This window comes from Actinomycetota bacterium (assembly GCA_005888325.1).
Lineage (GTDB): Bacteria > Actinomycetota > Acidimicrobiia > Acidimicrobiales > AC-14 > AC-14.
On the sequence record VAWU01000013.1, the window covers coordinates 107,870 to 158,627 of the forward strand.

Consider the following 50,758-nt stretch of genomic DNA (forward strand, 5'->3'; position numbering starts at 1 on the left):
TCGCGGCCGCCGCCAAAGGTCTGCGCCAGGCACGCGACCTCCACGGGCCGGGCTCGATCGCCGTCCTCGGCGGGGCGCGCCTCGGCAACGAGGACGCGTACGCGTGGGCCAAGCTGGCGAAGGGCGTCCTCGGTACCGACTCCGTCGACTGCCAGCTGGGCGACGGGCTCCCCGCCGAGGTCGTGCTCGGGCTTCCACGCGCCACTATCGACGACGCGTGCCGAGCCTCGGTCGTCATCCTGCTCGCGCCCGACCTCAAGGAGGAGCTGCCCGTCCTCTACCTGCGCCTGCGCGCGGCCGCGGTCGACGACGGTGCCGTCGTGATCGAGCTGGCCCCGCAGGTGACCGGCCTCACCCGCCACGCGCGCGCCAGCCTGCTGTACCGGCCCGGCGAGGCAGCCGCCCTCGCCGAGGCGCTCGTGGGCGGAGACGGCGACATTGCCTGGGCCGCCGGCGTCGCGACCGCCGACATCGCCGCCGCCCGGCAACTGCTCGCCGGCCACGACGACGTCGTCGTCGTGCTCGGCCGCCCGTCCCTGGCGGAGTCCGGAGCCTCCATCGCCGAGGCCGCGGCGGTGCTCGCCGCGGGGTTGCCGAACGCACGCTTCCTGCCCGCGCTGCGACGCGGCAACGTGCACGGCGCGCTCGACATGGGCCTGGCCCCGGGGATCCTGCCCGGACGGGTCGCGCTCGCCGACGCGCACGCCTGGTTCGTCGACGCGTGGGGCGCGGCGCCCGAGGAGACCGGGCTTGACGCGAACGGGATCCTCCGCGCCGCACTCGACGGGCGCATTCACGCGCTGGTGCTCCTTGGTGCCGACCCGCTTGCCGACTTCCCCGATCGCGCCCTCGCCCGGCGGGCCGTGGGCGCCGCCGGTTTCGTGATCGCGGTCGATCTGTTCGCGACCGACTCGGTGAAGCAGGCCGACGTGGTCCTCCCCGCGGCCGGCTTCGCCGAGCGGCCGGCCACGACGACCAACCTCGAGGGGCGCATCACCCGTCTCGGCCAGAAGGTCACGCCGCCGGGAACCGCCCGTCCCGACTGGATGATCGCAGTCGACCTCGCGGCCCGGCTGGGCGACGACCTCGGCTTCGAGTCGACCGACGACATCTGGGCCGAGATCGAGCGTGTCGCACCGGCCCACGCCGGCATCACCCTCGACGTGCTGCGCGGCATCGACCACCGCGACGGCGTCGTCGTCCCGCTCGCGGGCCGCGACGATCACAGCGCGCGGACCACAGCCGAGGTCGATGTCGCCGATCGCGTCATCGAGGCCATCGAGACGCGTGCCGCCGCGAGCCAGGGCGAGGGCGTGGTCACGCAGGCGGCTTCTGGCACCGCACCCGAAGCACCCGGTCACGACGCCGTACCGACGCCCGAGACGGAGCGGCCGCCGCTGCTGGCGTTCACCACCCGGGATCGGGCCAGGTCGTTGCCGGCGCTCGACGCCTACGCCCTCCGCCTGGTGTCGGCCCGGAGCCTCTACGACTGCGGTGCCATGGTGCAGCACTGTCCGTCGATGGCGCATCTCGCGCCGGGCGCGCGCGTGCGGGTGAACCCGCACGATCTCGAGCGGCTCGGCCTGGCGTCGGGCGACCGGGTGCGCATGGTGTCGGAGCGCGCGACCAGAGAGCTGCCGGTGACGGCGTGGACCGGCCTGCCGCGCGGGTCGATCTCGATCACCTTCAACCAACCCGGCGACATCTCCGCCGCCGACCTCATCGACGCGTCCGAGCCCGTCACCGACATCCGGATGGAGTCGCTGTGAGGGGCGTCGCTTTGAAGGCGGTGAGGAGCTGATGGACCCGCTGTTCTCGAACGGCGTCGGCCTCGCGGTGGTCCTCATCGTGGTGCTGAAGGTCCTCGTCACGTTCGTGTTCCTGCTGGTGAGCGTGCTGCTGATGATCTGGTTCGAGCGCAAGATCATCTCCGACATGCAGAACCGCATCGGCCCGAACCGGGCGGGCCCGTGGGGCCTGCTCCAGTCGCTCGCCGACGGCATCAAGATCTTCTTCAAGGAGGACCTCCTGCCGGAGCAGGCGGACGCGGCGGTGTTCCGGCTGGCTCCCTACGTGTCGACCGTGACCGCGTTCGCCGCCTTCGCCGTCATCCCCGTTGGTGGCAGCCTCTCCATCGCCGGTCACGACACCTTCCTGCAGCTCGCGGACCCACCCGTCGGCGTCCTCTTCCTGCTGGCCATGTCGTCCATCGCGGTCTACGGCGTGATGCTCGCCGGTTGGTCGTCGGGCTCGAAGTACCCGCTGCTGGGGTCGGTGCGCGCGTCGGCGCAGATGGTGTCCTACGAAGCGGCCATGGGCCTGTCGGTGGTGGCGGTCGTCCTGGCCGCGGGCACCCTGTCGACGCACGCCATCGTGCTCGACCAGGCCGGCCGCGGACCCGGAGGCATCCTCCCCAACTGGAACGTCATCACCCTCGGCGGCGTCCCCTTCCTCATCTACCTGATCGCTGCCACCGCCGAGATCAACCGGCCACCGTTCGACCTGGTGGAGGCGGAGCAGGAGCTGGTCGGAGGGTTCTTCACCGAGTACTCGTCCGTGCGCTTCGCCCTCTTCTACCTTGCCGAGTTCATGAACACCATCACCGTCTCGGCGGTGGCGGTGACGCTGTTCTTCGGCGGCCCCAGCGGCCCCGTCTACTCGGTCCTTCCGCGCACCTTCTGGCCGATCTTGTGGTTCTTCCTCAAGCTGCTCGTCTTCCTGTTCTGCTACGTGTGGCTGCGCGCGAGCGTCCCCCGCTTCCGCTACGACCAGCTCATGGACCTGGGCTGGAAGCGCCTCATTCCCGCCGCCCTCTTCTGGCTGCTGCTCATCGCTGCCATCCAGATCGGGCGCGACCAGGGCTGGAACCCGTCGCTCGTGCTGGGCGTCGGCGTGCTCGCGGGCCTCGCCGTGATGGGTGCGCTCGCGCTCGCGGTGCGCACGAGTCGCCTGCGCGCCGACGACGAGGCGCAGTCATTGGAGGCGAGTCGCTGATGGGCTACCTGGAGGGGTTCGCCGTAACCCTGAGGCAGATGTTCCGGCCGCGGGTCACGATCCCGTATCCGGACGTGAAGCGGCCCAAGCCCGAACGCTTCCACGGCCGCCATGTGCTCGGCCGCTACGAGGACGGTATGGAGAAGTGCATCGGCTGCGAGTTGTGCGCGGGCGTGTGCCCGGCGCGCTGCATCTACGTGCGCGGCGCCGACAACCCGCCCGACGATCCCGTCTCACCGGGCGAGCGCTACGGCTTCGTCTACGAGATCAACTACCTCCGTTGCATCCACTGCGACCTGTGCGTCGAGGCGTGTCCCACCGAGGCCATCACCGAGTCGAAGCTGTTCGAGTTCTCCTTCACCGACCGGCGCGACGCCATCTACACCAAGACCGAGCTGCTGGTCGACGACGAGGGGCACCCCCGGCACCTCCCGTGGGAGGACTGGCGTGCCGGCGACGACGAGCACACCTCGGCCTGGATGCGCGCCACCTCACCGTCGGGCGTCGCCGCCTACGAAGGCCGCATCGCCTGGTCGGGCGAGCTCGGGTACGGCGTGCGCGCCCCGGAGGAGGGCCAGACCGCCGAGGGCCGCGACCCCCAAGCGACGGAGACCCCCGAAGCGACGGACGCCGGCTGATGGACGTCGTCGTCTTCGCGGTGGCGAGCGTCGTAGCCGTGGGCGGTGCGCTCGGGGTGGTGCTTTCGCGCAACCCCGTGCACTCGGCGCTCATGCTCGTGATGACGCTGTTCGGCGTGGCCGTCCTGTTCGTGGAGCAGGAGGCGCACTTCCTGGCCGCCGTCCAGGTGATCGTCTACGCGGGCGCCATCGTGGTGCTGTTCCTCTTCGTCATCATGTTGCTCGGGGTGGACCGGTCCGAGGACCTGGGCGTCGAGACGTTGAAGGCGCAACGTCCGCTCGCCGGCGCGCTCGCGCTCGTGGCCGCGCTCGAGATGGTGCTGCTCGTGCGCTACGGCGGGTGGGTCACTGGCGGCGCCTCGGTCGCCGGCCCCGCCCGCGACCCGGTCGTCCCCAACGTGGAGCTGCTGGCCCGGTCGATCTTCAGCCGCTACCTGCTGGCGTTCGAGGCGACCTCGGGGCTGTTGGTCATCGCGGTCGTCGGCGCCGTCGTCCTCGCCCGGCGCCCACCCAGCATCGCGGCACCCCCGCCGGAGGAAGACCAGTGAGAGAGCGGCCGTGAGCATCGACGCGTCCTGGTACCTCGCGGTGGGCGGCATCATCTTCACCATCGGCGCCATCGGCGTGCTGGTGCGGCGCAACGTGCTCGTGATGTTCATGTGCATCGAGCTGATGCTCAACGCCGTCAACCTCACCTTCGTCACCTTCGCGCGCGAGCTCGACGACATCGGCGGACAGGTGGTCGTGTTCTTCGTGCTCGTGGTGGCGGCAGCCGAGGTCGTGGTCGGGCTGGGCATCATCGTGTCCATCTTCAGACGGCGGGCCGAGGCGACCGCCGACGACATCTCGATGTTGAAGGGATAGGGGTTGGTCCTCGACGCCTCCTGGCTCATCCCGGCCCTGCCGCTCGCGGGCTTCGTGCTGCTGCTCGTGTTCGGCCGCCGGCTCGGCGACCCGTGGGCGGGCTGGCTCGCGACCGCGATGACGACGGCCGCGTTCGCGGTGTCGATCGTCATGTTCGCCTCGCTGCACGGGCGCGCGGGCAATGACAGGTCGTTCACGCACGAGCTCTTCACCTGGCTCCCGGTCGGCCGACTGCAGGTGAAGGCGGGGTTGCTGGTCGACCCGCTGTCGATCACGATGGCGCTGTTCATCACCGGCGTCGGCGCGCTGATCCACCTCTACTCCGTGGGCTACATGCACGGCGACGAGAGCTATCCGAGGTTCTTCGTCTACCTCAACCTGTTCGCGTTCTCGATGCTCGTGCTCGTGCTCGCCGACAGCTTCCTGCTCAGCTTCCTCGGATGGGAGGGCGTCGGCGCCTGCTCCTACTTCCTGATCTCGTTCTGGTTCGAGCGCGACACGGCGGCCAGTGCGGGGAAGAAGGCGTTCGTCACCAACCGCGTCGGCGACTTCGGGTTCATGATCGCGATGTTCCTCATGTTCTCGGCGCTGGGGTCGCTCCAGTACGGCGTGGTGCTGACCGGGGCCGCGACGCTCAGCAAGACGACTGCGACCGCAATCGCGCTGCTGCTCTTTCTCGGCGCCGTGGGCAAGTCCGCCCAGCTGCCCCTCTACGTGTGGTTGCCCGATGCGATGGAGGGCCCGACACCCGTGTCGGCGCTGATCCACGCCGCGACGATGGTGACCGCGGGCGTCTACCTCATGTGCCGCATCAGCCCCATCCTCGTGCTGGCACCCGGCGCGCTCACGATCATCGCCACCGTGGGCGCGCTGACCGCGCTGTTCGCGGCGACCATCGCCTGCGCCCAGAACGACATCAAGCGGGTGCTGGCGTACTCCACGATCTCCCAGCTCGGTTACATGTTCCTCGCTGTGGGGTCGGGCGCGTACGTCGCTGCGGTGTTCCACATGGTCACGCACGCCTTCTTCAAGGCGCTGCTCTTCCTGGGCGCAGGCTCGGTGATCCACGGTCTTCACGACGAGCAGGACATGAAGCGCATGGGCAACCTGCGTCGCTACCTTCCGATCACCTCGGCGACCTTCATCGTGGGCTGGCTCGCGATCGCCGGCATCCCGCCCTTCGCCGGCTTCTGGTCGAAGGACGAGATCCTGGCCAACGCCTTCGACACCAACAAGCTGCTGTGGCTCGTCGGCGTCGTGACCGCGCTGCTTACGGCGTACTACATGAGCCGTCAGGTGTTCATGGTGTTCTACGGCGAGGAACGTGAGCGTGAGCACGCGTCGGAGCCGCACGAGTCGCCCTGGACCATGACGCTTCCCCTCGTGGTGCTCGCCGGGCTCTCGTTCCTCGGCGGCCTGCTCAACCTGCCGTGGAAGTCGACCGAGTTCCTCCGCAAGTGGCTCGAGCCGGTGTTCGGCGAGCGGTTGCACGCGCTCGACGTCCCGGCGGGCACCCTGTGGGCGCTGGCCATCGGCACCGTCGTGCTGGGCGTGGTCGGGATCGGCATCGCGGGGGGCGTCTACCTCCGCCACCGCGTTCCCGAGGATCGCATGGAGCCTCTGGTGCTGCGCCGGGCCTGGTACGTCGACGCCGCGTACGCCGCCGCGATCGACGGGCCCGGCCGCCTGCTGTCCACCTGGAGCGCGTATGTGATCGACCTGAAGGTCGTCGACGGTGCCGTCAACGGCGTCGGCACGCTCGTGCGCGCCACGGGCGACCGCCTGCGACGGGTCCAGACCGGCTACGTGCGCAACTACGCCCTCGGCGTGGTGATCGGCGCGGTGCTCGTGCTGGGCTGGGTCGTGACGAGGGTGCAGCTCTCGTGAGCTTCCCCTACCTGACGACGCTCATCGTCCTGCCCGCGGCCGGCGCGCTCGCGGTCGCCGTCGTGCCGCGGCGGCGGCCGGAGCTGGTTCGGGTCATCGGCCTGGCCACCGCGGTCGCGGTCGCCGCGCTCAGCATCTACCTCGTGTTCGAGTTCGAGAAGTCCGACGCGGGCTTCCAGTTCGTCTCCCAGCACGTCTGGATCCGGTCGTTCGGCATCTCGTGGAAGCTCGGGATCGACGGGATCTCCCTCTTCCTCGTCGCCCTCACCGGCGTGCTCTTCCCCATCGCGCTGGCCGGCCCGCTCGTGCACCGCGACGTCAAGGCGTACACGGCATGGCTCCTGCTGTTGGAGGCGGGCTGCCTGGGGGTCTTCCTCGCCCTCGACCTCTTCCTGTTCTTCGTGTTCTGGGAGGTCGTGCTCGTTCCGATGTACTTCCTGATCGGCGGTTGGGGCTACGAGCGCCGCGTCTACGCGGCGGTGAAGTTCTTCATCTACACGATGGCCGGCTCGGCGCTGATGCTCGTCGGCATCCTCACGCTTGCGTTCCTGCACCAGGCCGCGACCGGCCGCCTCACCTTCGACCTGGTCACGCTGGCCAACGACAAGTTCCTCGCCGCGGGCACCGCCCAGTGGCTGTTCCTTGCGTTCGCCGTCTCCTTCGCCATCAAGGTGCCCGTGTTCCCGCTGCACACGTGGCTCCCCGACGCCCACACCGAGGCCCCCACCGCGGGCTCGGTGATCCTGGCCGGCGTCCTCCTGAAGCTCGGCACGTACGGCTTCCTGCGCTTCGGGCTGTTCCTGTTCCCGCAGGCGGCTGTCGACCTCGCCCCCTGGTTCCTCGTCCTCGGCGTGATCGGCATCCTCTACGGCGCGCTCGTCGCCACCGTGCAGAAGGACCTCAAGCGGCTGATCGCGTATTCGTCGGTGGCCCATCTCGGGTTCATCGTGGTCGGCACGTTCGCGTTCACGACCCAGGGTCTCACGGGCGGTGTGATCCAGATGGTGAACCACGGCATCTCCACCGGAGCGCTGTTCCTGCTCGTGGGCTGGCTGTACGAGCGCCGTCACACCCGCCAGATCGCCGAGCTGCGCGGCCTGGCCAAGCCCGCGCCCGTCTTCGCGGGCGTCTTCATGGTGGTGATGCTCTCGTCGGTCGGCCTGCCCGGGCTCAACGGCTTCGTCGGCGAGTTCCTCGTGCTCATCGGCACGTTCGTCACCCGTCGCTGGTATGCAGTCGCGGCCGCCGTCGGTGTCATTCTCGCGGCCGTCTACCTGCTGTGGGCGTACCAGCGCGTGTTCCAGGGCGCGCCCGACGGTGAGAACGCCTCCTTCCCCGAGATGACGTGGCGGGAGCGAGGAGTCATGGTCCCCATCATCGGGCTCATCGTGTTCCTCGGCGTCTACCCGAAGCCGGTGCTCGATCGCATCGAGCCCTCGGTCGACCGGCTCATCGCGCACGTCGAGCGCGGGGCCAACACCAAGTTCCGCGAGGCCCCGAGAGCGCCCGAAGCTGCGGGAACCAGAGCCGAGGGCGGCCCATGATCGTCGCTCCCGGCTGGTCGCACGCGGTCGTCGCCCAGATCGACCAGGCGCCGATCAACCTGCCCTCGGTCGACTACCGCAGCATCCTGCCCACGCTCGTCCTTATCGGCGGCGCGCTGCTCCTGCTCGGCATCGGGGGGCTGAACCGGAAGCGCCCCCCGGCCGGCACGTACGCGCTGTTCACGATCGTCACCGCGGGGGTCGCGCTCTGGTTCAGCTTCGACCTGTGGGACCAGGTCGATGCAGACAGGGCGCGCACCACGATCGCGGACGCCGTGGTGGTCGACGGGTTCAGCGTCTTCTTCATGGTGCTGGTGTGCGCGACGGTCGTCCTCGGCGCCCTGCTGGCCGACGGCTACCTGCGCCGGGAAGAGCTGGAGGGCCCCGAGTACTACGTGCTCATGCTGCTCTCGGCGTCGGGCGGCATCCTGATGGCCGAGGCCAACGACCTCATCGTCGTGTTCCTCGGCCTCGAGATCCTCTCGATCGCGCTGTACGTCCTGGCCGGCTACTACCGGCGCAAGGCCGAGTCGCAGGAAGCGGCGATCAAGTACTTCGTGCTAGGGGCGTTCTCGTCCGCGTTCTTCCTCTACGGCGTCGCGCTGGTGTACGGGGCCACGGGATCGACGAACCTGGGCGAGATCTCCAACTTGTTGCGCGAGCGACCGTTCACCAACGGCGTGCTCCTCGCCGGGTTCGCCTTCCTCCTCGTGGGCCTGGGGTTCAAGGTCGCCGCGGTGCCGTTCCACATGTGGACGCCCGACGTCTACCAGGGCGCGCCCACGCCGGTGACCGGCTTCATGGCCGCGGGCGCCAAGGCGGCGGGCTTCGCCGCGTTGCTCCGCATCTTCTTCTCCACCTTCGGCCCCGAGCGGCTCGACTGGCAGCCCATCGTGTGGGCCATGGCCGTGGCGACGCTGCTGGTGGGGTCGGTGCTCGCCATCGTGCAGACCGACATCAAGCGGATGCTCGCGTACTCGTCGATCAGCCACGCCGGCTACGTCCTCGTCGGCCTCCAGGCCGGCACCGACCGTGGCGTGGCGGGCTCGCTCTTCTACCTGCTGGCCTACACCTTCATGGTGCTCGGCAGCTTCGGCATCGTCACGCTCGTGGGCCGAAAGGGCGACGAGCGGCACAGCCTCGACACCTATCGCGGCCTCGCGGCCCGGCGCCCGGTGCTCGCGCTCGTGTTCACCGTGTTCCTCTTGGCGCAGGCCGGCGTGCCCCTCACGTCCGGCTTCCTCGCCAAGTTCTACGTGATCGGCGCCGCGGTCGACAGCCACTCCTACGCGCTTGCGGTCATCGCCATGTTGGCCGCCGTCATCGCCGCCTTCTTCTACCTGCGGGTGATCGTGGTCATGTACATGGGCGGCGACGCCGCCACGGCCGACGACCCGCCCGCAGACCCGATCCGCGTCCCTCTGGCCGCCGGCGCGGCGCTGGCCGTCACGCTCGCGTTCACCCTCGTCGTGGGCTTCCTGCCCTCCGTGGTCATCGAGTTCGCCCGCGACGCCACCCTGCTGCGGCTCTGAACGCGCGGAGAAGTCGAGCGTGGAGAGGGGTTTTGCCGCCCTGTGAACGCAATCACTAGTCTCGGCCTGTGTCGGAGTTCCTCCGCCAGTACCTCACCGTCGCGATCTTCGCGGGTGCAGCCGTGCTCATGGTCGGGGCCATGCTGGGGGTCGGGCGCCTGCTGCGTCCCACCCGGCCCCAGGCGCAGAAGTACCTCAACTACGAGTGCGGGGTCGACCCCGTCGGGGCGGGCTGGTCGCAGAGCCAGGTCCGCTACTACGTCTTCGCGCTGCTGTTCGTCATGTTCGACGTCGAGGCGGTGTTCATCTTCCCCTGGGCCGTCCGGCTCGAGGCCCTGCAGGTCTTCGGGCTGGTCGAGATGATCATCTTCATCGCCATCCTGGCGCTGGGCCTGCTCTACGCCTGGCGCAAGCGGGTGCTGCGGTGGGTGTAGTCGAGAAGGGGAAGGTGCCCAAGCCCCTGACCTACCTCCTCAACATGAGCCGCAAGTACTCGCTGTGGGTCTACCAGTGGGGCTTGGCGTGCTGTGCCATCGAGATGGGTGCCGCGTTCGGCTCTCCGCGCTACGACGTGATGCGCCTCGGGGTCATCCCCTTCCCGGCCGGTCCCCGCCAGGCCGATCTCGTGGTGATCTCGGGCACGGTCACCGACAAGATGGCGCCGTCGATCCGGCGCCTCTGGGAGCAGATGCCCGACCCGAAGTACGTGATCTCCATGGGCTCGTGCGCCAACTGCGGCGGCCCCTACTGGGACTCGTACTCGGTCACCAAGGGCGTCGACCAGATCATCCCGGTCGACGTGTACGTGCCAGGCTGCCCCCCGCGGCCGGAGGCCCTCCTCGAGGGCATCGTCCTCCTGCAGGAGCGCATCCAGCACGAGGACATGGCCGAGCGCTGGCGAGGTGAGCCGATTGTCGTCGGGTGACAGCACGCCGCCGGTGGAGGCGGCGCCCGAGGAGACCGCGCCCGCGAGCGACCCGGTCCGCGAGGAGCTGCTGGCTGGGCTGACGGAAGCGCTCGGCGACGCCGTCGTCGGATCGGAGATCAACCGCGGCGACCTGTGGGTGCGCGTGCGTGCCGACGCGTGGAAGCGGACGGCCGAGGTGTGCCGTGACACCCTCGGGCTCGACTACTTCTGCTTCCTCTCCGGCCTCGACTGGATGCCGTCCGCGCCGAACCCCGAGGAGTCGGTGTCCACCGAGATCTCCGCCGACGCCGACGACGCGCCCGACGAGGACGCGGCGGAGGAGGCGGAAGCCGAGCAGGAGCAGCCCGTGGCCGACGACGATGCCGCCGAGGCTGCGACCGCCGACGCCAACGGTGGTGCGGTCAGCGGCGTCGCGGGCGGGGACACCCGCTTCCAGGTGTTCGCTCGCTTCTACTCGACGACGCGCCACGTTGGTCTCACGCTGAAGGCCGACCTGGACGACGACGCCCCGACGGTCGAGTCGATCCACACGGTGTTCCGCGGCGCCGACTGGCACGAGCGCGAGACGTGGGAGATGTACGGGTTCACGTTCGTCGGTCACCCCGACCTCACCCACCTCTACCTTCCCGGCGAGTTCGAGGGCTTCCCCCTGCGGAAGGACTACCCGCTGCTCGCCCGCGAGGTGAAGCCGTGGCCCGGGCTCGTCGACGTCGAGCTCATGCCGGAGGTGCCGGAGCCCGGCGGGGCCGCGAGCGCGGAGGAGCCGGCCGGATGACGACGGTCGCGGAGCGCCAGCAGGCCGCGTACGTCGCCGCCCAGGCGGCTGACGCGCGGGTGCACGTCGAGCTGCAGACCGAGCAGATGACGTTGAACCTGGGCCCGCAGCACCCCGCCACCCACGGCACGCTGCGCATCGTTGCCCGGCTCGACGGCGAGCAGGTGGTCCAGGCCGACGTGGTGTGCGGCTACATGCACCGCGGCTACGAGAAGCTGGCCGAGGTCCGCAACTACCCACAGATCACCACGCTCGTCAACCGGATCGACTGGCTGTCGTCGTTCGCCAACGAGGTGCCGTTCATCCTCGCCGCCGAGCAGCTCATGGAGATCGAGGCGCCACCGCGCGCCCAGCACATCCGCACGATCTTGTTCGAGCTCAGCCGCATCGCCAACATCACCCTGTTCATCGGCGAGATGGGCGTGCAGCTCGGTGCCCTCACACCCGTGTTCTACGCCTTCCGCGACCGCGAGCACGTCCTCAACCTGATCGAGGGCGCGACCGGCGGGCGCTTCCATCCCAACTACGACCGCATCGGCGGGCTGAAGGACGACCTGCCCAGGGGCTGGGTCGACGAGACGCGCTCGGTCATGAAGCGCATGCGCGACTACTGCGACGAGCTCGAGACACTGCTCATGGGCAACGAGATCTTCGACCGCCGCACGCGTGGCATCGGCGTGATCCCCGCCGACGTCGGGCTCTCCTACGGCCTCTCGGGCGCCAACATCCGAGCCAGCGGGGTCGACTGGGACCTACGTCGCGACGAGCCGTCGCCGCTGGCGTGGAAGGACTGCGACTGGAAGGTCTGGACCCATCCCGACGGCGACTGCTTCGCCCGCTACTGGGTGCGCCTGCAGGAGGTGCGGGAGGCGACCAAGATCGTCGACCAGCTCCTCGACGGGCTCCCGGCGGGGCCCATCCAGGCGAAGGTGCCGCGCATCATCAAGGTGCCGGCGGGCGAGGCCTGGGTGCACACCGAGAACCCGTTGGGTGAGATGGGCTATTACATCGTCAGTCAGGGTGGGCTCGGGCCGTTCCGCTGCAAGATCCGCTCCGCCTCGTTCAACAACACGTCGATCGTCCCGTGGTTGCTGCGCGGCGTCTACGTGCCCGACATCATCACGATCCTGGCGAGCCTCTACTTCATCCTCGGGGACATCGACCGTTGATGCTCGCCATCGACGTCACCACCTATGGGTGGACCACCGCGCTCAAGACCGGCGTCGTCCTCGCGGTCATCCCCGCGGCCGCCATCGTCCTCGGCTACACGTTCCTGCTGAAGATGATGAGCCACATGCAGAGCCGGCTCGGGCCCATGGAGGCGGGGCCTCACGGCGTGCTGCAACTCCTCGCCGACGGGGTGAAGTTCATCCAGAAGGAGGACATCATCCCGGACGAGGCCGACCGGCGGATCTTCGCCCTCGCGCCGCTCGTGGTGATCCTGTCGACGTTCCTGCTCTACATCGTCCTGCCCGCGGGGCCGCGTCTCATCGTCCAGGACCTCGACGTCGGCATCTTCTTCGCGCTGGCGGTGTCGTCGCTGTCGGTGATCGGCGTGCTGATGGCGGGGTGGTCCTCGGCCAACAAGTACTCGCTCCTCGGCGCGTTACGCGCCGCCGGCCAGCTCATCGCGTACGAGCTGCCGCTCGTGCTCGCCGTCATCGGGGTCGTCGTCCAGGCCGGCACGATGAGCATGCAGGGAATCGTCGCCGCCCAGGCCCACGGCGAGATCTTCGGGGTCGGCACGTTCGGCAACCCGTTCATCCTCACCCAGTTCGTGGGCTTCTTCCTCTTCCTCGTCGCGGCCCAGGCCGAGCTGACGCAGACGCCCTTCGACATGCCGGTGGCGGAATCGGAGCTGGTGGCCGGCTACATGACCGAGTACAGCGGCTTCCGGTTCCTCTTCTTCTTCATGGCCGAGTTCGGCACCGCCTTCGCGCTGGCCGCGATCGCCGCCACGCTGTTCCTCGGCGGGTGGTTCGTGCCGGGCGTGCACGGTACCGCCGCCGACGTGCTCGGCCCCCTGGTGCTGGGTGCGAAGATCATGGTCGTCGCCTTCCTGATCTTCTGGATCCGCTTCACCTATCCCCGCTTCCGCGAGGACCAGCTCCAGACGTTCGCCTGGAAGTACCTCATCCCGCTGTCGCTGGTGAACATCGTCGTCACCGGCGTGCTGAAGGTGGTGCTGTAGATGCCCCAGCTCCCCGGGCTGGTCAAGGGCCTGGGCGTCACGTTCAAGACGATGCTCGCCGGCAACGTCACCGTGCAGTACCCGCACGTGAAGGAGGCGCCGCCGTCCCGGGCCCGAGGCGTGATCGCGCTGAAGGAGGAGAACTGCACGGTCTGCATGCTCTGCGCCCGGCAGTGCCCCGACTGGTGCATCTACATCGAGGGCCACAAGGAGAAGCGACCCCCCCGACGCGAGGGGGGAAAGCCCCGAACGGTCAACGCCCTCGACCGCTTCGACATCGACTACGCGCTCTGCATGTACTGCGGCATCTGCGTGGAGGTGTGCCCGTTCGACGCTCTGTTCTGGACGCCGGAGTACGAATATTCCGAGCCCAAGATCGCGGACCTGCTCCACGACAAGGAGCGTCTCGGCGAGTGGATGCAGACCGTGCCCGAGCCGCTGCCGCTCGAGGCCGGCGCGGCGAAGAAGAAGTAGCCGGATGGTCTTCGAGAACATCGTCTTCGGCATGCTCGCGGCGGTGATGATCCTCGCCGCGTGGCGGCTGGTCACTACCCAGAACGTGGTGCGCGCCGCCCTCTTCCTGGTGATCGTGCTCGCGGGGGTGGCGGGTCAGTACGTCCTGCTGTCGGCCGAGTTCGTCTTCGCCGTGCAGATCGTCGTCTACATCGGGGCGATCGTCGTCCTCTTTCTCTTCGGCATCATGCTGACGCGCGCGCCGATCGGACGCGACGCCGGCCTCGACAACGACCAGAAGGCGCTCAGCGCGATCGTCGCGCTGTTCTTCCTCGGCGTGCTCGGCGTCGTGATCGTGCAGGCGTGGGGTGACACCAAGCTCCAGTTCCCGAAGGACCCTGCGCTCCTGCCACGCGCCGCCGACCTGGGCGACGCGTTCCTCGGCCCGTACGTGGTTCCCTTCGAGGTGGTCTCAGTGCTTCTGCTCGCCGCGCTCGTGGGCGCCGTTGCGATCGCCCGGAGAGATTGAGGGGAGCGACGTGTACCTGAGCCAGTTCCTGCTCCTCGCGGCCGTGCTGTTCTGCATCGGCATCTACGGCGTGCTCGCGCGCCGCAACGCCGTGCTCGTGCTCATGTCGATCGAGCTCATGCTCAATGCCGTGAACATCAACCTGGTGGCCTTCGGCGCGTTCCGCCACAACGTGATCGGACAGGTGTTCGCCCTCTTCATCATCGCCATCGCCGCGGCCGAAGTCGGCGTCGGCCTCGCCATCGTCCTGCTCATCTACCGCAACCGAACGAGCATCGACCTCGACGAGGTCGATCTCATGAAGGGCTAGAGAGCGGCGCCGTGCTCGACAACGTGTGGCTCATCCCGCTCCTTCCTGCGGTGTCCTTCGCGATCATCCTGCTCGCGGGAAAGCGTCTGCCGTTCAAGGGCGCCGAGTCCGGGATCGTCGCAGTCGGCGCGTCGTTCGTGCTCTCGGTCGTCGTGGCCGCCAAGTGGATCGGCGAAGACGCTCCGCGCGAGGCGATCGAGCACTCGTCGACGTGGCTGCAGTCGGGGCGGGTGAGGTTCGGCGCCGGCACGCACGTCGACGGGCTGACCGTGATGATGCTGCTCGTCGTCAGCTTCATCTCGCTGATGGTGCACGTGTATTCCACCGGCTACATGCACGGCGACCGCCGCTACACCTACTTCTTCGCCGCCCTGTCGCTGTTCACCGCTTCGATGCTGCTGCTCGTGGTCTCGGACAACTCGTTGCAGTTCCTCGTGGGGTGGGAGCTGGTCGGGGTGTGCTCGTTCATGCTCATCGGTCACTGGTGGGAGGAGAAGGAGAACTCCGACGCGGCGGTGAAGGCGTTCCTGACCACGCGCACTGGCGACATCGGCTTGATGATCGGCATCATCACGCTCTTCTTCGCTGCGAAAGGCAGCTTCAACATCGCCCATCTCAACCAATTGGCGCTGGACGGCGACATCAGCCACCGCCTGTTGCTCGTCGGGGGCTGCTGCCTCTTCCTGGGGGTGGTGGGCAAGAGCGCGCAGTTCCCGCTCCACACCTGGCTGCCCGACGCCATGGCCGGCCCGACCCCCGTGTCGGCGTTGATCCATGCAGCCACCATGGTCGTGGCCGGCGTGTACCTGGTCGCCCGCTTCTACCCCGTGTTCTTCTCCGCCTTCTCGATCGACGCGGGCGGGGTCAACCTGGTTTCGATCATCGGGGCGATCACGATCGTCATCGCCGCCCTGCTCGCGTTCGTGCAGGACGACGTGAAGAAGGTGCTCGCCTACTCGACGGTCAGCCAGTTGGGCTACATGGTGATGGCGCTCGGAGTGGGCGCCTGGTCGGCCGGCATCTTCCACCTCTTCACCCACGCCTTCTTCAAGGCGCTGCTCTTCCTCTGTGCAGGCTCGGTCATCCACGGTGTGCACTCGAACAACATGAGCGAGATGGGCGGCCTCAGGAAGCTCATGCCGTGGACGTTCCGTACGTTCATCATCGGGTCGCTCGCGCTGTCCGGCGTCCCGTTCCTCGCCGGCTTCTTCTCCAAGGACGAGATCCTGCTCGGTGCGCATCGGAACGGCTTCCCGATCATGCTCGCGGTCGGCCTGCTCGGTGCGTTCATGACCGCCGCGTACATGACCCGCGCGTGCTACCTCGTGTTCTGGGGCGAGTACCGGGGCCAGGGGCACCCTCACGAGTCGCCCCCCTCGATGGTCGTGCCGCTGCAGATCCTCGCCGGCCTCTCCGTCGTGGCCGGCCTGGCGAACACGTGGATCGTGGGCGACCGCTTGCGCTTCGCCCACTGGGCGACCGTGCCGGGCACCGAAGAGCTCATCCAGCGGTTCGGGCTCGAGCACGCCTTCTCGCTGTCCGACGCCTCGATCTCGGTCGCGGTCGCGCTCGCCGGCATCGGGCTGTCCGGGCTCTACTACTTCCGGGACGCCCTGAAGCCGTTGCGCGGCCTGACCCGGCGAAGCACGACGGCGCGGGCCGGCTACACGCTCTTGGTGAACAAGTACTACCTCGACCACCTGTACACCGACATCATCGTCGGCTCGATCAAGGGGCCCATCGCGCAGGCCGCGTACTGGTTCGACCAGCGGGTCCTCGATGGTGTGGTGAACGGAGTGGGCGCCGGAGCGCGCGCCGCGGGGAACTTCACCTACGACGTCATCGACCAGAAGGTCGTCGACGGCTTCGCCAACGGCGCCGGCGCCGGCGCGGAGGAGAGCGGCAGCATCCTGCGTCACATCCAGACCGGCCGCGTGCAGCAGTACGCGGCGGCCCTCTTCGCCGCCGCCGCTCTGTTCGCGGTCGGCCTCGTCCTCATCACGCAGTAGGAGACGAATGAATTCCTTCGACAGCTGGGCGCTGAGCCTCGTCGTGTTCGTGCCGATGGTCGGCGTCGTCGCGATGATGGTCATCCCGCGCGCCCAGGAGACGGCGCTGAAAGCGACCGCGCTGCTGACGACCGTCGCCACCGCAGGCGTCGGCGTCTACCTGCTGGTCGGCTTCGACTACGGGAAGAGCCGAGCACTGCAGTTCGAGGTGAACAAGACCTGGATCGAGGTCATCAACAGCCGCTACCACGTCGGGCTCGACGGCATCTCGCTCCCGCTGCTCGCCCTGTCGATCCTCATCACCGTGCTGTGCGTCGTGTACTCATGGGACCACTTCCCCGAGCCGCACAACCCGAAGGCGTTTCTCATCCTCGTGCTCGTGCTGGAGACGGGCATGAACGGCACGTTCGTGGCCCAGGACCTGATCCTCTTCTTCGTGTTCTTCGAGCTCGTGCTGCTGCCGATGTACTTCATGATCGGCGTGTGGGGCGGCCCCAACCGGCAGTACGCGGCGATCAAGTTCTTCCTGTTCACGCTCTTCGGCTCGGCGCTGATGATCCTCAGCTTCCTGGCCCTCTACTTCAAGGGCGGCAACACCTTCGACATGGTGAAGCTGGCCCAGATGCACGGCGACGGCATCGTGCACAGCACGCAACTGATCATCTTCGGGGGTCTCTTCGCGGGCTTCGCCATCAAGGTGCCGATGTTCCCCTTCCACACCTGGCTGCCCGACGCCCACACCGAGGCCCCCACCGTGGGCTCGGTGATCCTCGCCGCGATCCTTTTGAAGCTCGGCACCTACGGCTTCGTGCGGATCGCCATCCCGATCCTTCCCGAGGCGGCGCGGTCGTGGGCGCCGTGGATCGGCGCGCTCGCGGTCGTCGGCATCATCTACGGCGCGCTCGGCTGTCTGGCCCAACGCGACATGAAACGCCTCATCGCGTTCTCGTCGGTGGCGCACATGGGCTTCGTGATGCTCGGCATCGCCACCCTCACCACCTTCGGCATCAACGCGGCGATCTTCGGCATGGTGGCCCACGGCCTCATCACCGGCATGCTGTTCTTCGTCGCCGGATCGATCGGTGAGCGCTACGAGACCCGCGAGATCTCCCGCCTCGGAGGCCTGCTGCTGCAGGCGCCGCGCCTCGGGTGGATCCTCGGCTTCTGCGCGATGGCCTCGCTCGGCCTGCCCGGCCTGGCCGGCTTCTGGGGTGAGTTCCCGGCCATCCTCTCTGCGTACCAGCCCGCGGCCGGGCTGTCCGAGCCCCTGTTCCGCGTCTACATGGTGGTCGCCTCGGTCGGCACCGTGCTCGCGGCCGGCTACCTGCTGTGGATGCTCCAACGCGTCGCCTTCGGGATCGTGAAGCCCGAGTTCGAGCGCGCCCACGTGCACGACGTGCACGTGCCCGAGTACCTGGCGTGGGTGCCGATGCTCCTGCTCATCGTCGCCCTCGGCGTCTACCCGCACCTGCTCTTCCGCATGACCGACGACGCCGTGCAGCGCGTCACGGCCGATGTCCCCGCGAGGCCGGTGGGCACCATCACCGCGGCCGGGGCGCACCCGTGACGATCTTCGCCGCCGCAGCACAGAAGCCGTTCATCGCGCCCCACCTCGACTACCACGCGCTCGCACCCGAGATCATCCTGGCGGCGACGCTCGCCCTCGTGCTCATCGCGGACCTCTTCCTCGACGATCGGCACCGGTGGCTGCTGGCGAACCTGACGGGCCTCGGGCTGCTCGCCGCGCTCGTCCCCATCGTCACGCTCGCGCTGAGCGACGACCGCGTGCGCTCGATGGTCGGAGGCGCGTACGTCGTCGACGACTTCAGCCTCGTCCTCAAGGCGCTGTTCCTCGTCACCGGGTACGTAGTTGTTCTCATGGCGACGAACTACGTGGAGGAGGGCGACTACTACCAGGGCGAGTTCTACTTCCTGCTGCTGTGCTCGCTGTTGGGCATGGTCGTGATGTCGTCGGCCCGCGACCTCGTCACCATCTTCGTGGCCCTGGAGACGCTCTCGATCCCCGCCTACCTGTTGGCGGGTTGGCGCAAACGCGACCTCAAGAGCAACGAAGCGTCGATGAAGTACTACCTGCTGGGGGTGTTGGCCTCGGCGGTGATGCTCTACGGGATGTCGCTCGTGTACGGCTACACGGGCAGCACGGTGCTCACCGAGATCGGGCAGCGGGTGAGCGGCAACATCACCGACCAACCGGTCATCACGGTCGGCATCTTCTTCATCGTGGTGGGCTTCGCCTTCAAGGTCTCGGCGGTGCCGTTCCACTTCTGGGCCCCCGACACCTACGAAGGGGCGCCGACGCCCGTCACCGCGTTCCTCTCCGTGGCGTCCAAAACCGGAGGCTTCGTCGCCCTCCTCCAGTTGATCTACGTCGGCTTCCTCGGTCGCGACGACGTGTGGGGCCCGTTGTTCTGGGTGCTGGCTGCGCTGTCGATGACGATCGGCAACCTGATCGCCCTGCGCCAGACCAACATCGTGCGCCTGCTGGCGTACTCGTCGATCGCGCAGGCCGGCTACATCCTGGTCCCGTTCGCCGTCGCGGGTGCCAACCCGAAGGCGGCGGAGAGCGCGATCACCGCGTCGGTCGTGTACCTGCTCATCTACGCGGCGATGAACCTGGGCGCCTTCGCGGTCGTCATCGCGGTCGCGCGCAAGACCCGTTCGGGCGAGATCGCCTCCTACGGCGGTCTCTTCCAGTACGCGCCCGGCCTCACGGTCCTCATGACGATCTTCCTGTTCTCGCTCGCCGGGGTCCCGCCGTTGGCCGGGTGGCTCGCCAAGCTGGTCATCTTCCGGGCGGTGCTCGACGCCGGGACCGGCCCGGCGGTCGCGCTCGGCATCGTCGCGGCCGTCAACTCCGTGATCGCGCTCTTCTATTACGCGGCGGTGGCCAAGGAGATGTGGATGAACCCCGTCCCCGACGGCGACACCACCGTCGTGCGGGTCCCGCCTCCGTTGCTCGCCGCCCTCGGGCTGACCGCAGTGGTGGTCATCGCCGTCGGGATCTACCCGCAGGCGTTCGCGCACTTCGGGGACCTGGCGGCAACATTGGTCAGGTAGTGGCATCGCCGGGGAAGTAGCGGCCCTCGTCGCCGAGCGGGTCCGCCGCCTCGGTCCTCTGCGCTTCGACGAGCTGGTCGAGCTGGCGCTCTACCACCACGAGGCCGGCTTCTACGGGCGGGGCGGGCACGCCGGGCGCGGCGGCGGCGACTTCATCACCAGTCCCGAGGTGGGCCCGCTCTTCGGGGCCGTGCTGGCCCGGGCACTGGACGCGTGGTGGGACGAGCTCGACCGGCCCGACCCGTTCGTGGTCGTCGAGGCGGGCGCCGGCGCGGGGACGCTCGCACGCGCCGTCCTCGACGCGCGGCCGTCGTGTGCGATCGCGCTGCGCTATGTCCTGGTCGAACGCTCGCTCGTCCTGCGCCGCCGCCAGGCGGAACGGCTCTCGCTGGAGCCCGCCCGCCTCGCGCTCGGGCCCGTCGGCCCCGACGACCCCGACCTCGGGCGCCGGCCCATCGCCGGTCTCGGGCCCCTCGTCACCGCGCTGGCCGAGCTGCCGGCCGGACCCTTCACCGGCGTCGTCCTCGCCAACGAGCTGCTCGACAACCTCGCGTTCCGGCTGCTCGAGCGCACGCACGAGGGCTGGGCCGAGGTGCGCGTCGGCGAGCGGCTCGACGAGGTGGTGGTACCGGCCGAGGCCGACGTGGCCGCCGAGGCGCGTCACCTCGTCCCCGACGCCGAGGCCGGTGCGCGCATCCCGCTCCAGCAGCAGGCCCAGGCCTGGTTGCGCCAGGCGCTGGCCGCGCTTTGGGCCGGGCGGGTCGTGATGGTGGACTACGCGGACGACACCGCATCGCTCGCGCGGCGACCGTGGACCACGTGGGTGCGCACCTACCGCGCCCACGGCCTCGGCGGCCACCCGCTCGAGCACCTGGGGGAGCAGGACCTGACGTGCGAGGTCGCCGTCGACCAGCTCTCCCACGTGCGCGTCCCTTCCGCCGACCGCAGCCAGGCCGAGTTCCTGCGCGCCCACGGCCTCGAATCGCTCGTCGCCGCCGCGCGCGACGCCTGGCTGGCGCGTGCCCACGTCGGTGACCTCGAGGCGCTGAAGCACCGCAGCCGGATCGCAGAGGCGCAGGCGCTCTGCGATCCGTCGGGCCTGGGCGGGTTCAGGGTGCTCGAGTGGGAGGTGGGCTGAGGCGAGCGTCCGCGCTGCGGGCGTCCCTTCGGTTCCAACGTCCCGAGCAAATCCACCTAGTACGGCGACGCACACCAGTGATTCGCGAGCGTTGCGATCGACTCGATGAGGCAGAACGTGTTCTGGTCGACACGCCATGAGCCGTCGCGCAGGATCGCCCAAGCGCGCGCCTGGCCCGGGACCTTCTCGCCGCCGACGCTGACGTGAAGACTCGCCACTGCGAGCTTCGCACTCAAGAAGTGGATGCCGTCGACCCGCGCGTCGACGTCACCGAGTGCCTTCTCGTATGCGGAGCGGTTGGCGCGCTCCTTGGCCAGGACGCTCGCACCGTCCTCGACCGTGGCGAACGCGGCATCGACGTCGAGCGCGCGCACGAAGGCCTGCTCGATGTCGCGCCGGGCCCCGGCCTGATCCGCGGGCGGCGGTCCGGTGGTGAGGTCGGCGATCGAGGGCACCAGCCCGTTCGGACAGACGAAGGCGCCGAGGCCGAAGGGTTCGGGGTGGCAGTGGGGACCGAAGCCCCGCACCGCCACGTTGAGCACGCTCAGCAGCGAGAGCAGCGACTGGCGGGGGAAGATCAGGGCCACGGCGTCGGCTCCCAGGGCGCGACAGCTCGTGACCCGGGGCGCCGCGTAGTCGCAGTAGTGGGGGCCGACGCCCTGGAGCACTGCCGCTGCCCGCATCCGACCCCGTTCCTCGTACAGGCGCCATGTCCGGCGCTCCAGCCCGGGCAGGAGCGTGTCCATGTGCCTGTAGTCCAGCGCCCCGCAGCCGTAGGCGAGGGGTTTGTCGGTGATGAACACGGTGACCGACGCCTCCACCCGTGCGGCGCCGGCGCGCAGGCGCCGGCACTCGCGCTCCAGGGTCTTGACCCGGGTGGAGAAGCCGTAAGCCGAGATGGTGGCGTCGTCGCGCAGGCGCACCACCCGGTGCTGGTAGTCCCCCTGGCGCAGGCCCACCGACACCAGCGCCAGGGAGACGAGGCCCGCCACGGCCGCGCCCGGTGCCGCCCGGGGCAGGCGCAGTCGCCGCAGCGCACCGCTCTCGACCACCAGGAACCCCAGGAACCACAGCCCGTAGGGCAGGGTGGCGAAGATGCGCGCCGGAGACAGGAACTGGCCCAAGTCAAAGAGGCTCTTGGGCGTGGCCATGCCCCAGACGAGGAGCGCGGGCAGCGTTAGCGCGGGGAGGATGTAGGTGATGCGCCCGCTCAGGGCCACCAGGGCCAGCAGCGCCGCCAGAAGCACCAGCGCCGTGGGCCAGAGGTGTGCCACCTCCAGGCCGAACAGGGCGAAGAAGCGATCCAGGCGCCCGAGGTTGTCCCCCAGGGTGGCGAGGCTGGGGCGCACCGAGGCCTGGCCGAAGACGTCGTAGTCCGGGTGGGCTCGGTAGAACGACCACTTCCAGCCCAGATAGGCGAGGGGCACCACCGCCCCCAGCGCCAGCGCCCCCGCCCTCGCCCGGTTCGGGGGGTGGGCGAGCAGGCTCCAGGCCCCTACCGGCACCGCCACCAGGGCGCCGCTGGGGTCGAGCGCCACCCCCAGGCCGAGCAGGGCCCACCCCCCGGCCTCGGCCCGCCCGGGGCGGGCGATGAGCACCGCCGCCCCCGCCACCACCAAGAAGTGCGCCCCCTGGTAGGTGGCGACGGTGGAGACCACAAAGGTGTAGTAGGCCGACAGCAGGGCCGGCGCGGCCACCGCCGCCACCGCCAGGCCCACCCGGCCCCGCCGCCAGGCGGCCAGGGCGAGGGCGAACCAGCCCCCTAAAGCCAGCAGGGCCCAGACCAACAGGGTGGCGGAGCCGATACCCATGCCCAGGCGACGGAGCACCTCCATGGGCAGCGCCTCAATGTTGGAGCCATAGGTCTGGCCGTAGACGTTGGGCCCGCGGAGGTGGCCCGCCCCGAACTCCCGGGCGGTGAACCACATCAGGGTCACGTCCGCGTTGGTTGCGGTGCGCGCCACCAGCCGCGCGAGCCGCACGTGCTCGAAGGTGGCCGCGACCGCCAGCACCAGGAGGACGAGCTTCGTGCGCAGCCCCGGCCGCATGCTCACGCGAACGGGTTCACCCGGCGGTGAGCGCAGTGCAATCTTCGTGGAAGTGGAGGAAGGCGACGCCACCGCGATCGAACACCCCGTCCTGAGGGCCGCGTACGAAGCTCCATCCTAAGGACGGTGTAAGGAAGGGGCCATTCATTCCCGGCGTGGGCGAGACGGGGCGCGGCGAAGTGGGTCTCCCGAAGGGACGCCCGACCGGCGCTCCCCGGCACCGCCGCAAGCTCGGTCGTCCCAGTCCCCACACCGTCTGCCGCCTCCGCGATCCGCGTGGAAGCGGTGCACCCGAAGAACAGCCGAAGAAGGCTCCATCCTAAGAACACCGTAAGGAAATTGCCATCCAGGTGCGTCGTAGGCTCACGCCGTGCTCGCGGCCCGGTTCGACCTCGCCGATCCCGACTTCCCCGTCTCCCTCGTCGACCTCGACGAGCCCGCCCTGCCCGGGCCCGCATGGGCGCGGGTGGCGGTCACCGCCGGCGGCATCTGCGGCAGCGACCTGCACCTCTTCGGCCACGGGACGGGGCCGTCGCCGACGCTCGCGACGCTGGCCGCGTTTCCGTTCGTGATGGGACACGAGATCGCGGGACGGGTGATCGAGGCGGGGCCCGACTGCTCGGTCCCGCCGGGTACCCGGGTCGCAGTGGACCCAACGATCGGTTGCGTGGCGCGCGGTATCGAGCCCGCGTGTCGCCATTGCGCCGCGGGCTGGGCGCAGAACTGCCTGAACCTCGGCGCCAAGACCCTGACGCCAGGCCTGAGCCTCGGGTACACCTCGGACCTCGGTGGGGGCTGGGCCGAGCAGGTCGTGGGCCACGCGTCGATGCTGCATCCCCTTCCCGACGGTGTGCCCGACGCAGGCGCGAGCCTGCACGAGCCCACCTCCATCGCCGTCCACGGGCTCCTGCGCCGGCCGCCGCGCGACGGCGATCAGGTGGTGGTGGTCGGTGCCGGGATCATCGGCTTGTGCGTCCTCGCCACGCTGCGGCACCTCTTCCCCGCTTCAGAGGTCACCGTGCTCGCCCGTCACGACCACCAGGCGGATGCGGCGCGGGCCATCGGCGCGCGCCATGTCGTTCGTCCCCAGCCCGACGGGAGCCACTTCGAGCGCTTGGCCGAGATCAGCGACGCGCAGATCAGCGGCAGGGGCGGAGGCCTCATGCTGATGGGCGGGTTCCCGTATGTGGTCGAGGCGGTCGGCGCACCCGCGTCGGTGACCGAGGCGCTGCGCATCGTCGACAACCGAGGCACCGTCCTGCTCCTCGGAGCCGCCGGCATGAGCGAGGTGGACCTCACCCAGGTGTGGTTCAAGGAGGCCGCGCTGGTGGGCGCGTGGGGTCATTGCGTCGACGGGACGCGTCACTCGATCGATCGTGCGCTCGCGTTGTTGGCCGCGGGTGCGCTGCCGTTCGCGAACGTCCTGACCCACCGGTTCCCCCTGGTCGACATGCGCGAGGCCGTCACCACCGCGCTCGACCGCAAGGGCACGGGCGCGATCAAGGTCACGCTCCATCCCTAGGGCGAAAAGCGACGCAGCCTCCTGAGTAGAGTCACCGTCCGTACCGGGAGCGACGAGTGGGAGGCGGGCGCATGGCCGAGCCGGCGATCGAGGCGTACTACTCGGAGGACCGCACGTTCCCCCCGCCCCCCGCCTTCGCCGCGCACGCCCTCGTCGCTGACACCTCCCTCTACGAGGAGGCCGAGCGCGACCCCGAGGCCTTCTGGGCCCGTCAGGCGCGCGAGCTGGTGACGTGGTTCGACGACTTCGACACCGTGTGCGAGTGGGACCTGCCCTTCGCGAAGTGGTTCACGGGCGGCACACTCAACGTCGCGTACAACTGCCTCGACCGTCACGTCGAGGCAGGTCGGGGCGACCGGGTCGCCTACCACTGGGAGGGCGAGCCCGGTGACACCCGCACCTACACGTACGCCGAGCTGCAGACCGAGGTCTGCCGCTTCGCCAACGTGCTCAAGTCGCTCGGGGTGAAGAAGGGCGACCGGGTCAACATCTACCTGCCGATGATCCCCGAGCTGCCGGTCGCGATGCTCGCCTGTGCGCGCATCGGCGCTCCGCACTCGGTGGTGTTCGGCGGCTTCTCGGCCGACGCGCTGCGCGACCGCATCAACGACGCAGAGGCCAAGGTGCTGGTCACGGCGGACGGCGGCTGGCGGCGCGGCGCGGCGGTGCCCCTCAAGGCCAATGCCGACCTCGCCGTGGCCGGCACGCCCTCGATCGAGCACGTCGTCGTGGTGCGCCGCACCGAGACCGACATCGCCATGGCGGACGGACGCGACCGCTGGTACCACGACCTCATGGCCGACGCGTCCGCTGACTGCCTGCCGGAGAAGATGGACGCGGAGGACCTGCTGTACCTGCTCTACACGTCGGGCACGACGGCGAAGCCGAAGGGCATCATGCACACGACCGGCGGCTATCTCACTCAGACCGCGTTCACCCACAAGTACGTGTTCGACCTCCATCCCGACACCGACGTCTACTGGTGCGCGGCCGACATTGGCTGGGTCACCGGCCACAGCTACATCGTCTACGCGCCGCTCGCCAACGGCGCTACCTCGGTGATCTACGAGGGCACCCCCGACACGCCGGAGAAGGACCGGCTGTGGTCGATCATCGAGCGCTATCGCGTCTCCATCCTCTACACCGCGCCTACCGCTATCCGCACCTTCATGAAGTGGGGCGTCAAGTGGCCCGACGGCCGCGACCTCTCGAGCCTGCGACTCCTCGGCTCGGTCGGGGAGCCGATCAACCCCGAGGCGTGGATGTGGTACCACACGCACATCGGCGGCGGACGTTGTCCCGTGGTCGACACGTGGTGGCAGACGGAGACAGGGGCGATCATGATCTCGCCGCTACCGGGCGTCACGACGTTGAAGCCCGGGTCGGCCACCTTCCCGCTGCCCGGCATCGGGGCCGAGGTCGTCGACGACCGGGGCCAGAAGGTCGAGCGGGGGGGTGGCTACCTCACGCTCACCCGGCCGTGGCCGGCGATGCTGCGCGGCATCTACGGCGACCCCGAGCGCTACCGGGAGACCTACTGGGCGAGGTTCGAGGGGCGCTACTTCGCGGGCGACGGGGCGCGCGTCGACGACGACGGCTGCTTCTGGCTGATGGGTCGGGTCGACGATGTGATGAACATCTCGGGTCACCGCGTGTCGACCACCGAGGTCGAGTCGGCGCTCGTCGACCACGTCACCGTCGCCGAAGCCGCGTGCGTGGGGGCGAAGGACGAGACCACCGGCCAGGCGATCATCGCCTTCGTCACGCTCAAGGCCGACATCGAGCCGGACCGCGAGCACGGCGAGGCGTTGCGCGAGCACGTCGCCACGAAGATCGGACGCTTCGGCCGACCCAAGACGATCATCTTCACCGACGACCTCCCGAAGACCCGCAGCGGCAAGATCATGCGCCGTCTCCTGCGTGACGTGGCCGAGGGCCGCGACCTCGGCGACACCACCACGCTCGCCGACGCCACCGTCGTCGAGGAGATCAAGCGCCGCTCAGAGACGGCGCCGCAGGAGGACTGAGCGTCCCTGCCGTCACAGCCCCCGCCCCACTGGGCCTGGCGGACCGGGCCCCTCGACGGCGGGCCGGTCGTCGTGTTCGACATCGACGGCGTGCTGTCCGACGCGGCCAGCCGACAGCACTTCATCGAGGCCGACGACTGGTATGCGTTCTTCGACGCGTGTGGTGACGATCCCCTCATCGAGGAGGTCGCCCGCCTCATCGAGCTGCTCGACGACGAGCTCGTCATCGTGCTCCTCACCGGCCGGCCGGTACGGGTGCGGCCGCAGACCCGAGCCTGGCTCGATCGCTACCAGCTGCGCTGGGACCTGTTGATCATGCGCGACATGGGGGACTACTCGGCCGCCCGTCGGTTCAAACAGAGGACCGTGGCCGACCTGCGCGCAGGTGGGTTCGACCTGCGCCTCGCCTTCGAGGACGACCGCCGCAACCGGCAGATGTTCCACGACGAGGGCGTGCCGTGCATCTACATCCACTCCGGCTACTACGACTGAGAGGTTGCTGTGAATCTCCTCTGAGAGGGAACGCCGGGTCCTGCGGTAGCGTTGGACCCACTGTTATGAGCAAGAACACCATCAAGACCTACGTCCTCCTCGCCGGGCTCGGCGGGCTCCTCGTGCTGATCGGCGGTGGGGTCGCAGGTGGCAACGGTGCGCTCATCGGCCTCCTCATCGGCCTCGTGTTCGTGGGTGCCTCCTACTGGTTCTCCGACAAGCTCGCGATCAAGGCGGCACGCGCCCAGCCGGTCACCGAGCAGGAGATGCCCGAGTACTACCGCATCGTCCGCGAGCTGACCGCGGCGGCCGGGATGCCGATGCCGAAGCTCTACGTCTCCCCCGACCTGCAGCCCAACGCCTTCGCCACCGGGCGCAGCCCCAACCACGCGGCGGTCGCGGTCACCCAGGGCATCCTCCAGGTCTGCGACTGGGAGGAGCTCCGCGGCGTGCTGGCCCACGAGATCAGCCACGTCGGAAACCGCGACATCCTCATCGGATCCGTCGCCGCCGCGGTGGCGATGGGCATCACGTTCGTGGCCCGCATCGCGATGTGGGGGGCGATCTTCGGAGGCGGCGGTCGTGACAGGGAGGAGGGCGGGAACCCGATCGCGCTCCTGGCGCTCGTGGTACTGGCCCCGATCGCGGCCATGCTCCTGCAGATGGCCTTGTCACGCAGCCGCGAATTCGAGGCCGATCGCTCGGGCGCGCGCCTCATCGGCACCGGTGAGCCGCTCGCGAGCGCGCTCGCCAAGCTCGACGCCGCGGCCCGGCGCATCCCGATGAAGGTTGACCCGGCCCAGGCACAGAAGTACATCATCAACCCGCTCACGGGCCGCAAGATGAACTTCGCCAAGCTCTTCACCACCCACCCGCCCACCGAGGAGCGCATCGCGCGCCTGCGGACCCGGGAGTGGGCGAGCTAGTCCCTGAAGTTCTTGAACTGAAGGGGGATTCCGAAGTCCTCCGCCTTCAGCTTGGCGATCACGGCCTGCAGGTCGTCCTTCTTCTTGCCGGAGACGCGTAGCTGGTCGCCCTGGGTCTGCGACGAGACACCCTTGAGCCCCAGGTTCTTGATGAACTTGTTGAGCTCGCGTGCCTTGGCGTCGGCGATGCCCGCGTTGATCTTCGCGGTGCGCCGCACGCTGCCCTTCGCGCCCTGCTCGACCGGGCCGTACTCGAGCGCCTTCAGCGACACGCTGCGCTTGACGAGCTTCTCCTCGAGCACCTGCACGAGGGCCTTCATGCGGTCGTCGGTGCTGGAGCGAAGGTGCAGCTCGCCGTCGCCCAACTCGACCGCAGACCCGGTGTCCTTGAAGTCGAAACGGGTCGCCGTCTCGCGGCTCGCCTGGTCGACGGCGTTGCGCACCTCCTGCAGGTCGACCTCCGAGACGACGTCAAAGGTGGGCATGGGCAGACGCTATCGTGCGTCGCCACCAGGGTCGGTGCCCGAGCGGCCAAAGGGAGCAGACTGTAAATCTGCCGGCACAGCCTACGGAGGTTCGAATCCTCCCCGGCCCACTTTCCCCGGCCCCCACGCTCTGTCCACGCCGACCGCGACACGATTCGGCTACCGAAGGAGCGCTTCCATGCGCGCGATCGCGGCGTCACAGATCCGCGCCCCTCGGTCCGCGATCGTGCTGGTGCCGTCGTCGACCGGAGACGGGCGGTGGAGCGCTCACCCGAGCCCCGCTACGGGTCCCAGGCCGCTACCCGCCGGGCGGGCAGCGCCCGGCCCGCATCGGCCAGCTTCTCGATGACGGCCAAAGGTGTCGACCAGACCCGCCGCCGCCTCCGCAGGCAGCGTCTCGGGCCAACGACAAGACGACACCTTGCAAGCACGAAATCAGGATTTCGACGGAACGTGTCGACCGTTGCCCTCGGTGGCCCCGGGCAGCATGCTGAGGCACGGAACCTCGGGAGGGACCATGCCTTACGCGCAAGGACGCACCTACCTCGATGCCGACAGCCATCTGATGGAGACTTCTGACTGGCTGGTGGGCTACGCCGACCCTGACCTGCGCGACAAGATCCGTCCGCTCTACCTCGGTGGTGCAGGTGCGATGGCCGAGCAGGCGGTCGCCGATGCCGAGGCCCGCCGCGGTGACGAACAGGCCGCCGTCGCGCTCGAAGCCGCGCTGATGAAGGCCAAGGGGTGGAGCGCGCTGGGAGCCTTCGACCCTGCGGAGCGGAGCCGGGCGCTCGACCTCCTGGGCTTCGACCGCCAACTCGTGTTCAGCACGTTCGCGGCGACCCAGTTCGCGAGCGACGACGCTGACCTGCTCTACGGCGGGACCCGCGCCCACAATCGGGCGATCGCCGACTTCTGCTCCGACGACGACCGGCTGATCGCAGTGGGTTTCGTGCCGTGGGGCGCGCCGGAGCTCTCCACCCAGGCCGTCGAGGAGGCGATCGACTTCGGATGTGGCGCGATCCTGGTGCCGTCCGCGCCGCCGCGCGACATGTCGCCGAGCCACCCCGACTACGACGGCGTTTGGGCCCGGCTGCAGGATGCAGACACGCCGTTCATGACCCACATCGGCGGGGGCGGGCACCCGCTGCGCAAGGCGTTCCACAACAACGGCAAACCGCCGACCACCGACTTCCTCGGGGGCGGGGAGAACGTCCGGTCGAAGGACTACATGGTCCTGCATCAGCCACCCGAGACCTTCGTCGCAGTGATCGTGCTCGACGGCGTGCTCGAGAGGTTTCCCCGTCTGCGCGGCGGCTGCATCGAGCAGGGCGCGCTCTGGGTGCCTTCGCTCTTGAAGCGGCTCGACATCGCCCAGTCCACGTTCGTGAGGACCGAGCCGGCGCTCGACTTGCCGCTCAAGGCCTCCGAGTACGTGCACCGTCAGCTCTGGTTCACCCCCTTCCCCACTGAACCCGTCGGCTGGCTGATCGAGCAGTCCGGCGACGACCTCTTCCTGTTCTCGTCCGACTACCCCCATCCCGAGGGCGGGCGCGATCCGCTGGCGCGATTCGAGAGCAGTCTCGAGGGCGCGAGCGACGAGGCGCAGGAGCGCTTCTACTCGGGCAACTTCGTCGACATGATGGGGAGCCTCTAGGCGCGTTCGCCCTTCATCGGACCTGAAGCAAATCGGCTCGCCCCGCCGGCGTCTCGCCGGGCATGCTCGGGGCGGTGGAGCACCCAACCGAGCACCCAACCGCTGCCGCCCTCGAAGCGGGGCTCGACGACGTCCGCCGGGCACCCCGCGATCGCGGACGGGTCGAGCTCATCGTCCGGCGTCCGGCCGAGAGCGAGCGCGAGGTCCTCGCGGTCGGAGAGCTCGATCGCGGCGAGGGCCTCGTCGGCGACACGTGGCGGGCCCGGTCGGACCCGCCCACCGCAGACGGGTGGCCGGACGGCGACATGCAACTCACGCTGATGAGCTCCCGGGTCGCCCGGCTCGTTGCGGTACGAGCCGACCGCTGGCAGCTCGCCGGTGATCAGCTGTTCGTCGATCTCGACCTGAGCGAGGCGAACCTGCCGCCTGCCACCCGTCTCGAGCTGGGCTCGGCCGTGATCGAGATCACCGATGAACCACACCTCGGCTGCGCGAAGTTCGCGGCGCGGTTCGGGCGGGATGCGCTCCGGTTCGTGAACTCGGCGACGGGCCGGGAACTGCGCCTGCGCGGCGTGAACGCCAAGGTCGTCGTGGCGGGCACCGTCCGCACCGGTGACGAGATCCGCAAGCTCCGCCCCCGTTCCGTTCTCTGAACGAGGCGGCTCCCCTCACAACAGCTTCTGCATCAGGACCACGTCGAGCCAGCGGCCGAACTTGCGACCCACCTCGCGTTCGACGCCCGCCTGCTCGAAGCCACACGCGCGATGGAGGGCGATCGATGCCTCGTGCCCGCCGACGATCCGCCCGATGACCGAATGGAAACCATGCGTGGTCGCCAGCGCGACGAGCTCGGCCAGCAGCAGCCCACCGACGCCGTGTCCCCGCCGGTCGCGGCGCACGTACACCGAGTCCTCGACGGTCGTCGCGTACGCGGGGCGATCGCGGTAGGGCGACAGCGACCCGAAGCCGACGACGTCGTCCCCTTCGACCGCAGCGATGGCCGGGTGCGCGCCGGCATGGGCCGCCAACCACGCCTGCTGGTCCTCGAGCGAGCGGGGCACGAGGTCGAACGTCACCGTCGACTCCTGCACCTCGACGTTGTAGATGGAACGCATGGCCGGCGCGTCGTCGGGTCGGGCCAGCCGCACGTCCACCGCGCCGACCCTACCGTGGCGGTCCTCGCGTGAGCGCGGCCTACCCGACGAGCCGTTCGCCGACGACGGCCTCGTGCTCCGGCGAGGGCTCGATGACCGCAAGGTGACCGGCGACGGCCTCCATGCGCGCCCACGAGGCGACGTCCTCGTCCTCGGTCAGGTAGACGACCTGCGGCGACCCGGCGGAACGACCGACGAGCTCGAGCATCCACTGCTTGATCGACGGGTCGACGCCGTTCAACGGCTCGTCGAGGATGAGCGGGAGGCTCTGGCCGCCGGGCCCCGCATTGCGCAGCTCGGCCAGTCGGGCGACGAGGGCGTGGGCCAGGTCGGCAGGCTCCACCGCGCGCAGGCTGGGGCCGGTGAGCCCCGACCCGGCGCGACCCTCGTCCGCCAGGCGCACGGCCAGCGTGGCGATCCGCTCGCGCATCGTCAGCGCCCAGTCCACCGCGACCTCTCCCGCCAGCGACTGCCAGCGCGCGACCGCCTGGCGGTGCGCCTCGGCGGCGGTGGCGAGGTGCTGACGGTTGTGCTGTCCCTGGAGCAGGCCGTTCACCCGCTGGAGGTGGAACCCGATGTAGGACCGTGCGCCCGCGGCGGCGAGCGCTTCGGACTCGGCCTTGCGCGCGAGCTCCATGCGGCGCCGGAAGCGAATGGAGACCACGGTCGTCAGCAGTGCCACGACCAGGAACGGCAACGCGTAGAGCCGGTTGAGAAGCGCGGCGGGGATGGCGGCGAGGGCGCACGCGCCGCCGATGAAGAGAGCGTGGTGGCGAACGTCCTCGTGCCTCTCCAGCGCGTTCTCGAACTCCTCGTGGCGGCGCTCGATCTCTTCGATCACCGGCAGGTCCTCCGGCGCCGCGCCCACCGCCTCGACCTCGGTCTTGAGGGCGACGTCGGTCGCCCTGACCTGGTCGGCCGCCTGCCACAGCTGATCCTGGTCCACCACGGCCAACGCGCGGACGAGGGCGTCGCTGCGACTCGACGCGGCCACGTCGGTCGCGCTCAGACGGCACAACCGGCGCGCCGCTTCGACGTTCAGCCCCAGGTGCTCGAGGATGTCGATCGTGCCGTGCGCGTTCTCGAACTCGCCGCTGACGTCCTGGCCCGTCTCGATCTCCACGACGCGGTCGCGCCCGCTCTCGGGGCGCATCACCGCGAGGCGCCGCCCCGAGTCCTCCGTGAGCTCGAGGTGTGCGCCGCCCCGGCCGCCACCGAGGGAGCCGAGGAGCTCGCCGACGAGGCTGTCGCGCTCCAGCCGGCCAACGCCCGCGACCACGGTGAGACGCGGATGGAAGCGGACCGTCACTGCGTTCGGCCCCGCCTCCAGGATCAAGCGGTGGTAGCGCACGTCAGGCGTATCGGCGTGCGTCGTTTTTTTCTTGAATACGCCGGGAAGACGCCGCGGCGAGGTCCGGTAACCTGTCGGCCCGGAACCCGCCCCCTTAGCTCAGTCGGTAGAGCACAGCCATGGTAAGGCTGGTGTCGTCGGTTCGATTCCGACAGGGGGCTCACTCGCCACTCGCGCGAGGATCATGATCGCCCGCAGGGCGACGACAGATGGCGGCGTAGCTCAGTTGGTAAGAGCACACGGCTCATAATCGTGGGGTCGTCGGTTCGAGTCCGACCGCCGCTACCGCAGCAGGAAGGTCCGCAGCACCGAAGTCCCCGAGACAACGCACGGGCACACGACAACACGGCGCCGGCGGGGCAGGTCTGCCGCCCGGGGAGATGACAACAGACGACACGGCGCCGGTGGGGCAGGGGCCCCACCTTGGCGAGGAGGCTGGGGCTCCGGGGCCCCAGCCGGGAGGAAGACATGGCGAAGCAGAAGTTCGAGCGCACCAAGACCCACGTCAACGTGGGGACGATGGGCCACATCGACCACGGCAAGACCACCCTCACCGCGGCCATCACCAAGGTGCTGCACGACCGGAACCCCAGCGTGGCCTTCACCGCCTTCGACCAGATCGACAAGGCGCCGGAGGAGAAGCAGCGGGGCATCACCATCTCCATCGCCCACGTGGAGTACGAGACCGACAAGCGCCACTACGCGCACGTCGACATGCCCGGCCACGCCGACTACATCAAGAACATGATCACCGGCGCGGCCCAGGTGGACGGGGCCATCCTGGTGGTGAGCGCGGCCGACGGCCCCATGCCCCAGACCCGCGAGCACGTGCTGCTGGCCCGCCAGGTGGGGGTGCCCTACATCGTGGTGGCCCTGAACAAGGCGGACATGGTCGACGACGAGGAGCTGCTCGACCTGGTGGAGCTGGAGGTGCGCGAGCTGCTCACCGACTACGAGTTCCCGGGCGACGACACCCCCGTGGTGCGGGTGAGCGCGCTCAAGGCGCTGGAGGGCGACGAGGCCTGGACCCCCAAGATCCTCGAGCTCATGGACGCGGTGGACAGCTTCGTCCCCGACCCCGAGCGGGCCGTGGACCGGCCCTTCCTCATGCCCATCGAGGACGTGTTCACCATCACCGGCCGGGGCACGGTCGTCACCGGCAAGGTGGAGCAGGGCGTGGTCAAGGTGGGCGAGGAGGTGGAGATGGTGGGCATCCGCCCCACCACCAAGACCGTGTGCACCGGGGTGGAGATGTTCCGCAAGCTCCTCGACCAGGGCCAGGCGGGCGACAACATCGGGGTGCTGCTGCGGGGGACGAAGAAGGAGGACGTGGAGCGGGGCCAGGTGCTGTGCAAGCCCGGCTCCATCACCCCCCACACCAACTTCGAGGCCCAGGTCTACGTGCTGACCAAGGAGGAGGGCGGGCGCCACACCCCGTTCTTCAACAACTACCGGCCCCAGTTCTACTTCCGCACCACCGACGTCACCGGCCACATCGTGTTGCCCGAGGGCACCGAGATGGTCATGCCCGGCGACAACACCGTCATGACCGTCGAGCTCATCCACCCCATCGCCATGGACGAGGGCCTGCGCTTCGCCATCCGCGAGGGCGGGCGCACCGTGGGCGCCGGCTCGGTCACCAAGATCCTGAAGTAGGCCACGACAGCAGCGTCACAACACAGAGACACAGAGAAGGAAGAGATGGCACGGAACGAGAAGCGCATCAAGGTCACGCTTGCCTGCGAGCAGTGCAAGCGGCGCAACTACATCACGATGAAGAACAAGCAGAACGACCGCGAGCGCATCGAGATGAAGAAGTACTGCCGGTGGGACCGCGCGCATACACTTCACAAAGAGACGCGATAAGCGCGTAACGACCTGTTCCCCCCACGGGTCGGAGGAGCGCAGTGCTTTGAAGCGACACAGCCTGTGAAGCCAAGTGTGAAGGCACCTCTCGAGCAGTCGGAGCCGTCCGGGCAGGATCGCCTGGTCGAGGCGGCCCAGGCCGGCGACCGGGATGCCTTCGACGAGCTGGTGCGTGCGACCTATGCCGACACGTACACGCTCGCCTACCGGCTCACCGGTGACGAGGAGGATGCGCGCGACGTGGTGCAGGAGGCCTATCTCCGGGCTTATCGGGGACTGAAGCGGTTCCGCGGCGACGCCCAGTTCTCGACCTGGATGTACCGGATCACCGCCAACTGCGCGTCCACGTTCCTCGCCAAGCGCACCCGCCACCGCCACGAGGAGCTCGTCGACGACGCCGTGCTCGCCGACGGCCGGCCCGAGGTCGACCCCGAGTCGATGGCCGAGGCGCAGCTCCTCCGCGACCGCGTCTCCGACGCGCTGCACGACCTCGCTCCGGGCCTGAGGGCGGTGGTCGTCCTCCGCGACGTCTACGACCTGCCGCACGAGGCGATCGCCACCGAGCTCGGCATCAGCGAGGCGGCGGCAAAGGTGCGCCTGCACCGGGCGCGCAAGAAGCTGCGCGAGCGGCTGTTCCCGATCAGTGGGGAGGAGAGCGCCCGTGCGGTCTGAGCGCGTGCTCTCGTGCGCCGACGTCGCCGACGCCCTGCCTGGGATCGTCGACGGCTCGGGGTCGGCCGACCTTGCCCTGCGCCGGCACGTCGAGGGTTGCCTGCGTTGCCAGGCCGAGCTGGTCCAGCACCGCCGGCTGCTGAAGACGCTGCACCACCTGCGCACCGAGGTGCTCGAGCCCGCGCCGGGTCTGCTCACCGAGATCCTGGCCAACCTCGAGGCCGCGGGGGAGCGGGGCGCGGTGCGCTCGCTGCTGAGCGGCCGGCGGGGCGCGTATCTCGGCGGGTTGGCGGCCGCGACTGCGGCAGGCGCGGCGGCCGGAGCCATCGTGCTCGCCAACCGTGCCCGCAAGCGCGTTCGCCTCGCGAGCTAGCGCGCTGCATTTCAGGGAAACCGTGCAGGGTCGTGCCCTCGGCGCCTCGGCTATCCTCGGTGCGGACTACCCCCGAAGGGCAGTAGCTCAATTTGGCAGAGCACCGGTCTCCAAAACCGGCGGTTGGGGGTTCGAGTCCCTCCTGCCCTGCTTGCTCCCGCCGACGTGGCGGCGAACCGAGGTGCGGCGAACGTGGTGAACGTGAGGTGGCGGTGATCTTCGGATGGCAATGAACCGACAGACCAAGCGCATGATGCAGCGCCAGGGTCAGCTCGCGCCCGACGGCACCCCCGCGCGCCGCGCTCCTCAGCCCCGCCCCGCGCCCCGTCCGGTCAAGGAGCGCACCGGTCCGGGCGAGTACGCCCGCCAGGTGCGCGCCGAGCTGCGCAAGGTCGCATGGCCGACCCGCGCGGAGGTCATCAACTACTCGATCATCGTGCTCGTGGCGCTGCTCGTGCTGATGGCGCTGATCTTCGGGCTCGACTACGTGTTCGGCAAGGCTGTCTTCTTCCTCTTCAAGACATGACCGACCTCACCGACGACGGCGACGACCGCGACGAGCAGGCGCTCGAGGACGACGATCCCGTGAACGACGTCACAGACACCCCCGACATCGCCAGCGTCCTGTCGCCCGCCGCTCCCGACGGCGCCGCGCCCGACGGCGCCGGCACGTCTGACGACGACGCCGAGGCCGTGTCCGGCGGCGACATCGTCATCACCGAGGACGAGCTCCTCGGAGGCAGTGCCGACGACTACGAGGACGTCGACGAGGAGCCGGTCCGCGAGAGCCCCTACGACCGTCCCGGCAGCTGGTACGTCGTGCACACCTACGCGGGCTACGAGAACAAGGTGAAGTCCAACCTCGAGAGCCGCATCAACTCGATGGACATGGAGGACCGCATCTTCGAATGCGTGATCCCCATGGAGGACGTGATCGAGTTCAAGAGCGGCAAGAAGGTCGTCGTGCCGAAGAAGGTCTTCCCGGGCTACCTGCTGGTGCGCTGCGACCTCGACGACGACTCGTGGCGCGTCGTCCGCAACACGCCCGGGGTGACCGGGTTCGTGGGCGCCGGCTCCAAGCCGACGCCGCTCACCCGCACCGATGTCGAGACGTTCCTCGGCGTCAAGGAAGAGGGCCCCGAGACCACCAAGCGCACCCGGCCCCGGCTCGAGTACGAGGTGGGCGAGAGCGTGCGCGTGCGTGAGGGGCCCTTCGCCGACTTCTCGGGCCAGATCGCCGAGATCAACGAAGACCAGCTGAAGCTCAAGGTGCTCGTCAACATCTTCGGGCGCGAGACTCCCGTCGAGCTCGAGTTCAGCCAGGTCGCCAAGCTCTAGTCCCTTTTCCAAAACGGAAGGAACCGCCGTCCATGGCGAAGAAGCGCGTCGCCGCCATCGTGAAGATCCAGATCCCCGCCGGCGCGGCGACGCCGGCCCCGCCCGTGGGCACCGCGCTCGGGCCCCACGGCGTGAACATCATGGACTTCTGCAAGATGTACAACGCCCAGACCGAGAGCCAGCGGGGCACGGTCGTCCCCGCCGAGATCACGATCTTCGAGGACCGGTCGTTCACCTTCATCACCAAGACACCGCCAACACCGGTGCTGCTGCGTGCCGCAGCCGGCATCGACAAAGGCGCACAGACGACGGGCCGCGAGATCGTCGCCACGATCTCCGACGCGCAGCTGACCGAGATCGCGCAGACGAAGATGCCCGACCTCAACGCCAACGACCTCGAGGCGGCCAAGAAGCAGGTGGCGGGAACCGCCCGCTCGATGGGGATCAAGGTGGGCTGACGTGGCCCAGGGAAAGAGGTACACCGACGCCGTGCGGCACTTCGACCTCCAGCAGGAGCACACGCCGGCCGAGGCCGTCGACCTGGTGAAGAGCGTGGCCGCGGCGAAGTTCGACGAGACCGTCGAGTTGGCCGTGCGCCTCGGGGTCGATCCCCGCAAGGCGGACCAGATCGTGCGGGGCACGGTCGGGCTGCCGGCCGGCACGGGCAAGGCGGTGCGGGTCGCGGTGTTCGCGGCCGGTCCCGCCGCGGCCGAGGCGCGCGACGCGGGTGCCGACATCGTGGGCGCCGACGACCTGGTCGAGAAGGTGCAGGGCGGCTTCCTCGACTTCGACGTGGCCATCGCCACCCCCGACCTCATGGCCCAGGTCGGCAAGCTCGGGCGGGTGCTCGGGCCGCGGGGCCTCATGCCCAACCCGAAGACGGGCACGGTCACCCCCGAGGTGGGCCGCGCGGTCGGCGAGTTCAAGGGTGGTCGGGTCGAGTACCGCACCGACCGGTACGGAAACATCCACACACCAATCGGCAAGGTGAGCTTCGACCGCGCCGCGCTGCTCGAGAACTTCCGAGCCGTTCTCGACGAGCTGCAGCGGGCCAAGCCCCCGGCGGCCAAGGGCCGCTACATCCGGGGCATCACCCTGTCGTCCACCATGGGCCCGGGGGTCAAGGTCGACCCCACCCGGCTGCGCAATCTCGAGGAAGAGGCGGCGAGCGCGTAGTAGCGTCACCCTTCGCAACTTCAACCCAAAACTTCATCTGCGCCGCAGACATCCGGTGCGCCGTGAGCGCATAAAGGGGCCTCTCCGAGCCCCGCCCGACGAGGCGAGCTCCCGAGCCCCGGGCGTTCGCGCGTGAGCTGCGAGCGCCCGTTTCGCTGTTCAGGAGCAAACCTAGGCATGGACGATCCGAGGCCGGAGAAGGTGGCTGTCGTCGACGAGGTGCGCGAGCGCCTCTCGTCGGCGAACGCGGCGCTGCTGACCGAGTACCGCGGCCTCGGCGTCGGCGAGCTGGCCCGACTGCGCCGCTCGCTGCGGGAGGCGGGCGGCGAGTACAAGATCTACAAGAACACGCTCGTGCGCTTCGCGGTGCGCGAGCTCGGCCTGGACGGGTTGGAGACCCTGCTCGTCGGGCCGACGGCCATCACCTTCGTCGAGACGGATGCCGCCAGCGTGGCCAAGGCACTGCGCGACTTCGCCCGGACCAACCCCAACCTGGTGGTCAAGGGCGGCCTCCTGGGCGCCAAGGTGCTCTCGGCCGCCGACGCGGGGGCGCTGGCCGAGTTGCCGTCGCGCGACCTGCTCCTGGCGCAGCTGGCCGGGGCCGTCGCCGCGCCGCTGCAGACGTTCGCCGGCCTCCTGCAGGCCCTGCCCCGCAACCTGGCCTACGGCCTGCAGGCCCTGATCGACAAGCAGGGCGGCGTGCCCGAGGCACCCGCCCCCGAGGCACCCGCCCCCGAGCCAACCGAACAGCTCGAGGGAGCCGAACAACTCGAGGCTGCCGCGCCCGAGGCGGCCGCAGACGTGGCCGACGAGGCCCCGACGTCCGACGCCGGCGAATCGCCGGTCGACACCGAACCCGCACCCGAGCCCCAGGAGGACCAGTGACCATGGCCACCAAGGAAGAGATCCTCGACGCCATCGCCGGCATGACCGTGCTCGAGCTGAGCGAGCTGCTCAAGGACTTCGAGGAGAAGTTCGGGGTGACCGCGGCGGCGCCGGTGGCGGCCGCCCCCGCCGGGGGAGCCGCGGGCGGCGGCGCCCCCGCCGAGGAGGTCGAGGAGCAGGACGAGTTCGACGTCATCCTGTCCGCCGCGGGCGACAAGAAGATCCAGGTCATCAAGGAGGTGCGGGCCCTCACCAGCCTGGGCCTGAAGGAGGCGAAGGACCTCATCGACGCGGCCCCCAAGCCCGTCCTCGAGAGGGTGTCCAAGGAGGACGCCGAGAAGGCCAAGGCGCAGTTGGAAGGCGCGGGTGCCACCGTCGAGCTCAAGTAGGACCCTTGACCGATCGGGGCGATTGGCTTACCCTCCCTTCAGCCGATCTCCGGGATGGGTTGCCTTTCTGCGCACCCACCCGCTAGGCTGTCGGGTTGCCGTGCCCGTCCGCGTCCTGCCTTTGATCCATCTGGCTTGACTCCGCGCGCACCCGCAGCAACTCGGTCCCGTTTCGAGGAGTGACGCTCTTGCCCCGTTCCACTGCCCGGGAACGCTTCTCCTTTGCCAACCTCGACGAAGTCCTGCCTCTCCCAGACCTGATCGCGATCCAGCGCGACTCCTTCCGGTCGTTCCTCGACAACGGACTGGCGGAGACCTTCCGCGACATCAGCCCGATCGAGGACTTCACCGGTCAGCTTCGGCTCGAGCTCGAGTTCGAGGCGGACGACATCGACCTGCGCCCGCCGCCGAAGTTCACGGTCGAGGAGTGCAAGGAGAAGGACATGACCTTCTCCGCGCCGATCTTCGTCCGCGCCCGCTTCATGAACGCCACCACGGGCGAGATCAAGGAGCAGACGGTCTTCATGGGGGACTTCCCGATGATGACCGAGAAGGGCACCTTCATCGTCAACGGCACCGAGCGGGTGGTCGTCTCCCAGCTCGTGCGCAGCCCGGGCGTGATCTTTCAGCCCGGCCGCGACGCCAAGACGCTCGTCACCGGCACGATCCACCCGTACCGCGGGGAGTGGATCGAGTTCGACGTCGAGGCCAAGCCGGGCAAGGACCTCACGGCGGGCGCCCGCGTGGCGCGCAAGCGGCGGCTCAGCCTCTTCGTGCTGCTGCGGGCGCTGGGCTACGACGAGGAGACCCACCCCGGCCTCATCGACCGCTTCGTGCGGCATTTCAAGTTCCCGAACGGCGTGGTGCTCCTCGAGAGCCAGTGGGAGAAGGAGCGTGAGCTCGTCCCGACGCGCGAAGAGGCGTTGGTCGAGATCTACAAGCGGGCCCGACCGGGCGAGCCGCCCAACGTCGAGTCGGCGCGCGCGTACTTCGAGAACGCCTTCTTCAATCCGAAGCGCTACGACCTCACGCGCGTCGGCCGCTACAAGCTGAACCGCAAGCTCGGCCTCGAGCTCGAGCGGCTCGAGCGCGACCTCGAGATCCCCATCGAGCGTCCCGCCGGCGATCAGGGCGTGCTCAGCCCCAGCGAGATCCTGGCTGCCACCAGCTACCTCCTGCACCTGGCGGCGGGTGAGCCCGAGTACACGATCGACGCCGAGCGCAAGATCGTCTACCGCCTCGACGACCAGGATCACTTCGCCAACCGGCGCATCCGCTCGGTCGGCGAGCTGATCCAGAACCAGGTCCGCATCGGCCTCTCCCGCATGGAGCGGGTGGTCCGCGAGCGCATGACCACCCAGGACGTCGAGGCGATCACGCCGCAGACGCTGATCAACATCCGGCCCGTGGTCGCGGCCATCAAGGAGTTCTTCGGCACCAGCCAGCTGTCGCAGTTCATGGACCAGACCAACCCGTTGTCGGGCCTCACCCACAAGCGCCGGTTGTCCGCGCTCGGCCCGGGCGGTCTCAGCCGCGAGCGCGCCGGGTTCGAGGTGCGCGACGTGCACACCTCCCACTACGGCCGGATGTGCCCCATCGAGACGCCGGAGGGCCCCAACATCGGCCTCATCGGTTCGCTGGCCTCGTTCGCGCAGGTCAACGACTTCGGGTTCATCGAGACGCCCTACCGCAAGGTGGTCAACGGCCGAGTCACCGACGAGATCCTCTACCTCGCAGCCGACGAGGAGGAGGAGCACATCATCGCCCAGGCCAACGCGCCGCTCAACGAGCGCGGCGAGTTCTCCGAAGAGCGGGTGCTCGTGCGCCGCGGGCCGCAAGGCGCCGGTGTGCGGGTCGGTGCGCAAGGCACGAGCTACGGCACCACCAGCGAGATCGACTTCGTGCCCAAGCTCGACGTCGACCTGATGGACGTGTCGCCGAAGCAGATCGTGTCGGTGGCGACGGCGATGATCCCGTTCCTCGAGCACGACGACGCCAACCGCGCCCTCATGGGCGCCAACATGCAGAAGCAGGCCGTGCCGCTCGTGCGCGCCGAGGCGCCCTACATCGGCACCGGCATCGAGCACCGCGCCGCGCGCGACGCGGGCGAGGTGATCATGGCCGAGGGCGACGGCGACGTCACCGAGGTCACCGGCGACCACGTCACCGTGCAGTACCAGCCCGGCACGAAGGACCACCTGGGCAACGCGCTCGACCGGCGCGTCTACCGGCTCCACAAGTTCCGTCGGTCCAACCAGGGCACCTGCATCAACCAGAAGCCCCTCGTGGCCGAGGGCGACAAGGTCGTCACCGGCACGGTGCTCGCCGACGGGCCCTCGACCCACCAGGGCGACCTGGCGTTGGGCAAGAACCTGCTCGTCGCGTTCATGCCGTGGGAGGGCTACAACTTCGAGGACGCCATCATCCTGTCGGAGCGCCTCGTCCGAGACGACGTCCTCACCTCGATCCACATCGAGGCGCACGAGGTCGACGCGCGCGACACCAAGCTCGGTGCCGAGGAGATCACGCGCGACATCCCGAACCTCTCGGAGGAGATCCTCAAGGACCTCGACGAGCGGGGCATCATCCGCATCGGCGCCGAGGTGGGGCCGGGCGACGTGCTCGTCGGCAAGGTCACCCCGAAGGGTGAGACCGAGCTCACGCCGGAAGAGCGCCTGCTCCGCGCCATCTTCGGCGAGAAGGCGCGCGAGGTGCGCGACACCAGCCTCAAGGTGCCCCACGGCGAGACGGGCAAGGTCATCGACGTCAAGGTGTTCTCGCGCGACGAGCAGCACGAGCTGGCGCCGGGTGTCAACCAGTTGGTGCGGGTCTACGTCGCCCAGAAGCGCAAGATCAGCGAGGGCGACAAGCTGGCCGGCCGCCACGGCAACAAGGGCGTGATCTCGAAGATCCTGCCGGTCGAGGACATGCCCCACCTGTCCGACGGCACGTCGGTCGACATCATCCTCAACCCCCTCGGCGTGCCGAGCCGCATGAACGTGGGCCAGGTGCTCGAGGCCCACCTCGGCTACGCCGCCCGGTGGGGCTGGGACGGCAGTGCCGGCGCGAACGGCAGCGCCGGTGTGAACGGCGGCGCCCGTGTGAACGGCGGCGCCCGCGTGAACGGCGGCGTCGGCGTCGGCGTCGGTGCCAGCGCCAGCGTGCGGGGCACCGCCAACAAGACGCGCACGATCACCGATCCCGCGGTCTGGGTGTCGACGCCGGTGTTCGACGGCGCCCACTGGGACGAAGAGGACGACGCGGGCCGTCACCCGACGATCAAGCAGCTGTTCGAGGAGCTCAACCCCGAGGGGCCCGACGGCGAGCGGCTCATCGGCACCGACGGCAAGGCCACGCTTTTCAACGGGCGCACCGGCGAGCAGTACGACAACCAGATCACCGTCGGCTACGTGTACATCATGAAGCTGCTCCACCTCGTCGACGACAAGATCCACGCGCGGTCGACGGGCCCGTACTCGATGATCACGCAGCAGCCTCTTGGCGGAAAGGCCCAGTTCGGCGGTCAGCGGTTCGGCGAGATGGAGGTGTGGGCGCTCGAGGCGTACGGCGCCGCCTACGCCCTGCAGGAGCTGCTGACGATCAAGTCCGACGACGTGCTCGGTCGCGTGAAGGTCTACGAGGCCATCGTCAAGGGCGAGAACATCCCCGAGCCGGGCATCCCCGAGAGCTTCAAGGTGCTCATCAAGGAGATGCAGTCCCTGTGCCTCAACGTCGAGGTGCTCTCGACGACGGGTGAGGAGATCGAGATGCGCGAGCTCGACGAGGACATCTTCCGGACGGCCGAGGAGTTGGGGATCGACCTGAGCCGGCCGGAGCGGGGCTCGGATGAAGAGGACGAGCGGAAGCGGGCGGAACGTGGGTTCTGAGTTGCGTGTCGGTTCCGCTCCCGCCCCCGGTGCTGCGGGGCCTGTCCCTCAGGGTCCCTCCCGAATGGGTCCCTCCCCGCTGACGCGGGGACCCCTCCCATCCGGGGCCCTCCCTACGGGCCACCCGCAGCACGTCGCTGCGCTCGGTGCAACCCCCACCCGGCTCGTTCGTTTTGTTTGTGGAGAGAGGTAAACGTGCTGGACGTCAACAACTTTGATCAGCTTCGGATCGGGTTGGCCACGGCGGACTCGATCCGCACGTGGTCGAACGGCGAGGTGAAGAAGCCGGAGACGATCAACTACCGCACGCTCAAGCCCGAGAAGGACGGTCTCTTCTGCGAGAAGATCTTCGGTCCGACCAAGGACTGGGAGTGCTACTGCGGCAAGTACAAGCGCGTCCGGTTCAAGGGCATCATCTGCGAGCGCTGCGGGGTCGAGGTCACGCGGTCCAAGGTCCGGCGCGAGCGCATGGGCCACATCGAGCTGGCCGCGCCCGTGGTGCACATCTGGTACCTGCGCGGAACGCGCTCGTGGCTGGCCTACCTCCTCATGGGCACGGAGGCCCGTGAGGAGCTGAAGGCCAAGCAGCTCGAGAAGGTCATCTACTTCGCCGCCAATCTCGTCACGTGGGTCGACGACGAGCGGCGCCACGCCGACCTCCCCAACCTCGAGGTCGAGCTGGGCGAGGAGCTGAAGGCGATCGACAACGACCTCGAGGTGCGGCTCGCGCGCCGGGGCGAGGAGGTCGAGAAGGAGATCGAGGCGCTCGAGGCCGAAGGCGCCAAGGCGACCGAGATCAACGCGCGCAAGCGGGCGTGGGAGAAGGAGGCGGGCCAGATCCGCGAGGCGGCCGAGGCCGAGCGCGACGTCACCCAGCGCGCCTACGACGAGTTCCGCGACCTCTTCCCCCGCAAGATCCTCGAGGACGAGGTGCTGTGGCGGCAGCTGCGCGAGCGCTACGGCGAGTACTTCCGGGGCGGCATGGGCGCGGACGCCATCGCCCAGCTCATCGACGAGATCGACTTCGACGAGGAGGAGGTCAAGCTCCGCGCCGCCATCGATCCCGAAGAGGGACGGCGGCCGCTGTCCGCCCAGCGCAAGCAGAAGGCCATCAAGCGGCTGAAGATCGTCTCCGCGTTCAACCGACGCGACGAGAACGGCCGCCGGGTCAACGACCCGCGCGCCATGATCCTCGACGCGGTGCCGGTGATCCCGCCCGACCTGCGCCCGATGGTGCAGCTCGACGGTGGCCGCTTCGCCACGTCCGACCTCAACGACCTCTACCGCCGCGTGATCAACCGCAACAACCGGCTGAAGCGGCTGCTCGACCTCGGCGCGCCCGAGATCATCGTCAACAACGAGAAGCGCATGCTGCAGGAGGCCGTCGACGCCCTCTTCGACAACGGGCGGCGGGGCCGGCCCGTCACCGGTCCCGGCAACCGCCCGCTGAAGTCGCTCTCCGACATGCTGAAGGGCAAGCAGGGCCGCTTCCGCCAGAACCTGCTGGGCAAGCGCGTCGACTACTCGGGCCGCTCGGTCATCGTCGTCGGCCCGACCCTCAAGCTGCACCAGTGCGGGCTGCCCAAGCTGATGGCGCTCGAGCTCTTCAAGCCGTTCGTGATGAAGCGGCTCGTCGACACCGAGCTGGCCCAGAACATCAAGTCGGCCAAGCGCATGGTGGAGCGGCGTCGCCCGCAGGTGTGGGACGTGCTCGAGGAGGTCATCAAGGAGCACCCCGTCTTCCTCAACCGGGCGCCCACCCTGCACCGCCTCGGCATCCAGGCCTTCGAGCCGCTGCTGGTCGAGGGCAAGGCCATCCAGATCCACCCGCTGGTGTGCGCCGCGTTCAACGCCGACTTCGACGGCGACCAGATGGCCGTGCACCTGCCGCTGTCGGCGGAGGCGCAGGCCGAGGCGCGCATCCTCATGCTGTCGGCCAACAACATCCTGTCGCCGGCCTCGGGCCGTCCCCTCGCGGTGCCCAGCCAGGACATGGTCATCGGCGCCTACTACCTCACCGAGCAGATCGACGGGGCCAAGGGCGAGGGCCGGGTGTACCGGCACCTGCACGAGGTGGAGCGCGCCTGTGAGGAGGGCGACCTGTCGATCCACGCCAAGGTCAAGGTGCGGGTCAACGGTGCCCACGCGAACGGCGATTCCAACGGCGGCCACACGAACGGCGATGCCGACCAGGTGGAGCGGGAGACCACCCCGGGCCGGCTGTTCTTCGAGCACGCGCTGCCCGCCGGGTTCTGCGAGGAGTACGCGTGGAGGGAGGGTGAGCACGACGGCTACGTCCACCGGGCGGTACGCAAGCGCGACATCGGCGAGATCGTCGAGAAGCTGGTGGAGAACTACCCGAAGGCGGCGGTGGCCGCCAGCCTCGACAAGATCAAGGACCTGGGCTTCCGTTACGCGGCCCAGTCCGGCCTGACGATCTCGATGGACGACGTCAAGACGCCCGAGTCGAAGGGCGCGATCCTCGACAGCTACGAGAAGCAGGCGGAGAAGATCGAGTCGCAGTTCAAGAAGGGCATCATCACCGACGACGAGCGGCGCCAGAAGGAAGTCGAGATCTGGACCAACGCCACCGAAGAGGTGCGGCGGGCCATGGAGGAGACGCTGCATGCCATGACCTTCAACCCCATCGACATGATGGTGGGGTCGGGGGCACGCGGAAACATCATGCAGGTGCGCCAGATCGCGGGCATGCGCGGCCTGGTGGCCAACCCCCGGGGCGAGATCATCCCCCGGCCCATCAAGTCCAACTTCCGCGAGGGCCTCTCGGTGCTGGAGTACTTCATCTCCACCCACGGCGCCCGCAAGGGACTGGCCGACACCGCGCTCCGCACCGCCGACTCGGGCTACCTCACGCGGCGCCTCGTCGACGTGGCCCAGGAGCTCATCGTGCGCGAGGAGGACTGTGAGACCACACGCGGCGTGTGGCTCGACAACGTGCGGTCCGACGAGGCCGGTCGGCGCTACAACCTCGATACCCGTCTCAACGGCCGGGTGCTGGCCGAGGCGGCCGGCGCGATCCCGGCGGGCACGCCCGTCGGCGAGGAGGAGATGGTCGCGCTGCGCGACGATCCCGCGGTCGAGCGGGTGCGCGTGCGCTCGGTGCTCACGTGTGAGGCCGCCTACGGCGTGTGCGCCGCCTGCTACGGGCGCTCGCTCGCCACCGGCCGTGCCATCGAGCTGGGTGAGGCGGTCGGCGTGATCGCGGCCCAGTCCATCGGCGAGCCCGGCACGCAGCTCACGATGCGCACCTTCCACACCGGTGGCATCGCGGGGGAGGACATCACCCACGGCCTCCCGCGCGTCGTCGAGCTCTTCGAGGCCCGCACCCCCAAGGGCAAGGCCATCCTCGCCCGCACGTCGGGCGTGATCCGCATCGTCGACGACGAGAGTCGCGGCCGCACCGTCACCATCGTCGGCGACGACGGCGACGAGGAGAGCTACTCGGTCTCCACCCGCGACCTCTCCCGCCTGCTGGTGCACGACGGCCAGGAGGTGTCGGCGGGCGACGCGCTGGTCGAAGGTCCGAAGGACCCCAAGGAGCTGCTCGAGATCAAGGGCATCCGCGAGACCCAGCAGTACCTGGTCGACGAGGTCCAGAAGGTGTACCGCGACCAGGGCGTGTCGATCCACGACAAGCACATCGAGCTCATCGTGCGCCAGATGCTTCGGCGGGTCTCGGTGGCGGAGCCGGGCGACTCGGGGTTCCTGCCCGGCGAGCGGGTGGACTCGCGTGTCTACGCCGACGTCAACCGCACGCTCGTGCAGGAGAAGCAGACGCCGGCCGAGGGCCGGCCCGAGCTGATGGGCATCACCAAGGCCTCGCTCGCCACCGACTCGTGGCTGTCCGCGGCCTCGTTCCAGGAGACGACCCGGGTGCTCACCGAGGCCGCCATCGAGGGCAAGAGCGACCAGCTCCTCGGGCTGAAGGAGAACATCATCATCGGCAAGCTCATCCCCGCGGGGACGGGGATGACGCGTTACCGCAACCTCGACCTCGAGGCGCCCGACTACGAGCCTTTGGCCTATTACACCTCCGACACCGAGGAGGACCTGGCCGCCTGGCTGGCCAACATCGGGCCCTCGCCGGAGCCGCCGACCGAGGGCGACGGTGACGGCGCGGCGGTTGCCGAGGTCGTCGCCATGGCGCCGGAGGAGACGGCGGGCTGATGCGGATTATCATTCGCCGTCCTGCCCGCCGCGAGAGGTAGACGGTGCCCACCATCCAGCAGCTGGTCCGGAAGGGTCGAGAGTCGAAGTCGGAGAAGACGAAGACGCCGGCCCTGAAGGGCGCGCCGCAACGCCGGGGCGTGTGCACGCGCGTGTACACCACCACGCCGAAGAAGCCGAACTCGGCGTTGCGCAAGGTGGCGCGCGTGCGGCTCACCAGCGGCATCGAGGTGACCGCCTACATCCCGGGCGTGGGCCACAACCTGCAGGAGCACTCGATCGTGCTCGTCCGCGGCGGCCGTGTGAAGGACCTCCCGGGCGTGCGCTACAAGATCATCCGCGGCACCCTCGACACGTCGGGCGTCCGCGACCGCAAGCAGGCGCGCAGCCGCTACGGCGCCAAGCGGGACGGCTAGCCGATGCCGAGGAAAGGTCCCGCCCCGCGTCGCGAGCTCATGCCCGACCCCATCTACCGGTCGGTGCTCGTGACGCAGATCGTCAACAAGGTGCTCGTGCGCGGCAAGCGGTCGGTGGCCGAGCGCATCGTCTACGACGCGCTCGAGATCATCAAGGACAAGACCGGCTCCGAGCCCACCGCCACCCTGAAGCGGGGCATCGAGAACGTGAAGCCCCAACTCGAGGTGAAGAGCCGTCGCGTCGGCGGCGCGACCTATCAGGTCCCGGTTGAGGTTCGGCCCCGCCGGGCCAACACGCTCGCCATCCGCTGGGTCGTGGGTTACTCGCGCCAGCGGCGGGAGAAGACCATGGCCGGGCGCCTCGCCAACGAGCTGATGGACGCCTCGAACGGCATCGGCTCCGCGGTCAAGCGCCGGGAAGACATGCACAAGATGGCTGAGAGCAACAAGGCGTTCGCCCACTACCGCTGGTAGTCCCGTACCCTTGTTGGGTGGCAGCCGGGCGCCCTCGCCCGGCTGCGCGTCTGCGTGCGCCCGTTTCCCTTCCCCGTCTGAACGCAACCCTCTGAGAGCAGATCATGGCTGAGGCACCCGTCATCCGAGAGTTCCCGCTGGCCCGGACCCGCAACATCGGGATCATGGCCCACATCGACGCGGGCAAGACCACCACGACGGAGCGGATCCTCTATTACACCGGCAAGAACTACAAGATCGGTGAGGTGCACGAGGGCGCCGCCACCATGGACTGGATGGTGCAGGAGCAGGAGCGCGGCATCACCATCACGTCGGCGGCCACCACGTGCAACTGGAAGGACACCTGGATCAACATCATCGACACGCCGGGCCACGTCGACTTCACGGTCGAGGTGGAGCGCAGCCTGCGCGTGCTCGACGGTGCCGTCGCGGTGTTCGACGCGGTGGCCGGCGTCGAGCCCCAGACCGAGACGGTGTGGCGACAGGCGAACAAGTACGGCGTCCCCCGCATCTGCTTCATCAACAAGATGGACCGCATCGGCGCCGACTACTTCCGCGCCGTCGACATGATCAAGGATCGACTCGACGCGCTGCCCGCCGTCGTCCAGCTGCCGATCGGTGCCGAGGGCCACTACCGCGGCTGCGTCGACCTCATCGGGATGAAGGGCCTCGTCTGGGAGGAGGGCATGGGTGAGAAGTGGGAGGTCGCGGAGATCCCGGCCGACCTCCAGGCCCAGGCCGCCGAGTACCGTCACCAGCTGGTCGACGTCCTGTCGACATTCGACGAGAACATCCTCGAGAAGTACGTGGGCGACCAGGAGATCACCGCCGACGACCTGCGCAAGGCGCTCCGCGCCGGCACCATCGCGAACCACGTTGTGCCGGTCCTGTGCGGGTCGGCGTTCAAGAACAAGGGCGTGCAGCCCATGCTCGACGCGGTGGTCGACTTCCTGCCCAGCCCGGTCGACCTGCCACCGATCACCGGCATCGACATCAAGGGCATCGAGGAGCTCGAGCGCCCGGCGGAGGACGCGGCGCCGTTCTCGGCGCTGGCCTTCAAGATCATGACCGACCCCTACGTCGGCAAGCTCACCTACATGCGCGTGTACAGCGGCAAGCTGCACAAGGGCGCGGCCGTCCTCAACTCGTCGCGTGACCGCAAGGAACGCATCGGCCGGATCCTGCAGATGCACGCCAACCACCGCGAGGACAAAGAAGGCGTCTTCGCGGGCGACATCGTGGCCGTGGTCGGCCTCAAGCAGACCACCACGGGCGACACGCTGTGCGACCCCAACGCGCCGATCGTCCTCGAGTCGCTGGAGTTCCCCGAGCCCGTGATCCACGTGGCCGTCGAGCCCAAGACCAAGGACGCGCAGGACAAGCTCGGCAACGCGCTGAAGTCGCTGTCCGAGGAGGACCCGACCTTCCAGGTCCACACCGACGACGAGACCGGCCAGACGATCATCGCGGGCATGGGCGAGCTGCATCTCGAGGTGCTCGTCGACCGCATGCTGCGCGAGTTCAAGGTCGACGCCAACGTGGGCAAGCCCCAGGTCGCCTATCGGGAGACGATCCGCAAGCCGGTCACGAAGGTCGAGGAGCGCTACGTGCGTCAGACGGGCGGCCGCGGCCAGTACGGCCACGTCGTCATCTCCCTCGAGCCCACCGGTCCCGGCGGCGGGTACGAGTTCATCGACAAGGTCACAGGCGGCGTCATCCCCAAGGAGTACATCCCATCGGTCGACGCCGGCATCCAGGAGGCGATGCAGGGCGGCGTGCTGGCCGGCTACCCGACGGTCGACATCCGCGTGACCCTCACCTACGGCTCCTACCACGAGGTCGACAGCTCGGAGATGGCGTTCAAGATCGCGGGCTCGCTCGCGTTCAAGAAGGCGGCCCGCTCGGCGCAACCCGTGCTCCTCGAGCCCATCATGGCGGTCGAGGTCGTCACCCCCGAGGACTACATGGGCGACGTCATCGGCGACCTCTCCAGCCGGCGCGGCAAGGTGGAGGGGATGGAGCAGCGGGGCTCGAGCCAGGTCATCCGCTCGCAGGTGCCTCTGGCGGAGATGTTCGGCTACGCTACCGACCTGCGCTCGCGCACCCAGGGTCGCGCGACGTACACGATGCAGTTCCACTCCTACCAAGAAGTGCCCGCCTCGATCTCTCGCGAGATCGTGGCCCGAGTCCGCGGCGAGTAACGCAAGGGCACCCCTCGCTGGGAACCTGCCGCCCGGGGAGATGACAACAGACGACACGGCGCCGGTGGGGCAGGGGCCCCACCGGAACAGAGACGGCCCGGCACGGGGCAGGGGCCCCGTGCTTCGGGAGGAGGGCGGGGTTGGGGCCCCGCCCGGGAAAGGAACACAGAAAACATGGCGAAGCAGAAGTTCGAGCGCACCAAGACCCACGTCAACGTGGGGACGATGGGCCACATCGACCACGGCAAGACCACCCTCACCGCGGCCATCACCAAGGTGCTGCACGACCGGAACCCCAGCGTGGCCTTCACCGCCTTCGACCAGATCGACAAGGCGCCGGAGGAGAAGCAGCGGGGCATCA

The 50,758-nt window shown here is 69.1% G+C and carries 46 protein-coding genes and 4 tRNA genes (1 of these 50 only partly in view); 46 read left to right on the forward strand and 4 right to left on the reverse strand.

What is annotated here, in order from left to right; genetic code table 11:
- From nuoG to E6G06_02795, 20 genes are all read left to right on the forward strand, one after another.
- Positions 1-1,769 carry the 3' portion of an NADH-quinone oxidoreductase subunit NuoG gene (nuoG, locus tag E6G06_02700; GenBank protein ID TML93403.1) on the forward strand. 919 nt of this gene lie to the left of the window's left edge, so 1,769 of the gene's 2,688 nt are visible here — the last part of the coding sequence; its start codon lies beyond the left edge, outside the window; its stop codon occupies positions 1,767-1,769.
- 31 nt (positions 1,770-1,800) lie between these two features.
- Positions 1,801-2,994 carry an NADH-quinone oxidoreductase subunit NuoH gene (gene nuoH, locus E6G06_02705; GenBank protein TML93404.1) on the forward strand — a complete coding sequence of 398 codons (1,194 nt, stop codon included), beginning with the start codon at positions 1,801-1,803 and terminating at the stop codon, positions 2,992-2,994.
- The gene (gene nuoI, locus E6G06_02710; GenBank protein TML93405.1) at positions 2,994-3,632 is read left to right on the forward strand and encodes an NADH-quinone oxidoreductase subunit NuoI; all 639 of its coding nucleotides are present in this window, start codon (positions 2,994-2,996) and stop codon (positions 3,630-3,632) included. The genes nuoH (E6G06_02705) and nuoI overlap by 1 nt, the downstream gene beginning before the upstream one ends.
- The gene (locus tag E6G06_02715; GenBank protein TML93406.1) at positions 3,632-4,180 is read left to right on the forward strand and encodes an NADH-quinone oxidoreductase subunit J; all 549 of its coding nucleotides are present in this window, start codon (positions 3,632-3,634) and stop codon (positions 4,178-4,180) included. Before nuoI ends, E6G06_02715 begins: the two co-directional genes overlap by 1 nt.
- A 16-nt stretch (positions 4,181-4,196) precedes the next feature.
- Complete coding sequence (nuoK, locus tag E6G06_02720) at positions 4,197-4,496, forward strand: NADH-quinone oxidoreductase subunit NuoK (protein TML93460.1); 300 nt, start codon at positions 4,197-4,199, stop codon at positions 4,494-4,496.
- A 3-nt stretch (positions 4,497-4,499) separates the two neighbouring features.
- Entirely contained in the window at positions 4,500-6,383 is a 1,884-nt protein-coding gene (gene nuoL / locus E6G06_02725; protein ID TML93407.1) for an NADH-quinone oxidoreductase subunit L, read from the forward strand.
- The gene (locus tag E6G06_02730; GenBank protein ID TML93408.1) at positions 6,380-7,927 is read left to right on the forward strand and encodes an NADH-quinone oxidoreductase subunit M; all 1,548 of its coding nucleotides are present in this window, start codon (positions 6,380-6,382) and stop codon (positions 7,925-7,927) included. Before nuoL (E6G06_02725) ends, E6G06_02730 begins: the two co-directional genes overlap by 4 nt.
- Positions 7,924-9,459 carry an NADH-quinone oxidoreductase subunit N gene (locus E6G06_02735; protein ID TML93409.1) on the forward strand — a complete coding sequence of 512 codons (1,536 nt, stop codon included), beginning with the start codon at positions 7,924-7,926 and terminating at the stop codon, positions 9,457-9,459. Before E6G06_02730 ends, E6G06_02735 begins: the two co-directional genes overlap by 4 nt.
- A gap of 128 nt (positions 9,460-9,587) precedes the next feature.
- Entirely contained in the window at positions 9,588-9,893 is a 306-nt protein-coding gene (locus E6G06_02740) for an NADH-quinone oxidoreductase subunit A (GenBank protein ID TML93461.1), read from the forward strand.
- Positions 9,884-10,384 (forward strand): NADH-quinone oxidoreductase subunit B, encoded by a 501-nt coding sequence (locus E6G06_02745; GenBank protein ID TML93410.1) that lies wholly within the window; start codon positions 9,884-9,886, stop codon positions 10,382-10,384. The genes E6G06_02740 and E6G06_02745 overlap by 10 nt, the downstream gene beginning before the upstream one ends.
- 235 nt (positions 10,385-10,619) lie before the next feature.
- Positions 10,620-11,162 (forward strand): NADH-quinone oxidoreductase subunit C, encoded by a 543-nt coding sequence (locus E6G06_02750; GenBank protein ID TML93462.1) that lies wholly within the window; start codon positions 10,620-10,622, stop codon positions 11,160-11,162.
- Positions 11,159-12,331, forward strand: coding sequence for an NADH-quinone oxidoreductase subunit D (locus E6G06_02755; GenBank protein ID TML93411.1), 1,173 nt, complete (start codon positions 11,159-11,161; stop codon positions 12,329-12,331). Before E6G06_02750 ends, E6G06_02755 begins: the two co-directional genes overlap by 4 nt.
- Entirely contained in the window at positions 12,331-13,353 is a 1,023-nt protein-coding gene (gene nuoH / locus E6G06_02760; protein ID TML93412.1) for an NADH-quinone oxidoreductase subunit NuoH, read from the forward strand. The genes E6G06_02755 and nuoH (E6G06_02760) overlap by 1 nt, the downstream gene beginning before the upstream one ends.
- On the forward strand, positions 13,354-13,827 hold the full coding sequence (locus tag E6G06_02765) for an NADH-quinone oxidoreductase subunit I (GenBank protein TML93413.1): 474 nt from the start codon (positions 13,354-13,356) through the stop codon (positions 13,825-13,827).
- A 4-nt stretch (positions 13,828-13,831) separates the two neighbouring features.
- Positions 13,832-14,335 carry an NADH-quinone oxidoreductase subunit J gene (locus E6G06_02770; protein TML93414.1) on the forward strand — a complete coding sequence of 168 codons (504 nt, stop codon included), beginning with the start codon at positions 13,832-13,834 and terminating at the stop codon, positions 14,333-14,335.
- A gap of 10 nt (positions 14,336-14,345) precedes the next feature.
- Positions 14,346-14,645, forward strand: coding sequence for an NADH-quinone oxidoreductase subunit NuoK (gene nuoK, locus E6G06_02775; protein ID TML93415.1), 300 nt, complete (start codon positions 14,346-14,348; stop codon positions 14,643-14,645).
- Between the two features lie 11 nt (positions 14,646-14,656).
- Positions 14,657-16,654, forward strand: a complete 1,998-nt coding sequence (gene nuoL, locus E6G06_02780; GenBank protein TML93416.1) for an NADH-quinone oxidoreductase subunit L — start codon at positions 14,657-14,659, stop codon at positions 16,652-16,654.
- 7 nt (positions 16,655-16,661) lie between these two features.
- On the forward strand, positions 16,662-18,221 hold the full coding sequence (locus E6G06_02785; protein ID TML93417.1) for an NADH-quinone oxidoreductase subunit M: 1,560 nt from the start codon (positions 16,662-16,664) through the stop codon (positions 18,219-18,221).
- Positions 18,218-19,732: an NADH-quinone oxidoreductase subunit N gene (locus E6G06_02790; GenBank protein ID TML93418.1), complete on the forward strand. Its 1,515-nt coding sequence runs from the start codon at positions 18,218-18,220 to the stop codon at positions 19,730-19,732. The genes E6G06_02785 and E6G06_02790 overlap by 4 nt, the downstream gene beginning before the upstream one ends.
- Before the next feature lie 58 nt (positions 19,733-19,790).
- A complete protein-coding gene (locus tag E6G06_02795) occupies positions 19,791-20,870 on the forward strand; it encodes a hypothetical protein (protein ID TML93419.1) in 1,080 nt (359 codons plus the stop codon).
- A 56-nt stretch (positions 20,871-20,926) separates the two neighbouring features.
- Here the strand turns inward: E6G06_02795 and E6G06_02800 are convergent, their stop codons facing one another.
- Entirely contained in the window at positions 20,927-22,924 is a 1,998-nt protein-coding gene (locus tag E6G06_02800; protein ID TML93420.1) for a hypothetical protein, read from the reverse strand.
- Positions 22,925-23,288: 364 nt separating this feature from the next.
- Here E6G06_02800 and E6G06_02805 point away from each other — a divergent pair, with 364 nt between their 5' ends.
- From E6G06_02805 to E6G06_02820, 4 genes are all read left to right on the forward strand, one after another.
- Positions 23,289-24,440, forward strand: a complete 1,152-nt coding sequence (locus E6G06_02805) for a zinc-binding dehydrogenase (GenBank protein ID TML93421.1) — start codon at positions 23,289-23,291, stop codon at positions 24,438-24,440.
- A gap of 71 nt (positions 24,441-24,511) precedes the next feature.
- Entirely contained in the window at positions 24,512-26,467 is a 1,956-nt protein-coding gene (gene acs / locus E6G06_02810; protein ID TML93422.1) for an acetate--CoA ligase, read from the forward strand.
- A gap of 72 nt (positions 26,468-26,539) precedes the next feature.
- The gene (locus E6G06_02815) at positions 26,540-26,959 is read left to right on the forward strand and encodes a hypothetical protein (protein TML93423.1); all 420 of its coding nucleotides are present in this window, start codon (positions 26,540-26,542) and stop codon (positions 26,957-26,959) included.
- A 65-nt stretch (positions 26,960-27,024) separates the two neighbouring features.
- Entirely contained in the window at positions 27,025-27,885 is an 861-nt protein-coding gene (locus E6G06_02820) for a protease HtpX (protein TML93424.1), read from the forward strand.
- Here the strand turns inward: E6G06_02820 and E6G06_02825 are convergent.
- Positions 27,882-28,376 (reverse strand): YajQ family cyclic di-GMP-binding protein, encoded by a 495-nt coding sequence (locus tag E6G06_02825; protein TML93425.1) that lies wholly within the window; start codon positions 28,374-28,376, stop codon positions 27,882-27,884. The genes E6G06_02820 and E6G06_02825 overlap by 4 nt on opposite strands.
- Positions 28,377-28,398: 22 nt before the next feature.
- Between E6G06_02825 and E6G06_02830 the strand changes: the two genes are divergently transcribed.
- From E6G06_02830 to E6G06_02840, 3 genes are all read left to right on the forward strand, one after another.
- Positions 28,399-28,480: transfer RNA gene (locus E6G06_02830), tRNA-Tyr, on the forward strand.
- Positions 28,481-28,842: 362 nt separating this feature from the next.
- On the forward strand, positions 28,843-30,027 hold the full coding sequence (locus E6G06_02835) for a hydrolase (GenBank protein ID TML93426.1): 1,185 nt from the start codon (positions 28,843-28,845) through the stop codon (positions 30,025-30,027).
- Positions 30,028-30,089: 62 nt separating this feature from the next.
- Positions 30,090-30,680 carry an MOSC domain-containing protein gene (locus E6G06_02840; GenBank protein ID TML93427.1) on the forward strand — a complete coding sequence of 197 codons (591 nt, stop codon included), beginning with the start codon at positions 30,090-30,092 and terminating at the stop codon, positions 30,678-30,680.
- 15 nt (positions 30,681-30,695) lie between these two features.
- On the opposite strand, the gene E6G06_02845 is transcribed toward E6G06_02840, so the two are convergent.
- Together E6G06_02845 and E6G06_02850 are read right to left on the reverse strand one after the other, a co-directional pair.
- Positions 30,696-31,181, reverse strand: a complete 486-nt coding sequence (locus E6G06_02845) for an N-acetyltransferase family protein (protein TML93428.1) — start codon at positions 31,179-31,181, stop codon at positions 30,696-30,698.
- Between the two features lie 40 nt (positions 31,182-31,221).
- Positions 31,222-32,532, reverse strand: coding sequence for a hypothetical protein (locus E6G06_02850; protein TML93429.1), 1,311 nt, complete (start codon positions 32,530-32,532; stop codon positions 31,222-31,224).
- Between the two features lie 88 nt (positions 32,533-32,620).
- Here E6G06_02850 and E6G06_02855 point away from each other — a divergent pair.
- The 19 genes from E6G06_02855 to E6G06_02945 all read left to right on the forward strand — a co-directional run.
- Positions 32,621-32,693 (forward strand) — tRNA-Thr (locus tag E6G06_02855).
- Positions 32,694-32,743: 50 nt separating this feature from the next.
- Positions 32,744-32,820 (forward strand) — tRNA-Met (locus tag E6G06_02860).
- A gap of 180 nt (positions 32,821-33,000) precedes the next feature.
- Positions 33,001-34,188 (forward strand): elongation factor Tu, encoded by a 1,188-nt coding sequence (tuf, locus tag E6G06_02865; GenBank protein ID TML93430.1) that lies wholly within the window; start codon positions 33,001-33,003, stop codon positions 34,186-34,188.
- 45 nt (positions 34,189-34,233) lie between these two features.
- Positions 34,234-34,398: a 50S ribosomal protein L33 gene (gene rpmG, locus E6G06_02870; protein TML93431.1), complete on the forward strand. Its 165-nt coding sequence runs from the start codon at positions 34,234-34,236 to the stop codon at positions 34,396-34,398.
- A gap of 12 nt (positions 34,399-34,410) precedes the next feature.
- Positions 34,411-35,070: a sigma-70 family RNA polymerase sigma factor gene (locus E6G06_02875; protein ID TML93432.1), complete on the forward strand. Its 660-nt coding sequence runs from the start codon at positions 34,411-34,413 to the stop codon at positions 35,068-35,070.
- Positions 35,060-35,443, forward strand: a complete 384-nt coding sequence (locus E6G06_02880) for a hypothetical protein (GenBank protein TML93433.1) — start codon at positions 35,060-35,062, stop codon at positions 35,441-35,443. The genes E6G06_02875 and E6G06_02880 overlap by 11 nt, the downstream gene beginning before the upstream one ends.
- 76 nt (positions 35,444-35,519) lie before the next feature.
- Positions 35,520-35,593, forward strand: a tRNA-Trp gene (locus E6G06_02885).
- Between the two features lie 103 nt (positions 35,594-35,696).
- Entirely contained in the window at positions 35,697-35,969 is a 273-nt protein-coding gene (secE, locus tag E6G06_02890; protein ID TML93463.1) for a preprotein translocase subunit SecE, read from the forward strand.
- Positions 35,966-36,781 (forward strand): transcription termination/antitermination protein NusG, encoded by an 816-nt coding sequence (nusG, locus tag E6G06_02895; GenBank protein ID TML93434.1) that lies wholly within the window; start codon positions 35,966-35,968, stop codon positions 36,779-36,781. The genes secE and nusG overlap by 4 nt, the downstream gene beginning before the upstream one ends.
- A 32-nt stretch (positions 36,782-36,813) precedes the next feature.
- Positions 36,814-37,239 (forward strand): 50S ribosomal protein L11, encoded by a 426-nt coding sequence (gene rplK / locus E6G06_02900; protein ID TML93435.1) that lies wholly within the window; start codon positions 36,814-36,816, stop codon positions 37,237-37,239.
- 1 nt (position 37,240) lies between these two features.
- Entirely contained in the window at positions 37,241-37,957 is a 717-nt protein-coding gene (locus E6G06_02905) for a 50S ribosomal protein L1 (protein ID TML93436.1), read from the forward strand.
- Positions 37,958-38,134: 177 nt separating this feature from the next.
- Entirely contained in the window at positions 38,135-38,842 is a 708-nt protein-coding gene (locus tag E6G06_02910) for a 50S ribosomal protein L10 (GenBank protein TML93437.1), read from the forward strand.
- Positions 38,839-39,231 carry a 50S ribosomal protein L7/L12 gene (locus E6G06_02915; GenBank protein ID TML93438.1) on the forward strand — a complete coding sequence of 131 codons (393 nt, stop codon included), beginning with the start codon at positions 38,839-38,841 and terminating at the stop codon, positions 39,229-39,231. Before E6G06_02910 ends, E6G06_02915 begins: the two co-directional genes overlap by 4 nt.
- A 188-nt stretch (positions 39,232-39,419) precedes the next feature.
- Positions 39,420-43,118, forward strand: a complete 3,699-nt coding sequence (locus E6G06_02920; protein ID TML93439.1) for a DNA-directed RNA polymerase subunit beta — start codon at positions 39,420-39,422, stop codon at positions 43,116-43,118.
- A 195-nt stretch (positions 43,119-43,313) separates the two neighbouring features.
- The gene (locus tag E6G06_02925) at positions 43,314-47,306 is read left to right on the forward strand and encodes a DNA-directed RNA polymerase subunit beta' (protein TML93440.1); all 3,993 of its coding nucleotides are present in this window, start codon (positions 43,314-43,316) and stop codon (positions 47,304-47,306) included.
- Between the two features lie 44 nt (positions 47,307-47,350).
- A complete protein-coding gene (locus E6G06_02930) occupies positions 47,351-47,722 on the forward strand; it encodes a 30S ribosomal protein S12 (protein TML93441.1) in 372 nt (123 codons plus the stop codon).
- Between the two features lie 3 nt (positions 47,723-47,725).
- Positions 47,726-48,196 carry a 30S ribosomal protein S7 gene (gene rpsG, locus E6G06_02935; protein ID TML93442.1) on the forward strand — a complete coding sequence of 157 codons (471 nt, stop codon included), beginning with the start codon at positions 47,726-47,728 and terminating at the stop codon, positions 48,194-48,196.
- A 104-nt stretch (positions 48,197-48,300) separates the two neighbouring features.
- Positions 48,301-50,397, forward strand: coding sequence for an elongation factor G (fusA, locus tag E6G06_02940; GenBank protein ID TML93443.1), 2,097 nt, complete (start codon positions 48,301-48,303; stop codon positions 50,395-50,397).
- Positions 50,398-50,571: 174 nt separating this feature from the next.
- A partial coding sequence (locus tag E6G06_02945) for an elongation factor Tu (protein ID TML93444.1) occupies positions 50,572-50,758 on the forward strand: 187 nt, incomplete at its 3' end.

What these genes read in the sequence shown, in the direction of transcription:
- nuoH (TML93404.1), top strand. Translation starts at nt 1,801, where the DNA reads ATGGACCCGCTGTTCTCGAACGGCGTCGGCCTCGCGGTGGTCCTCATC.
- nuoI (TML93405.1), top strand. Translation starts at nt 2,994, where the DNA reads ATGGGCTACCTGGAGGGGTTCGCCGTAACCCTGAGGCAGATGTTCCGG.
- E6G06_02715 (TML93406.1), top strand. Translation starts at nt 3,632, where the DNA reads ATGGACGTCGTCGTCTTCGCGGTGGCGAGCGTCGTAGCCGTGGGCGGT.
- E6G06_02735 (TML93409.1), top strand. Translation starts at nt 7,924, where the DNA reads ATGATCGTCGCTCCCGGCTGGTCGCACGCGGTCGTCGCCCAGATCGAC.
- E6G06_02740 (TML93461.1), top strand. Translation starts at nt 9,588, where the DNA reads ATGGTCGGGGCCATGCTGGGGGTCGGGCGCCTGCTGCGTCCCACCCGG.
- E6G06_02750 (TML93462.1), top strand. Translation starts at nt 10,620, where the DNA reads ATGCCGTCCGCGCCGAACCCCGAGGAGTCGGTGTCCACCGAGATCTCC.
- E6G06_02755 (TML93411.1), top strand. Translation starts at nt 11,159, where the DNA reads ATGACGACGGTCGCGGAGCGCCAGCAGGCCGCGTACGTCGCCGCCCAG.
- nuoH (TML93412.1), top strand. Translation starts at nt 12,331, where the DNA reads ATGCTCGCCATCGACGTCACCACCTATGGGTGGACCACCGCGCTCAAG.
- E6G06_02765 (TML93413.1), top strand. Translation starts at nt 13,354, where the DNA reads ATGCCCCAGCTCCCCGGGCTGGTCAAGGGCCTGGGCGTCACGTTCAAG.
- E6G06_02770 (TML93414.1), top strand. Translation starts at nt 13,832, where the DNA reads ATGGTCTTCGAGAACATCGTCTTCGGCATGCTCGCGGCGGTGATGATC.
- E6G06_02785 (TML93417.1), top strand. Translation starts at nt 16,662, where the DNA reads ATGAATTCCTTCGACAGCTGGGCGCTGAGCCTCGTCGTGTTCGTGCCG.
- acs (TML93422.1), top strand. Translation starts at nt 24,512, where the DNA reads ATGGCCGAGCCGGCGATCGAGGCGTACTACTCGGAGGACCGCACGTTC.
- E6G06_02820 (TML93424.1), top strand. Translation starts at nt 27,025, where the DNA reads ATGAGCAAGAACACCATCAAGACCTACGTCCTCCTCGCCGGGCTCGGC.
- E6G06_02840 (TML93427.1), top strand. Translation starts at nt 30,090, where the DNA reads ATGCTCGGGGCGGTGGAGCACCCAACCGAGCACCCAACCGCTGCCGCC.
- tuf (TML93430.1), top strand. Translation starts at nt 33,001, where the DNA reads ATGGCGAAGCAGAAGTTCGAGCGCACCAAGACCCACGTCAACGTGGGG.
- rpmG (TML93431.1), top strand. Translation starts at nt 34,234, where the DNA reads ATGGCACGGAACGAGAAGCGCATCAAGGTCACGCTTGCCTGCGAGCAG.
- secE (TML93463.1), top strand. Translation starts at nt 35,697, where the DNA reads ATGCAGCGCCAGGGTCAGCTCGCGCCCGACGGCACCCCCGCGCGCCGC.
- nusG (TML93434.1), top strand. Translation starts at nt 35,966, where the DNA reads ATGACCGACCTCACCGACGACGGCGACGACCGCGACGAGCAGGCGCTC.
- rplK (TML93435.1), top strand. Translation starts at nt 36,814, where the DNA reads ATGGCGAAGAAGCGCGTCGCCGCCATCGTGAAGATCCAGATCCCCGCC.
- E6G06_02910 (TML93437.1), top strand. Translation starts at nt 38,135, where the DNA reads ATGGACGATCCGAGGCCGGAGAAGGTGGCTGTCGTCGACGAGGTGCGC.
- rpsG (TML93442.1), top strand. Translation starts at nt 47,726, where the DNA reads ATGCCGAGGAAAGGTCCCGCCCCGCGTCGCGAGCTCATGCCCGACCCC.
- fusA (TML93443.1), top strand. Translation starts at nt 48,301, where the DNA reads ATGGCTGAGGCACCCGTCATCCGAGAGTTCCCGCTGGCCCGGACCCGC.